Genomic DNA, 54,617 nt, shown 5'->3' on the forward strand with positions numbered 1-54,617 from the left:
TAGACTAGACGACTTCGACTTCCGTGGGCGACAGCGGTGCGAACATGCCGGCGAACTGTTTGCCGCGCGGCGCGGCATAGCCGCCGATCTTCGATGTCCTCAAGCCCACCTTGCACAGGCTCTCGGCCAGCGTGACGGCACAGACGACGCCATCGAGCACCGGGACCCCATGTTCTTCCGAAAGGCTTTTGGCAAGGTCGGCCATGCCGGCGCAGCCGAGCACGATGGCTTCGGCATGATCCTCGCTTATGGCGCGCGCGATCTCCTGCGATATCCTGTGCCTTGCATTCGAGCCCGGACGTTCGAGCTCGAGCACGGCGACCTCCGACGAGCGTACTTTGGCGCAGCGCGAGGCGAGACCGTATTTCGCCAGATTGTGCTCGATCGCGGGCACCGACCGGGCAAGCGTCGTGACGACGCTGAACTTGCCGGCGATCAGGCTCGCCATATGGAACGCGGCCTCGCCGATGCCGACGACGGGAGCTCCGCTGGCACAGCGCGCGGCGTCGAGCCCGGTGTCGTCGAAACAGGCAATCACATAGGCATCGGCCGCCGGCGCCTTGCTCATCTCGGCAATGATGCCCGGCACGGCGAAGACCTCGTCGAAGTAGCCCTCGATGCTTGGCGGACCGTCGGCCGGATTGACCGCCAGGATTTCGGTTCCCGCGGAGGCGACGCTTTGCGCCGCCTCGCCGATCTTGACGGTCATCGAGGCGGTCGTGTTGGGGTTGATGACGAGAATGCGCATTGAATCAGCCTCAGATCTCACCACCGAGATAAAGACGCTTGACCCGGTCGTCGGTCAGCAATTCGGTGGAGTTGCCGCTCAGCGCGACACTGCCGGTGGTCAGCGCATAAGCGCGTTGCGAGATACGCAGCGCCATGCGCGAATTCTGCTCGACCAGCAGAACGCTGACCTTCTCATCGTGGTTGATGGCGACGATCGAGCGGGCGATGTCCTGGACGAGTTTTGGCGCGACGCCGAGCGACGGCTCGTCAAGCAGGAGGAGCTTCGGCTTCGCCATCAGCGCACGACCGATGACCAGCATCTGCTGTTCGCCGCCGCTCATCGTGCCGGCGGCCTGCGAGAAGCGCTCCTTCAGCCGCGGAAAGCGCCCCAACACCATCTCCATCGACGCGGCGATCTCGGATTTGCTGGTGCGGGTGAAGGCGCCCATCAGGAGGTTGTCCCTGACCGACATGAAGGGGAAGACGCGGCGTCCTTCCGGCACCATGGCAATGCCCATCTTGACGATCTCGTCGGGGGCGGCGCCGTCGATGCGCTTGCCGCCGTAATGGATCTCGCCGGACCTGATCTTGCGCAAGCCGGTGATGGCGCGAAGGATCGACGACTTGCCAGCGCCGTTGGCGCCGATCAGCGCGACGGTCTCGCCCTCGTTGACCTCGAGCGAGACGCCTTTCAGCGCATACACGTGATCGTAATAAAGCTCGACATTGGCGAAGTTCAGGATCTGGTTCATAGGCCGATCGCCTCGTCTTCGCTGCCCAGATAGGCTTCGATCACCTTCTCGTTGGCCTGGATTTCCGACGGCGTTCCTTCGGCGATCTTCTGCCCGAAATTGAGGACCACGATGCGGTCCGAGATTTTCATCACGGCCGGCATATCGTGCTCGACGAGCAGGATGGTGAGGCCGAGATCGCGCAGGCGCCGCACCATCGCCACCATGCGCATCGTTTCGTCGTGGTTCATGCCGGCGAAGGGCTCGTCGAGCAGCAGGATCGAAGGATCGGTGGCAAGGCCGATGGCGATGCCCAGCGCCCGTAAATGGCCGTGCGGCAGGTTGCGGGCGGTCTCATTGGCAAGCGAGGAGAGGCCGAGCAGCGCCAGGATTTCGTCGGCGGAGGCGCCGAAGGCCACCTCGTCGGCCTTCGCCACGCCGGTGCCGAGGAAAAAGCCGAGAAGGCTTGCCTTCGAGCGCAGGTGATGCGCGATGACGACGTTGTCGCGCACGCTCATGTTCTTGAAGATGGTGGTCTCCTGAAAGGTGCGCACGACGCCCTTGCGGGCGGCGATATGCGGCGCCATGCCTGAGATGCGTTCGCCCTTCAGGCGCACCTCGCCCGTCGTGGGCTTGAGGAAGGACGAGATCAGCTTGAACAAAGTCGACTTGCCGGCGCCGTTCGGGCCGATCACCGACAGGATTTCCTTCTCGCGCACCGAGAAGGAAATGTTGTTGACAGCGACCAGACCGCCGAAGCGCTTGGTGATGCCAGAGACTTCGAGCATTTCGGCCATGGCTCAAGCCTTCTTCCGGATCGAAGCCGCGAGGCTGAGCAGGCCGTTGGGCAGCACCAGCATCAGGACGATCATCAGGCCGGAATAGATGAGCAGTTGGAATTGGCCCGTCTGGAACAAGAGGTCCCAGCCGAAATAGAGCACCAGCGTGCCAAGCATCGGCCCGAACACATAGCCGAGGCCGCCGAGGAAACAGTTCAGCATGAAGTTGACGGAATCGGTGACCGTGAAGCTCGACGGATAGATCGATTGCGAGATGGCGGCGAAGATGGCGCCGGCCACGCCGCCGAAGAAGGACGACACGGCGTAGGCGATGATGCGCAGATAAGCGATGTTGACGCCGATCGAGGAGGCCAGTTCCTCATTCTGCTGCAGCGACTGGCAAAGTTTGCCGATGCGCGAATTGACCAGCCGGTACATGACCCCGAAGCAGATCACCATCAGCGTGACCGCCAGAAGATAGAAGGCAAGCCGCGAATTCTGCAGCGTGGCGAAATCAGGGATCAGCGTGATGCCGAAGACCGACAGCGCGCCGGGCAGCGGGATGCTGACGATGCCCTTGGCGCCGTTGGTGATCGGCAGCGCCAGCGCGAGCAGCCGCGCCACCTCGGTCAGCACCAGCGTGACCATGGCGAAATAGACGCCACGCAGCCGCAGGATCGGCAGGCCGATCAGCACGCTCGCAGCGGCGCAAAAAAGTCCGGCCACCGGCAAGGTCAACCAGAACGACCAGCCATAGTTCATCACCAGTATGGCCGAGATATAGCCGCCCATCAGCGCGTAGGCGCCCTGGCCGATGTTGATGCGGCCGATGTAGAAGGTGAGCCAGACACCGGCGCTGGCGATGCTGAGCAACGCCACCGAGGTCAGCGTGTAATAGAGGTCGAAGCGGCCGCTTGCCGAGATCGCGGCCGGCACGGCGATGAAGACGATCGCCAGGAAGGCCGCGACCGATGCGATTTTGATATTGCGGTTGCGGGTCATGGCGCCATCAACCCCACGGCTTGCCCATCAGCCCGTTGGGACGGATCGACAGGAACACCATCAGGGCGGCGAAGATGACGAGATAGGTGATGTCGCCATATTCGCGCAGCACGGTGAGGCCGACCGACTCCATCATGCCGAGAATGAAGCCGCCAGCGATCGCGCCGCCGACGACGCCGGCGCCGCCGATCATCACCATCAGGAAGGCCTTGATCGAGATCGGCCCGCCAATGCCCGAATTGACGCCGGTTATGGTGACCAGCAGCCCGCCGACGACGCCCGCGAGCATTGCGCCCATGGCAAAGCCGATCATCGAATAGCGATCGACGCGGACGCCCATCAGCTGGGCCGCGACGCGATCCTGGGCAAGCGCGCGCATGGCCCGCCCAACCCGGCTGTACTGCATATAGAGCACGAAGGCGGCGATGAAGACGATCGCCAGCACGCCGACGACCATACGATCGTAAGGCATGATGATGCCGGCATCGTTGAAGACGCCCTTGACTATCTTGGGAACGCCGCGCTGCTTTTCGCCGAACAGAAGCAGGATGACGGCGTCGAAGAAAAAGGCCGTCGCGGCAGCGAGCAGCATGGTGCTCTCCTCGCGGTGACTTCGCCTGATGACGGTGCGGAAGAGGAATTTCTCCATCAGCGCGCCGATGATGGCGAGCGTGACGCCAGAGGCGAGCAGCGCGACCACAAATGGCAAGCCGAGCTGGCCGTAGACGGTGTAGGTGATGAAGCCGCCCAGCACATACATCTGGCCGTGGGCGAAATTGAGCACGTTCATCAGGGCGAAGATCAGGGTCAAGCCCAGCGCGATCAGCGCGTATTGGGCACCGAGATACAATCCGTTGGCGATGACCTGTTCCATGGATACCTTCGATCTTCCGCGGGGTCCGGCCTATCGGACCCCGCGGCAAGCTGGAGGAATGACGCTCGAAGGTGGCGCTAGTCGACGGAGCCGACGAACAATGTCTGGAAAGCGCCGTCCTTATATTCGTTGACCACCATCGGCACCGAAAGCTGGCGCTTCTGGCCGAAGGAGGTCATGCCGACATAGCTGAGTTTCGCGTCGCCCTTCAGGAAGGGATTGGGCGCCGAGAACGTGTCCATGGTCTTCTTGAATTCGGCGACGTCGTTGATGGCCGCCGGATTAGCCTTCAAGGTCTCGATGATGTATTCGAGCGCATAGACCTTGGTGTTGGACTCGTCGTTGTATTCGCCGAACATCTTGGTGTAGCGGGCGACGAATTCCTTCATCGCGTCCGAGGCGATCTCCGGCGTGGAGGCCCCGCCGACGGAGATGAAGCCGTTGGCGTATTCGCCGGCGCCCTCTTCCAGGACCTTGGCGTCCTGCGCGGTTTCCGTCGAGATCAGGCCTTCATAGCCGAGCTCGCGGGCGGCGCGGATGAGCAGCGGCGCGTTGGCCGGGGCCACGCCGGACAGGACGAGCAGGTCGGGCTTCAAGGCGACGATCGGCGTCAGCACTGGCGTGAAGTCGCGGGTGTCGTTCTGGTAGGTGTCGTTCTGGGCGACGACTTCCAGTCCAAGTGCCTTCGCCGCCTCGACGCCGCTGTCGCGCTGGCTGAGCGGGTCGGATTCATTGGCCGCGACAAAGGCGATCTTCTTCACGCCTTTGTTTTCCTTGAGATATTTGTAGATCGCAGGACCCGACTGGTAGTTGGCGATCATGCCGAGCACCGCATTGGATGCCGGCTTCTGGTAGAGCGCCTTGGGGAAGGCGTAAGGAAAATAAATGATGCCGTTGGCCTCGGCGACAGGGCGCACCGCGGCGGCGCCGTCATCGACATTCGGCCCGACGACATAGTGGATGCCTTCCTGCGCCATTTTCTCCATGCCGGCGATGGCGCGCTTGGGATCCTTCTGGTCGTCAAAGGTGACGATGTTGATCTTGTAGGTGTCGTTGCCGATCTTGACGCCACCGGTTTCGTTGATCCAGGCGGCGCGGGTCTGCATCGAGCGCACATTCGACGTGCCCCAGGCGGCAGCGGGGCCGCTGGTAACGCCGACGAAGCCGATCTTCAGTTCCTTGTTTTCAGCCCGCGCGGACGAAATGCCGAGAGCGGCAAGCGCCAGGGTCGAGACGGCGCCGAGCGCCATTGATTTCAGAGTCGAGCGACGGTTGATCATAGCTTCAGTTCCCCTTGGTTATCGCGCTTTGTGTTTTGCTCGTAGGCTGCGCGTATAGCGTAAGGGAAACCGGCCGAGGTCGATTGTCAACATCTTTCTTCATTATTGTATACAATGTCTGGGTCGACTGTGTGCGATGACCCGCAGACCCGCGAGAGGATCGGTATTCAAAAGAGGCCACGTCCGGCCAACCACAGCCACCCCGGCGAACTCCGATAAGTTCGCAGAGACCATAACGCAAAGAGGGTCGAGGCTTGTCGAAAACGCTCCGAGGAACGCCGCCCCCAGGGAATCCTACTTCCCGCAATAGTTATCGTTGATGTAGTTCACCGCATTCGCGTCCGGTCCGACGCGGTGATACGCGCAGGCGCCCGCCGCCGTGGTGGTCATCTGCTGATCGTAATAGCGCGGACCGCCGAACAGCGTCTCGATGATGTCGTCGCTGGCTGGAACATAACGCTCCTGTTTGACGACGCGGTAGCGATGCTGTTCGCCAGCGGCGGCCGGGCCCGCCATCATGGCTGCTGCGGCAAGCACGAGCGCGGCGATTGCAAAATATTTCGTCATGGCAGCGACCTTCTGGCAATTCGGATCTGCAGCATAGCCAAAATCGCCAGTGGAACAAAAGTTCCCGTTTCGCACTCGCGGCCGGTGAGTTCCTCGACACAGAAATTTGTGCGATGCGCATCATGGAGAGGGGAGCAGTTCGCGCTCGAGGTGTCGATCGATCGCCGCCACGTTCAGCAGCAGCATTTGAGCGACCAGCAAGGATGGGGTGCGACAAAAACCGCAGCCGAGACCAAGACTCCTGTATGTTCGCCCGATTGCGATCAAGGAATTAGGAAGGAACTACCCCAATGGACTTGTTCAAACTGGATGGCGACGTCGCGCTGGTCACCGGCGCCGGCAGCGGCATCGGTCAGGCGATAGCGGTCGGCCTTGCGGAGGCCGGTGCCGACGTCGCGTGCTTCGGTCACGCCTCGAAGGGAGGGCTCGAGGCGACGGCGCAGAGGATCACCGCGCTCGGCCGCAAGGCGCTTGCGATAACCGGCTCGGTGACGTCGGAAACCGATCTTGCCGCCGCCGTCGAGCGTATCGAAAGGGAGCTCGGCGCGCTTACGGTTGCCGTCAACAATGCAGGTATAGGCGGCGCACACGCGGCCGAGACCTTGCCGCTGGCCACGTGGGAAGAACTTTACGGCATCAATGTCGGCGGTGTGTTCTTATCCTGCCAGGCCGAGGCTCGCGTGATGCTGCCGCGCCGCAAGGGATCGATCATCAACGTGGCCTCCATATCCGGCTCGATCGTCAACCGTGGTCTCCTCCAGACGCACTACAACTCGTCGAAGGCAGCGGTCATTCACATGACCAAGAGCCTGGCGATGGAATGGTCGGACCGCGGACTGCGGCTCAACGTGCTCAGCCCCGGATACACACTGACCCCGATGAACCGCAGGCCGGAAGTGGCCGAGCAAGTGAAGAACTTCGAGCGCGATACGCCCATGGGTCGCCTCGCGGCACCCGAGGAGATGATAGGCCCGGCGGTGTTTCTGGCCAGTCGAGCCGCGTCTTTCGTCACCGGCATCGATCTTATCGTGGATGGCGGCTTCGTGTGCTGGTAGCAGAAGCGAAGCGCGGCGCGCTTCGTACTTGAATCGAAGGACGTCGCGGCCCTTGCAAAGGGCCGCGGGAAACGCGTCGCGATCCGACCCGAAACCGGGATCCGCCGTTGCATTTGTGCCAGGTCGCCCGCCTTCTCAAGCGCAGCGGCCGGCAGTGGCTAGTTATGGTGGATTTCCGTGCCGAGCACCTTCAGACACTCACGAATGAAGGCAGCAAGTGCGGTCCACCCTTTGGCCGAAACCATCGTGCCGTCTACATAGGCGTCGGTGGGCGAGAGGTCGATATAGGTGCCGCCCGCAAGGGTGACCTCCGGCTCGCAGGCCGCCAGCGCACCGACCTTCTTGCCGCGCACGACACCATCCACCGCTATCAGAATCTGCACGCCGTGGCAGATCGTGAAGATCGGCTTCCCGGTCTCGTGGAAGTGGCGGACCATGGCCTGAACGCGCTTGTCGGTGCGGATGTATTCCGGTCCGCGGCCGCCGGCGCAGTAGACCGCATCATACTGGTCGATCTGCCTTTCCGCCTCCGAAAACGTCTTGTTGATCAGCGCGTAGTGTCCGGGCTTCTCGGTATAGGTCTGGTCGCCCTCAAAGTCGTGCAGCGAGGTCTTGATCCGGTCTCCGGCGTTCTTGTCGGGGCACACGACATGGATGGTGTGGCCTACGGCTTCCATGGCCTGCTGATAGACGAAGATTTCGTATTCCTCGGTGAACTCTCCGGTCAGCATCAGTATCTTTTTGGCTGGCATGGTCTTCCTCTCGGTTGCGTGGCAGTGCAAGGCGCGCCTTGGGTTTTGGGCATCGGATTGTGGATGTCAGCAAAGGGCATGTTTCACCCGCTTGGAACGTCCGGCCGCCTATTCGAACGCAGGCAGGAGCCTGTCGCGCGAGTTCTCGATGTGCACCCGCATCGCCGTTCGCGCCGCGTTCGCATCGCCGGCTGCGAAAGCCGAGAGAATGGCTTCGTGCTCGTCGAGAGCCTCCTCGGTTACGCGCGAGTGGTACATCAGCCGGAAAATGTGAAAATGCGTGTGCTGGTGGTTCAGCGTCTCGCGGATGATCTCGTTCTGCGCGAACTCCATGATCTTGTCATGGAAGATCGCATCCTGGCGGGCGAAGTTGGAATAGCGAAGGCGCTCGTCCCTGCCCTCGCCGCGGGTCATGATCCCCGCCGCCTCTTGCAGGGCCGCCAGCCGGGCAGCGTCCAGGCCGGCCGCTGCCTTGGCCGCGGCGGCAGGCTCAAGCAAAAGGCGCAACTCGTAAAGCTCGTCAAAACGCCGGCGTGTAATCTGCGGTGCGGCGCGATAGCCGATCAGATGGGTCTTGATCACCAGGCCTTCGCCTTCCAGGCGCCCGAGAGCCTCGCGGATCGGCGTATGCGAGACATCCAGTTCCCGGACGAGATTGTCCACGGTTATGCGCGACCCCGGCGCGATCTTGAGCGACATGAGTTGCTGGAAGATCGCCTCGTAGACGTCTCCCGCGAGGCTGTTTGCGCGCTGGATTCTGCCTGTCGGCCGCGCGTCGTCATCAAGCTTCACATCGGGGTTCTGCATCTTTTTGCCTCTTGACAGGAAGGACCACTAACACGATGCTCCGGCCTATTCAATCCTATATCCTATACGATTTTATAGCGGATACGCCTAAATGGAAGTGATGGATCGCCGATCCATACTGGAAGGGCTCACTCGATGACCTTGTTCGCCGCAGCGCGATTGCCGCGTGAGATCTTGTTCGGCAAAGGCCAGCGCCAGGTGCTGCCGCAGGTCGCATCCAGGCATGGCAAGCGCGCGCTCGTCTGCACGGACGAGCGCTTCGCGGCAACGGCCATATTCGGCGAGATGATGGCCGCGCTGAGCAATGCCTCTGTTGAAATCCTTGTCCATGACCGCACGCTGCCGGACGTGCCTCGGGACAGCGTCGCGGTCTGTGTTGCCGAGGCGAAGGATTTCAAACCCGACATGATCGTTGGGATCGGTGGCGGAAGCTGCCTCGACATGGCCAAATGCGCGGCGCTGCTGATCAGTCATGGCGGCAGGCTTCAGGACTACTATGGCGAGTTCAAGGTCCCGGGCCCAGCACTGCCGCTGATTGCCGTGCCGACCACCGCCGGCACCGGCTCGGAGGTGACTCCGGTAGCCGTCATTTCCGATCCGGAGCGCCTGCTGAAGGTCGGCATTTCAAGTCCCCACCTCATCGCCGCCGTCGCGCTGTGCGACCCGGAGCTGACCGCGACCTGCCCGCCCGCGCTCACGGCAATTGCCGGCGCCGATGCCCTGACGCACGCCATCGAAGCCTTTACGGCGGCGAGGCGCGGAACCGATCCGACACTGCCGCAGCAGCACGTCTTTGTGGGCAAGAGCGCTCTCACCGACCATTTCGCGCTATTGGCCGTCAAGCTTCTTGGCCGCAGCCTGGAAAGGGCCTACCGGGACGGTGCGGACGAGGATGCGCGCGCCGATGTGATGATGGGCGCCTTGGCGGCCGGCTGCGCCTTCGGCACGGCCGGGACGGCCGCCGCCCATGCCGTGCAGTATCCGGTTGGGGCGCTCACCCACACGCCGCATGGGTTGGGGGTGGCGACCATGCTTCCCTATGTGATGAACTACAACTTGCCCGCCGCCGCCGGCGAGCTTGCCGAGGTTGGTGCCGCGCTCGGTCTTCCCCATGCCGACATTGAACTCAAGGACAGGGCTTCCGCGGCGATTGCAGAGGTCTCACGGCTTTTCGGCGCGATCGGCATCACACGGACGCTGGCTGAGCTGGGCCTGCCTGCCGGCAAGATCGAGTGGACCGCCGAGCAGGCGCTCGGCATCGACCGCCTGATCAAGAACAACCCCCGCCCTTTCGACGCCGCCGCGATGCGACGGCTGGTGCAAGCGGCCTATGACGGCGACATGCCCGCCGTTCTGATGTGAAACAGGAGACACCTGATGAACGCTTCTCCAGGGCTTTTGGACGAGGACGAGGTCTCCGAATATGCCACGTTCTCACACGGGCTCTATATTGGCGGGCAATGGCGGCCCTCGTCGGACGGGCGCGTTATCGAGGTGGTCGATCCATCGACGGAATCCGTTATCGCAGCTGTTCCCGATGCTACGCTCGCTGACGCCGCGGCCGCCGTCGACGCCGCGGCCAAGGCGGCGGCTGCCTGGCGCGAAACTGCCCCACGCAAACGGTCGGAGATCCTGAGACGTTGCTTCGAACTGATGACCGAGCGGGCGGAAACGTTGGCCGTGCTGATTTCGTTGGAGAACGGCAAGGCGCTGCGCGATGCACGCGGCGAAGTCGCTTATGCGGCCGAGTTCTTTCGGTGGAACGCCGAGGAAGCGGTTCGCATCAGCGGCGAGTTCGGCCTTGCGCCTTCCGGCGCAAACCGTATCGTCATCGACTACCAGCCGATAGGCATATGTGTGCTGATCACGCCATGGAATTTTCCAGCTGCCATGGCCACACGCAAGATCGCGCCGGCGCTCGCAGCCGGCTGTACCGTGATCCTGAAGCCCGCCAGCGAAACGCCGCTGACTGCCTATGCGCTTGCCGCGCTGTATGAGGACGCCGGCGTCCCGCCCGGTGTCGTGAACGTTCTCACCACGTCCAATCCGGGACCACTGACCGCTGCCATGCTGGCCGACCCGCGAGTGCGCAAACTCTCGTTCACCGGCTCCACCGGCGTTGGGCGCGTTCTTCTGGCCGAAGCCGCCAGGCACGTCATCTCCTGTTCGATGGAGCTTGGCGGCAACGCTCCCTTTGTCGTGTTCGACGACGCCGACCTGGAGGTCGCGCTCGACGGAGCGATGATTGCCAAGATGCGCAACGCCGGCGAAGCATGCACTGCCGCCAACCGGCTTTATGTCCAGGCGGGTATACATGATGCGTTCGCGGAGGGACTGCGCAAGCGCATGGCCGCCCTCAAGGTAGGCCCCGGCACGGACGTCGAGACCGAATGCGGCCCGATGATCACTCGCAAAGCCATCGAGAAAATCGACCGGCTCGTCAAAGACGCGGTTCGTCGCGGTGCAAAGGTGCTGTGCGGAGGCGCAGCCTCGGATGACAAGGGCTATTTCTACCCGCCGACGGTTCTTTGCGACGTTGCCCCGGATGCGGAGATGGCGCACGAGGAAATATTCGGTCCCGTCGCTCCAATCATGCGCTTCGACGATGAGGCCGAAGTCATCGCACGCGCCAACGACACCGAATACGGGTTGGCGGCCTACATCTACACGCGCGATCTGGCCAAGGGCATGCGCGTGGCATCAAGGATCGAGTCGGGTATGATCGCGCTGAATCGGGGCCTGATGTCCGACCCTGCGGCTCCCTTCGGCGGCGTCAAGCAGAGCGGCCTGGGACGCGAGGGCGGGCAAAAGCACGGCATCAGCGAGTTCCTGGAAGCCAAGTATATCGCCGTGACGATGTGAGGGCGCAGGCGTGACCAGGGATCCCTTTCGCATCCGCGACCACGTTACGGAGTTCGACGATATCGTCGCCGAGATCGTTCGCCGCAGCGCGGAGACCCGGGCGAAAATCCCGATCGTCGCCGATGTCGCCTACGGACCGGACGCCGCCGAAACCGTCGATCTGTTCTTTCCCCTCGGAAAACGCGATCGCCTGCCGGTGCACATGTTCATCCACGGCGGCTACTGGCGCATGTTCTCCAAGCGCGATTATTCCTATGTCGCGGACACGGTGACGCGGGCGGGCGCGATCGCGATCATCGTCGACTATTCACTGATGCCCTCGGTGAGGATGGCCGCCATCGTCGAGCAGGTGCGCCGAGCCAAGCGTTGGGTGCTCGAGCACATCGCCGAGCATGGCGGCGATTGCGGCCGCCTGACGGTCAGCGGGCACTCCGCCGGCGCCCATCTGGCGACGATGCTGTTCAACGATGACGGCCGATCATCAAGCGTCAAAGGCGCGCTGCTGCTTGGCGGCTTGTACGAGCTGAAGCCTCTGCAGACTTCCTTCCTTGCCGCCGAGATCGCCATAACGGACGAGGAGGCCGCCAGCCTGTCGCCGCTGACACATCGCTTCGATCCCGCCGTAAAGGTCGAGATTGCGGTTGGAGCCGAGGAAACGCCGCCGTTCCACAGCCAGGCCGAGGCATTTGCGAAGCATCTGCGAAAACAAGGGCTGGCAGTTTCTCAAACCGCCCTCTCCGGTGCCAATCACATGAGCAGCGTTCGCGACCTTGGAGTGAGTGGAACCGAGGCATCGGATCGTCTGGCCAAGCTCATCGCCACATAGAGCCCTATCCAGATACCGGGCCGCTGGCCTGCGAAGTGGAATGCTGCGCTCAATCCCGCTCAAGCGGCGCAGGCCGCAAGCGCGCCGGCTCCATGGGGCGGCTATGGCGACAAAAGCGTCAAACCGTACGAGACCGTAGCCGCTCAAAAAGTTCCCCGCCTTGAAGGCTGCCGTCGCCCGAACCGTCAGATGCGCAAGCTGCCGCGCGTCAGTCGCGCGATATGGACAGCCCGGCGAGAAGCGGCGCGTGCGCGGCAAGCCTGCGGGATAAGACCTCGGTGAAGAGCCGCACGCGCTTCGTCTTGCGGGACTCCCCCTGCGTGAGAAGCCAGAGCGTTCCGTACATGTGTAGGTCGGTTCCCGGCACCCTCACCAGTAGAGGGTCGGCATCGCCCACGAAGCACGGCAGCGTGGTCATCCCGAGCCCTTGCCGGACGGCAACGATCTGCGCCTCGCCGTCCGTGGTTCTGAATGGAACCCCGGTGGTGCGAACCTCGCCGTCGCTCGCCCAATCCGGAATTCCATGAATGCTTATGACGATCCATCGGATCGGATCAGGCGCGCCCGCACGCCACGCGGCCAGCCGATCGCGAGACATATAGACGCCGCCGAACACCTCCGGCCCCTTCAGGCCGTGAAGATTGAGCGGCAGGGTTTTGCGGTCGTAGACAACGCGGATCGCGACGTCGGCCTCTCGGTTGGTCAGATTTGCCAGCTCGCCGGACGACAAGATGTCCATCTCGATGTCCGGATGCAGACGCGCGAACTCGGCGAAGTCCGGCATGAGCAGGTGTGTCGCGAGCGGCGGCGCCAGCGTCACCCGCAGAAGCCCGCGCACGCTCTGGTCTCGCCCAAAGATGCGCGTCTCCAGCAGGTGCGACGACGCTTCCATCTGATCCGCGAACTCAAGGACCTCCTCGCCCGCAGCCGTCAGGCGGTAGCCCGAAGGCAGCTTTTCAAACATGTGCACCCCGAGGCGTTCCTCGAGCTGGGCGATGCGTCGCAGCACGGTCGAGTGGTTCACACCGAGGCGCTCAGCGGCAGCCCGCACGGAGCCTCCGCGCGCGACGGCAAGAAAGTGGCGAACGTCATCCCAGTCGATCATGGTGCAATCCAGCACCGCCGAGGTGCGCCTTCCAAGCGTGTGTCCAATACATCGAACAGCATCTCGTATGTGAGTAGCACGGGCGATCGTCATAGCCCACGCTGACAATGCGACCCATTCCGAACAGCGGACACCGATCGTCGCGGCTGGCGTCAGTCGTCCAGCCGGATCGATTTCGCACCACCGATGTGCGCGCTTGTGCACTCAAAGCCCGATGCCGGCGGACCCATCTCGGAGTTCTCGGGGCCCTTCCCCGAACAACCAAAGATGGAGCCTGAAAGGACAAATCATGGGAAAGCTCGACGGTAAGGTTGCAGTCGTCACGGGTGGATCGAGCGGCATGGCGCTGGCGAGCGCCAAGCGGTTCGTTGAGGAAGGCGCCTATGTCTTCATCACGGGCCGGAAACAACAGGCGCTCGATGAGGCTGTCAAGGCGATTGGCCGGAACGTAACCGGCGTGCGCGGCGACGCGGCCAATCTCGACGATCTCGACCGCCTTTTCGACACGGTGAAACGGGAAAAGGGCAAGATCGACGTCCTGTATGCGAGCGCCGGCATGGGCGAGTCCGTCCCGCTGGGCGAGATTACCGAGCAGCATTTCGATGCGACCTTCGGCCTGAATACGCGCGGCACGCTGTTCACTGTGCAAAAGGCGTTGCCGCTGTTCAATGATGGCGGCTCGATCTTCATGACCGGATCAGTTGCTTCGCTGAAAGGTTTCCCCGGCTACAGCGTGTATGCGGCGAGCAAGGCTGCGTTGCACGCATTCGCCCGCGGGTGGCTCAACGAGCTGAAGGGCAGGAATATCCGGGTGAACGTGCTGCACCCGGGGCCGATCGCCACACCGATGCAGGACCAACTTCTCACCGAGGAGGCGAAGCGGATGTTCGAATCCCTGATACCGCGGGGAAAGATGGGGCGTCCTGAGGAAATTGCGGCGGCCGCGCTGTTTCTGGCGTCAGACGATTCGAGCTTCGTGAACGGGCTGGAGCTGTCTGTCGACGGCGGCTTCTCGGCCATCTGAAAGGGCCGGGAAATCAATATCAACACGGATCGGAGAAGCATTGTGAGCTATGCAATTGTAGGATTCGGCGCGGTAGGCCAGGCCCTCGCCCGCGCCTTCGCCCGCAAGAACATCGACGTGGCCGTCGCGAGCCGCCAGCCGCCCGAGGCATTGGCGCCGCAGGCTCGAGCGATTGGACCCACGGTAGTCGCCAAGTCGCTGCGGGAAGCACTCGAGGCCGACACAATCATCTTGGCGGTCCCTTTCGGGGAGCATCGCGAGGTTGCGAAGGGCCTGCCGAGCTGGAACGGCAAGACGGTCATCGACGCGATGAATGCGTTTCCTGTACCTGAAGAGCTGGACAGCCTCCCGTCCTCCGCCTTCGTGGCGAAGTCATTCACCGGCGCCAAGTTCGTGAAAGGCTTCAATCACCTCATTGCGGCCACCCTGGCTGCCGATCCGGTCGTCGAGGGCGGCCACCGGGTGGTCTTCCTGTCGAGCGACGACGAGGACGCGACCGCTCCCGTAGCGGCCTTGGCCAAACAACTCGGGTTCGCACCGGTCAAGCTGGGAAGGCTCAACGAGGGCGGCGCGCTGGTGCACGCACGCGGCCGCATCTGGGGCCGGCTCATCTTCCAGGATTTGTTCAAGAAGGAGCAGTAATCGGTGTACGACCGTGTGATTTGGCCCGAGAAGCACGACCCCAAACGTCGGCGATCTATGCTCTCAACGGCATAGACGTGAAAGCGCCCCCAGAAGTGGTATGGAAACTGCTGGTCGATGCTGAGAACTGGTCGAGCTACTTTCCTCCTGAAGACCAGGTCAAAATCCTGAGCGGCGAAAGGGAATTGGCGCGCGGGACCAAATACAGCCGAGTGACCGTCGGATTCCCGATGAGCCTGGTTGTTACGGAGTGCGAGCCCTTCCGCCGACTTGCGTGGGCAACGACTGTCGATGGTGATGACACCGGCTCGAGCGCGTATCATGGCTGGGTCATCACTCCCACGGATGATGGCTGCCACGTGCTGACCGAGGAAACGCAGCAGGGGCCTTGGTTCCTTGAAGAACTCGGGCGCAAGCATCCCGGCGGGCTCTATCGCTATCACCAGGAATGGGTCGAACGCCTCGCCGGCGCGGCGGAGGCGAAAGTAGAAGTCAAGGCAGGTTAACCTTGCGGGTCCTTAGGCTTGGGCTGCCCAGCGCCTCAGCACATTGAGCGGACAGAGAAACATTGTGCGCCCTCGAGCGCTTCATCCGCTCCTTGGGGCCTGTCCACACCGCGGGCCCTTCCAAGGAAGGCAGCCAGTTCGACGAGGTCCGGCCACCAAGTCGCTGGCCGGCTCAGATCTCGAGCAGCGCATAGGGCCGGCCCGTCGGCTTCGCGACGTGCATGGCGACATTGTAGACTTTCGCGCCGCCGGGAGTTTGACCTTCGAAGGTGCCTCGATGCGCGTGACCGTGCACGACGGCGCTCACCTTGAACCGGTCGATCGTTTCGGCCAGCCGGGAAGAGCCGAGGAACGGGAAGATTTCAGGCGGCTCGCCAGCGACCGTTTCCGCGATCGGGGCGTAGTGAAGCACAACAAGCGTCCGCTTGGCGCGGACTTGCCGCATGGCGTTTTCCAGCCGCATCGCCTCGCTGACGCTCTCGGCCACCATGGCCTTGATTGCCGGCTCACCGAAGGACCCGAGCATCCTCGAGCCGAACCCGCCAACAAAACCTTTGACGCCGACAAAGCCGACTTCCATCAGTTCCGTCGCCTGTCCGTCGAGGAGGTAAACGCCGGCCTGGCGAAGTGTCGCCGCTATCTGCTCGGCGCAACCGGATTCGTAGTCGTGGTTGCCGAGCACCGCGACCACGGGAATCGAGCAGGCCCGGAGATCCTCCGCCAAAAGCTCGGCCTCCTTCGGCTTGCCGAGATTGGTGAGGTCGCCGGTAAGCACCAGGACGTCGGCTTCGCGCGAAACCTCGCCGAACAGGTCGCGATGGGAGGTCTGGGCATCTTCCTGAACATGCAGATCGCCCACCGCGGCGACTTTGATTTTGCCGTTTCCGCTCGTTTTGTTTGCCCTGCTTTGTTCAGCCATCGTGAAATTCTCCAACGCCGCCGACACCGGCAAAGCCCCATTCCTTGACATCGATCTCGTAGTCGACCTGCGACAGCAGTCGACCGCGGCAGATCTTCATTCTCGGTGAAGGCAATTGCCGCTGCCTGGCGAGCCGGTCGAGCAGATCGTCAAGCAACCAATCGGGAATGCGGTCCCGTTCGCTGGGATAGATCCAGCGGAAATTCAGCAACTGCATCAGCAGCACCTCCCAGTGAATGTCGAGATAAGACAGCAGCCTTTGCCAGTCGATCTGCTCATGTGCCTTGAGGATGGTATGGGCGATATCGGCGCCGTCGTGCCGTCCCCTGTCCTGGATGAAGCATTTCGACCAGATAAGTTCCGTAGGTCCGATGATCCTGACCCGGCTGCCCAGTAGCTCGACCTGCCGGGCATGCTCCAGCCACTGGTCCTCGACCTGCATGGTGCCGTTGGCGGAAGCAAAGATCACGTCGAAGAAATGCGGACCTTCGAAGACCTTCCCCAGCCAGCGATCGTCCTCGATCACGACGGCGTAGCCGATATCCTTGAAATGGGCGAGGATGCGCGGACAATCGCCTGCCTTGCAGAAGATATCGAGGTCCTTGGTCTGGCGCACGACGCCGGTATAGGCGCTCACCGCATATGTCCCGGCAACCAGAAAAGGAATGTCGGTGGCGGCGAGCTCGCGGATCGCGTGCGTATAGAAAGCTTCCGCCTCTGCGCTCTTCAGCGTCGGCTCCGCCTTGGCGTCGATCACAGGCAGCGTCGCCAGCACGCCCGGCAACTCGTCATCGGCCATCGACCGTTGCTCCGAGCTCAAATCTTCATCCGGGATGTAAACAGCAACCTGACCGGCTGGTTCCGTCGCCGGCGACTGTGGGTGAGCCTCACCTCAGTCCCCTTGCTTGCGGTATAGGCGCTCGGTTGCACGATCGCTCTCGCGGCGTTCGGCCGGTCCTCGGTGCCGGCGAGTCAAAAGAGCATAAACGAGCACGAGCAGGAGAATAATCGGCCCGCCGATCACGACGAAGGCCCACAGATCGATGCCGAGCATGGCTTTTCCTTCCCGGTTGGAGGCGGTCGGTCGTCCGGCTAACCGAGTTGGCGGCCAAATGTTCCGCCCACCGTCCGTGCGAGGCGACAGTCAAGCCGATCTCGACTCACGGCCGTGCCCATGCTCGACGAGACGGAACGTAGCGGTCGCGTCCAGGTTTACTGAAGAAGCGCTCTCCATGGAGAATGGGATCGCTGAAGGCCTTCCGCAGGCATTGCGGAGCCAATTGAAAGCCCGGTCTGCTTACCCTCGTTGGTGACACAGGAGCGCAGACCGGGCCTGCCTCGGTGAGGGAACTAAGGCCGCCGCAGTCTGCGCCACGATCGGTCGCGCCGCCTTAACATAGGTTGTTGTCGCAAACGCCGATTGAAGGATGATGCCGTGTCCGATCACCGTTTCAGCGGCAAAGCGGCCATGCGCTATCGCAGCAAACGTTTTCGCAAACCGGTCGTGGTGCAGCCAGGTCGCATCGACCGTGACCGCGTCGTCGTGTCGGTGCTGGATGCGGCTGACGTGCTTTTGCACGATTGGCCCAAGCCTGATTTGAGGACACGGCACCGCGCGATCCAGGCCTGCCTTGCGGTGTTGCGCAATCAGGAGCCGCCAAGGGTCGCACGCCAGGCTTTCATCGCTGCTGCCGAGGACGCCAGAATATTGCTTGGCGACCAGAGCTGAGATCAGACGCATCCCGGCGGGTCCGCCATGGGCGAGCCGAGATTTTGCCCGCCCCGGCCTGAGCAGCAGCCCAGCGGGATCGTTCCAGCAAAAGGCGGCTCCCCACGATGGCCATGCCGTTTCTCCGATCAGGCGCTCGGTACGCCGGCGGGTGCGAGGGGGGACTCCCGAACCGCACCGAGCCGCATGTTCCGTGCAGCGGCCGACGGAACGTTTACCGGCGGACGTTGTTCTTCAACCAGGAGGAACGGTGATGGCCGACGACAAGAACAAGCGCGATTTCCGCGACCGCGACCGCGTATCGGGCGATGAGGAATATGAGGTCGCGTATTTTGCGCGGAAATTCCAGCTGACGATGCCCGAAGCCCGGGAGCTTATTCGCAAACACGGCAATGACCGCGCGACGCTGGAGCGCGAAGCCAAGGCGCTCGGTTCCCGTTAGCCCTGAATGACCTGGCGCGGATGCGTCTGGCTGAAGCCGCCGGCGAAGGGAATGCGCGCGCAAAGCCAGTGTGATTGACCGAAGCGCCAACGTCTCCAGACGTGTCGTTGCACCGCTGAAGCTTCAAAGAATTTCCACCTCCCTCTCATGGGTTAATGCGCGACCGTGAGACCGGGAGCATTCGTTGGCTGCAAGAGAAATAAAGCGCGGCTTAGGGAGGTGCGGCGTGATCAAATATCATCCTGTCCGTCTGAACGAACTCATCGAGCACTATATGGAAACGCGTTCCTCGCACCGCTCGCCGGTGTCGGTGGCCGCGGCCACGCGGGCCATCCTGACTGTCATGCCGGATTGCTCGATAGCGTCTCCTCAATTGAGCAACATGATCGCGCGGTCGGCCGTCAAGCACGGACACGCCGTCAGCTTCGACTTGATGTCGGTCTAATCCGGCGAGGATCTCTCAAGGGGCCGCAAGGCCGGCGCGCCATGTCCAGCGGGTGACGCGCCGGATTGGTCAGCAGTGGGCTTGTCCAGCTGCGATTGGCAACACGAGAGGGGCGCGGCTGCGTCGTAGCCGGTGGCGGACACGCGCGGCAGCCGCTTCTCAGCGCTTGGCTCACGACGCATGGTCAATCGGCGGCTCCGGCCGTCGAGATCGGTCATGTCCATTTCGACGCGATCTTGACCAGGCGCTTCCAAGGCCTCTTGGCTGGCCGCAACGGGATCAATAGCCGTGAAACCGAGCGCGAAAATCGCGGCTGTGATATCCTGCTCAGGAAAATACGCGTCTCCAGGACGGCGCGCGAGCATCGGCGACTTTCTCGTCCATATGCGCTTCCTGCGCGCAGTCGTCCGCGGCAAATGGACGTTAACATAGGTAAGGTCGTTGCCCGATCGTTCTGTGTATCACCGACAAGAAGGATAAGGATGAGGCGGCCTCTGATCCGGAAGCTCGAGAAGTTCACGCGGCTCTCGCAAGCCGACAAGGACATGCTGCTCAGAATAGCGGCGCAACGGGTTCGACGTTTCGCCGCGCGCGAGGATATCATCCACGAGGGCGAGAAGCCCGAATTCATCAATCTGATCAGCGAGGGCTGGGCCTGCCGCTACAAGACCCTCGAAGACGGCCGGAGGCAGATCATCGCATTTTTCCTGCCTGGGGACCTGTGCGATCTGAATGTCTTCGTCCTGAAGGAAATGGACCACTCTATCGGCGCCATCACGCCGGTCGTGGTGTCGGAAATCTCGCGCACGGCCTTCGACGAGATGATGATCGGGCATCCGCGCATCACGCAGGCACTGTGGTGGGAATCGCTCGTCGCAGCGGCGATACAGCGCGAGTGGACGGTCAATCTCGGGCAGCGCGATGCACTGGAGCGCATGGCGCATCTATTATGCGAGCTGTTCATCCGGCTGGAGGCCGCCGGCTGCACGAGCAACAGCAGTTGCGAGTTCCCGCTGACGCAGACGGAACTGGGCGAGACGCTGGGCATGTCGACGGTTCATGTGAATCGCACACTGCAGGAGCTGCGCGCCTCGAACCTCATCGTGCTGAAGGACAGGACGCTGACCATTCCCAACCTTCAAGCATTGCAGGACGTCGCCCTGTTCAATCCCAATTATCTGCATCTCGATCGCGAAGGCAGGCATCTCGATGCCAATGAAGAGTGATGTCAAAGGGTCCGCCCAAAGAGCCGCTTGAACGCAGCCTGGCCGAGGTCCAGGCGGCCCTGCACGAGCATGCGAGTGCCGAAGCGGGGCTGCGCGCAAGCGAGGAGAACCTGCAGGATTTCGGAGAGGCCGCCTCGGACGTGCTTTGGATTCGCAACGCCGAGACGCTGCAGTGGGAATATCTGAGCCCGGCTTTCGACGCCATTTACGGCATGAGCCGTGAAAAGGCCCTAGCCGGCGACAACTTCGCCAGCTGGATCGACCTTGTCCTGCCTGAAGACCGCGAGCATGTGCTGGCCCAGATCGAGCGCATTCGCGACGGCGAAAGCGTCACCTTCGAATACCGTATATGCCGGCCGGCCGACAATGAGACACGCTGGCTGCGCAACGCCGATTTTCCGATGCGCGATGAAGCGGGAAAGGTCGCCCAGATCGGAGGCATCGGTCACGACATCACGCATCAGAAGGAATGCGAGGAACAACACCAGGCCCGCTTCGCCGAATTGCAGCATCACGTGCGCAACACGCTGGCCATCATCCGCTCGATCGTGCGGCGCACGATGGAGAAGAGCGAATCCCTGGACGAAGCCGCGGCCCATCTGGAAGGCCGCATCAACGCCTTCGCCCGGGTCCAGGCGGCCATCACACGCCGCCCGTCGATCGGCATCAGTCTGGCATTGATCGTGGCGGAAGAATTGCGTGCTGCGGGCGGCCGGGAAGGCGAGAACCTGACGATCGAAGGTCCGGCCTTGACGCTTGCACCCAAGGCCGCCGAGACAATGGGGCTGGCCATTCACGAGTTAGCGACCAACGCCCTGAAATACGGAGCACTGTCTAGCCGCGCGGGCCGCATCGACATCCAATGGCAGCTGAAAGAGGACCTGCTCCATTTCAAATGGATGGAGAGCGGATCCCACGATTTCAAACCCGTCGAGCGGCGCGGCTTCGGCTTGGAGGTCCTGGAGCGCACCTTGCCGTACGAGCTCGGAGCGACGGTGGACTTGCGGCTCGCGCCGAGCGGGCTCAATTTCACGGCTGTCATTCCGCTCGAGGCCATCGGCGGCCAGTAGCACGACCACCGCTGTCGGCGACATGGTTGCCGCCCTCTTCCAGACTAGGCGCGATGACCGTCAGCTGCTTCTGGAAAAGCGAGCCTCGTCCTCGTCCCTTTGCCGGCCGCCAAGCACTCCCGCAACGGCCGCGATGAAGGCGCCGATCACCAGCGACAAAGCGCCAACCAGAGCAGTGGTGGCGCTTGCCTTGCGGGCCTTGTCGGCGGCCGCCTTGGCTTTGTTCTTGGCATCCTCGACGCTAGCGAGGACGTCGTCCACCCGCTTCTGCGCATCGGCTTGTGGCAGGCCCGTCCGCGATGCCACCAGGCGGGCAAGATATGCCTTGTCATTCGCGCTCATTTCGCCGTTCGCAGCGCTGATTGCCAGTATGCGTGTTGCCTGCCCAGCGGCATCGGCATTGTTCTGAGGCGTGCCGGCCGGTGGTGTTGCAGCGGCTGCGTTATCGGCCGGCCGGAACAACGCGTCGACGAAATATCCAGCCAAATCATTGGCGGATGGCGACTGCGCCGACGAGGCCTGCGAAGCTGCACCGGCTGCGGCGCCGCTCAACAAGCCGGTCGTCGCCTGGGCGCCAGTGCCGACAATTCCCGAGATCGCCGTACCAAGGACGGTGGCCACCAGCAAGGTGGCAAGCGCCCAGGCCAGGAACCCGTGAGCGGTATCGCGGAAATACACCTCATCGGTATGAACGTTGACCCACTTGGTGCGAAGCCGTCCGGCAACATAGCCGCCAAGCGCGGATGACAGCCATTGCACTATGACCAGCCAGACCGCGGTCGACACGGCGAAAGTCGTCAGCGAAGCGCCGCCCCAGGGCGACATCATCGTCAGACCAAGCCCGGAACCGACGAGCATGAGGACGAGCGTCAGAGTGGCCGCGGCGAAAGCGCCCGCCACGATGGGTCCCCAATTGACGGCAGACGAAGATGTTTCGACCGCGGCTTCGTCGACCGCGGAAAAGGCATTGGTCATTGTCCGCTCCTACCGCGCGAAAAGCATCAAAAGGATAATGATCGGAATCGGAACGCCGAGCAGCCAGAGTAGAATACCTCGTCCCATTTCTTCCTCCTGCAAGTAATCTTCAGTGCCTGTAGGTAATTCCCGGATTCGGCTTTCGTTCCACCCGCGAGCAGAGCTCTGAGACAAAGGCCGGTTTCGCCTCGACTCCGAGCGCTTGATTGAGGCAAAGGCCTGTCCCCGTTGTGTAAAAGGGGCCGATCCTCATCGACGAATTCACCGGCTCCTCTCTTGCCCGCTGACCGGGCTTCGCCATGGTCGACCGATCAGAAACCCGCCCGGCCAGAGCTGGCGGATTCCATTTTGGCCTTTTGAAACGCCACAAGTCTGTCGCGGAACAAAGGCCGGGAATAGCGGTTCGGGCCCGATCAAACAGCAAGGAGCCTTCAGCCATGAGCTTGCGTATGTTGCTCGTTCCATCGACGGCCGTCGCGTTGATGCTTGCCCTTCCGGCCTTCGCGGCCGACGACGCGCAGACCTTCGTCGACAAGGCTGCCATCGGCGGGATGTTCGAAGTGGATTCCAGCAAGATCGCGCAAGACAATGCGAAGGATCAGCAGATCAAGGATTTCGCCAAGCGGATGATCACCGACCACGGCGCGGCGAACGCCAAACTGCAGAAGATCGCCGCCGAGCAGAAATTGCAGGTACCGACGGGATCCGATGCGGAGCATAAGAGCGATCTGGAACGGTTGCAGAGCACGACGGCCTCGCTGGATCAGCCTTACGTGGAGATGCAGCGCAAGGCACATGCGGACGCGGTCGGCCTGTTCGAGGCCTATGCCAAGGACGGAGACAATCCCGCGCTCAAATCTTTCGCGGCGGAAACCCTGCCGACACTGAAAATGCATCAGGACATGATCGAGAAGATCGCCCGCGCCAGCGCGAGCATGCCGGCGGTCAAATCGGCATCGACACCCAAACCACCCGCTCCGGTTCCCGGCGCAAACAGCTTCACCGAAGCGCAGGCGAAGAAGCGCATCCAGGATGCCGGCTATGCGGACGTGTCAGCGCTCGCCAGGGACGAGCAGGGCATCTGGCGTGGCCAGGCGACGAAGGACGGCAAGGGCACCTCCGTTGCACTCGATTATCAGGGCAACGTCTTCGCCGGCCAACAATAGACAGGAGAACCGACATGCAAACGATGACCGCGCTGTTCGACGACTATGACGACGCCGCTGACGCGGTAGGCGAGCTGGAATCCATTGGCGTCCCGTCATCCGACATCAGCATCATGGCCAACAATGCCCGCGGCTGGTATCGAAACACGCAATCCCCGGCCGCCGAGGATGCCGCCAGCGGCGCCGGTATCGGCGCGGTCGTGGGCGGCGCCGGAGGCTTGGCAACAGGCCTGGGCGCCATGGCAATACCGGGCGTCGGGCCGGTCGTCGCGGCCGGCTGGCTGGCGTCGACAGCCGCGGGCGCCGTCGCCGGAGCGATTGTGGGCGGCGCGGCCGGCGGCATTATCGGCAGCCTGACCGATGCCGGCGTGCCGGAGGAAGACGCGCATGTCTATGCCGAAGGCGTCCGCCGCGGCGGCACGCTGGTGACGGCTCGCGTCGAGGACGACCTCGCTTCGGAAGCCCGGGAAGTCCTTCACAGCTCCGCGTCGGTCAACGTCGCCGACCGCCGCAGCGAATATGAAGCGGGCGGGTGGGCAGCCTTCGATCCGGCTGCCGGCAGTTATTCAGCTGAGGATGTCGAGCGGGAAGCGGCGCGCCGAAGGACGACCTAACCTCGCCGTCGGCGGCCACAACAGACGCAAAGCCAGCCAGGAGTTCGACATGAGACGGGTGCTTCTGCCACTGATATTGGCTGCGGTGGTCCTGGTGCTCTGTTATTGGGCCTTCGTCTATGTCGGCACAGGCTGGCAAACAGCGCCCGTCAAACGGACGCCCGAGCAAAACCAGGGCGGGAACGCGCCGCAGGATACCTCGCCGGCCGCCGGCGTCACGAAGAATCCGCAGGATGCCAGCAAGATGCCGGGGGTTCAGTGACAGTTCGAGCGCGATATCCGTTCTTTCCTGGAGGCCTACTCGCGCGCGATGAATTTGTTGAAGCGGCTGATGGCACCCTCCGCGGTCATGTCCTGGTGGACGAACGCCAAATTGTCGTCGTCCAGCACTTTGAAGAAGTCTTCCCATTCGATCGGCCTCAGATCTTCGTCGCCTGCGCCGAAATCGACCCGCAGGATCGCGCCCTTCCCCGGCCCGGCTACGACGGCAGGCCTGCCCTCGCGCGCCTCGATCCAAGCTCGGATCACTTCGTGATTTGAGGTCGTCATAGCCTCGCTCATTGCGGCCTCCTGGTTGACAGTTCCCGCTATCTCAGAGGAACCCGAAGATATCCCGCTTGTTCCCCTGCGCCCGGTTCGGGAGCCACGCGGCGATCCAGACGAAGAAGGCCCGCTGCCTGCATGCGGCAACGGGCCATGGGCCTGATGGGACCCTGGATCGCTAGAGGGAGGGCGATCGGCTTTCGAACCGGCAGGCGACAGAAATGTTCCGGAGAAAGTTTCACGTTTCCAGCGCGTCGGGTACTGGGAAAATTTTCTTCGGCATTTTCGGTGTCGCCTCGCGCCCGCTGAAATGATGTTGCCGAACGAGCAATCGGACGAATGTTTCAGCCGGCGGAGCGGGCTTGCCCTAGCTTGCGCTATCTTGGACCTTCATCCGATCCTTCCCCTGCCCCGGTCGCTTGGGCACTGTCCGATTTTGCCCGCGAGAACACACGAACCGGCGCTTGCCTCGGTGCTGGGGCGCGAGATTTTCGGCGCCACCATCGCGGCAGAAACTCGGCAATCAGGCTTTGAATTATGCCCTTCATCCGATCGCCCATGGAAGGTTTGGAGACGAACAACTGCCGGCCATGATTGTTCCGCATCGTCGCTATCGGAACGTCCCAGTCGGCAATCAATGCGGGCGGGCTTTGCGCGTCCGCAACGCTATCGCGGCATCGAGCTTACGCGCCAGTGCCAACATTCGAGACGGTGCATTCTCGCATCTCAGCGCCTCCAACGCGACGCTCGTCTCGCGCTCCGGCGTCGTGATCTTGGAGGGCTCCTCCTCCGATCCGAGCACTTGACGAATCTTGCGTGTCACGGCCGCTCCCCTAACATGGGTTAATGCCTGCCCCACTAACCCACTGACAGGAAAAAGGTTCCTGTCTCGCCAGTCTGCTGGACCGACGAACTTCCTCTCGGGGCAGCTGTCCCGAATATCGTCGGCGCAGCCTATTGCCTGCCGAAGCTTATCAGGAACTCTCCAGCGCCTCTCGGGTCTGCTCAGGCGCCTCGCGGGTCGGAAAGTGGCCGACGCCCGGCAGAAGCTCACGTTCGTAGCTTGCCGAGAAATATTCCTCCTTGCCTTCGGACGAACCCGGCAGAACGACGCGGTCGTCATCGCCATGAAGGACCAGTGTCGGCACCGAGATGACCTCCGCCTCAACCTGCTTGCGCGCGAGTTCAGCGTAGCGCGGATCGGGATCCGCCTCCCCCCAGCGCACGCGGTAAGAATGCAGCGTCACGTCCGGCCAGTCCGGATTTTTGAAAGACCTCGCCACACGTTCAAACAGCGCGTGGTCAAACCAGCCTGGCGGGCTCCAACTGCCCCACTGGAATCGCGCGAAGGAGTGGCCGTGCTGTCGCACGAACTCCTCGCCGCGCTCGGTCGCCATGAACCACTGGTACCAGAAGGCCCTCGCCTGCTCCAAAGGCGGCGTCGGAAGCGAGCCGGGCTGCCATCCCAGCGAAAGCGCCGCGCAGCATCTTATCCTCTGCGGAAAGACGGAGGCGAGCAGGTAGGCGATGCGCGCCCCCCAGTCGTGGCCGACAACCGCGAACCGTTCGAGGCCGATGGCATCGGCAAAGTCGAGCGCGTCCTGCGCCATGGCGGCGATCTCGCCTGAGCGCATCGTTTCGCCGGAATGGAACACAGTCCCTCCAAACCCGCGCAGCCATGGCGCGAAGGTGCGAAAGCCCGCGGCATGAAGAAATGGCGACACGTCCGCAAAAGTGGTCGCATCGTCCGGCCAGCCATGAAGGAGCAGCACAGGCGCTCCGTCCTCGGATCCGCCGCTCACATAGGCGACCCGCAGCAGCGGCGTGTCGCAGAAAACAGGCTCGTCCACAGATCCTCCTCAGAGCAGCACATGGCAATGGCCGCCACAACCCTTTGCAATCGGGTTTGTTCCTTGTGACCGCCGGCCCGGCCCGATCCGACGAGGGAACCAACCGTGGTCTTGCCGGTTCGGAAGCCAACAGCGGAGCCTCGCCATGCCCAACGCAGCCGAAATCCTCGTCGACACCCTGATTGCCTGGAACGTCGAAGTCGTGTTCGGCCTGCCCGGCGACGGCATCAATGGCGTCATGGAGGCGCTGCGCAAAAACCGGGACAGGATATCCTTCGTCCAGGTGCGGCATGAGGAATCGGCCGCTTTCATGGCTTGCGCCTACGCCAAATGGACAGGCAAGCTCGGCGTATGCCTCGCAACGTCGGGGCCCGGCGGTACTCACCTTCTCACCGGCCTCTACGACGCCAAGCTCGACCAGGCGCCGGTGCTGGCAATTACCGGCATGCAGTTCCATGACCTGATCGAGACATTCACCCAACAGGATGTCGATCTCACCCGCGTCTTCAACGACGTCAGCGTCTACAACGTCCAGGTCTCGGACGCGGCGCATATGGAGAACGTGGCCAGCCTCGCCTGCCGCACCGCGCTCGCCCGCAGGGGCGTCGCCCATCTTTCAATCGCCAGCGATATCCAGGAACAGCCCGCCGACGCGGCCAAGCGATCCAAGCGCAACCGGCCGGCGCACACGCCGCAGGGCATGTTCGCTCCTCATTGCGTCGCGCAAGACGCGGAGTTGGACAAGGCCGCGGCCATTCTCAACGACGCAGCGCGCGTGGCGATCCTTGCAGGGCGCGGAGCGATCGGCGCAGCAGCCGAGCTTGAAGAATCGGCGCGGCTGTTGCAGGCGCCGGTCGTCAAGGCGCTGCTGGGCAAGGCGGTGCTGCCGGACGACCATCCTTACACCACTGGCGGCATCGGCATTCTGGGCACCTTGCCATCGCAGGAGGCGATGGAAACATGCGACGCCGTCCTCATTGTCGGCTCGACCTTTCCCTACATCGAGTACTACCCCCGGCCGGGCAAGGCGCGTGGCGTCCAGATCGATTGCGATGCGCAGCGCATCGGCCTGCGCTTTCCGGTCGAAGCCGGTCTGGTCGGCGATGCGGCGGAGACCTTGCGCGCCCTCAACAAGCGGCTGAAGCAGAAAGCTGACGGCGAGTTCCTGGCGACGGCGCAAGGCTCGATGCGCAAATGGCGCGAGATGATGCGCCAGTCCGAAGACGACTTGGCTCATCCTCTCAAGCCGCAACGCGTCGCGCGCGCCTTCGGCGAACGTCTTGCGGAGACTGCGATTCTGGCCACCGATTCCGGCCAGAACACGGAGCTTGCCGCCCGTCATGTCGATCTCCGCGCGGGGCAAGCCTTTAGCGTTTCGGGCGCGCTTGCCTCCATGTCCTGCGGCCTCAGCTATGCGATCGCCGCCGGCATTGCCTTTCCCGGCCGCCCTATCGCGGCGATCGTCGGCGATGGCGGGCTCGCCATGCAACTGGGCGAGTTTTCGACGGCCGTGCGCTATGGCATTCCGCTGAAACTCCTGGTCATCAAGAACAACATGCTGAACCAGATCGCCTGGGAGCAGATGATGTTCCTCGGCAATCCCCAATTCGGCTGCGAGCTGCAGCCGATCGATTTTGCCAAGGCCGCCGAGGCGATGGGTGGAAAAGGTTTCAGCATCGAGCGGGCGGAGGAGGTCGAGCGCGTGCTCGACCAGGCTTTCGCCGCCAGCGGGCCGGTGATCATAGAAGCGCTCGTCGACGCCTATGAGCCGATGATGCCGCCGAAAATGCCGCCCGATTACGCCAAGAACTTCCGCAAGGCGCTGCCTCGGACTCCGGGCCGCGACCAGATCGAGGAAAACGTCGCACAGGAGCCAGCCAAGACGATGATGGAGGCCGGCGAATAGGCGGGAATTCTGACACTCGACCTTTCCCGCCAGCGCCGTCGAATGGTCGATGTTCATCTCGGCGGCGGCGGCACCCCGGATCGGGAAATCCTGGCGGCGATGCGGCAGGTTCCGCGTGAAGTCTTGATGGACCGGGCTACGAGGAATGGTCATCAGGGAAACCAGCGCCCGAAATCCAAAAAATCCGAGCGACGCTGATATGGGAGAACGATCCCGGCATCGGCACCCTCTAAGGGCACTTTCAAGGAGCCATGGCGGGACACGGTCGAAGGCGATGTGAAATGACTCCAACATCGCGGCCGGGATCGACCCGAGGCAGAAAGTCCGAACAACAAATAAGCCTGGTTGTTCTTATGGCGCGCATTCCACATGGCAGCATTGTTGGTTTCAGGTGTAATCGACAAGAAGTTATGGATAGCACCTGCCACTCTGGAACATCGACAGGGATTTCTTGTTTGAGACATATCGCAATCGGGCGATCAAACAGGAGACTTCCCCATGATTAGACTTCTCTCGGCTTCGGCTGTCGCAATTGTCCTGGCTACATCCGCAATGGCCCAATCCAGCGGCTCTGGAACCAGTGGCAACGGGTCTGGAACAGGCACCACGACCGGAACCAACGGCATGAACAACAACGGCAATGGCGGCACGGTCGATCCAAACGCCACAAACAGCACGACCACAGCACCGTCCGGCGGCATGGGCGACCGGTGCAAGGACGCGGCGGGCAACGATATCGACAACAATACCGCTAGCGGCAACACCACATCCAACATGCAGAATTGCAACAAGTAGGCGTTTCGCGCCTGTAGCTTTCGCACACCGAGAAGGTCCGCCTGTGTCGAGGACGGGCCTCCTTGGTCACGTTTTTGGATCTAACCGCTGCGCCTCACATCCCTCGGTCCGGAACATAAAGGCAGAAGGAGTGCTGGGAACTGGTGTCGCCTCCGGGCTTGCACTCGTGAAAATATTCGTCGCGTGATCGCTTGATGCGGTGGTCGCTGTAGGGGATCAGCTCGCCGGTCGAGAGTTGGTAGCCGTATTTCGTCTCTTTCACGTCCGAAGGTGGGGCCTGATAGCAATCCACTCCGGCGCAGCAGGAAGGATCGTACTGCCAGCCCGCCGGCGCCTGGTGCGCCGATGCCGGGGCACAAAGAGAACCTGCCAAGAGGCTTGCCGGCAAAACCAGCCAAGCCTTCGTTCGGCGCTGAACGGGCGGGCAACGCGTCATCGCGCCCGCTCGTTTCCGGAAATGTATGCTTGGGGCTTTTCTGTTCATCGTCGGTCCGCCGTTTTACAGCAACCGGATGGTCTCGGAGCCTGGCTACTCGCCGCCTCAATGCCGGAACCGGCGGAGACGATTGCTACCGAACTTAGAATTCAAAGCTATGTTCCAGGGGGCGCGGCCCGCGTTCATTCCTTTACATAGGCGCCGGGCTGACGGCCGCTCCTGGGCGCCTTGGCGTCCTTGGAATGCTCCGCAACAGCGGGACCGGCCCCTGAGCTCTTTTCCGTCGCCGTGCTTGGCGTCGGCTGTCGCGGTGGATTGCGGCCCTCAGATTGACGGGTCTTGTCCTCGACCTCGCCCTGCTTGCGGCTGAGGCCCGGATCGACATGGGGCCTTTCATTGCCGGCGGCGTCCTGGGAAAATTCGTCGCTCGGATCCGGATCGGTATTGGCGGGATATTTCGTGGCGCCGGTCTCGCGACGGTTCTGACGGTTCTTCATGACTCTATCTCCGGTTGGATGAAAGATAACACCGGCGCGAGAGCGGCGTTCCAACAGCTGGGCAGTCCGTTTCAAGTCCGGTGGAACAAACCTCCAGGCATCCGATTAGGCGCAGACAATGCAGTTCAGCCGTGCGAGAGGAGCCAGGCATGGACAGGGAAGAACGCATCAGGCAACGCGCCCATGAGATCTGGGAGCGTGAAGGCCGTCCGGAGGGCCGCCAGCAGGAACACTGGGATCAAGCCGTGCAGGAGATCGAGTCGGAAGGTTCGGAAGTCGAGCGCGGTCCGGTGGCACCCGATCCCGCGGTTGGCGCCGGCTCTGATCCGGCCGCCAACCGGCCAGGCGGCTGAAGCAGGTCGGCCCGGGGATGCGTCGTATCCTAATTGCGCTCGGCATTCTGGTGATCGTTCTGGTCGCCGTTTGGGTCTGGGCTGACCAAAACGGCGGGCGCCCGAGCGGTGGCGCCCAGCAGCCCTCGCCGCACGCTATCGACCAGAATGGCTGAGAGGATCAGCCAGCCTCAGCGCGTCGCCGTATCGCCGGGCTCATGCCGCCTCGCCTTGTCAGGCACCAACCGGCCTGAGTTGGCGCGCAGGCCTCTGAAGAACTCTTCCACATAGGGCAGCAGCTCGAACAGCACGATCACGATCATCACGACGGCAATGTATATCACCGGCAGTTGCTGTTCTTTCCAGGTCAAATCGAAGCGAGCCTTTTCCGTTCCGGCGCCGAACAGCGCCAGGAATTGGCCCCAATGCAGCGCCACCACTATGACCAGCCCCATCAGCGGAATCATTTCCAGAAAGCTGTGCACGTGCTGCTCGACGGGACTCACCGTGCGAGCCGTGATCGCATAGCGGACGTCCCATATCGCCGTCGCTTCGTGAATGAAGAAGGTGACGATCATCACGGCGATGACCAGGGCGTTTACCTCCAGGAACATTGCCGCAAGCAGCGGGATTCCAACCTCGGCGAACATCAGCAAGTGAATGAGCGATTCCTTCGCACCGGTCGTCGATTCGATATGGGTGGCGCGATGGCAGAGCCAGTCGGCAAAGCCCGCAACCAGCCAGACCGGCAGGATGAAGTACATCAGGATGAGGACCATGGGATCGGCCAACACGCCGCAGCTCCCTGTCTGCCGCCGTTCTTCGCGTCGCGCCTGAACTTTGCAGCCTCGCGATCGAGCACGTTCGGCTCGTTGCCGTATTTCAGGATCAGCGCCAGCGCCAACCCGCTTGGAATTCTCGTTCTTTCCGCAAGGTCGCGGATACGGTCGGTATCTTGGCGCTCGCTGTCTTCCCTGGAAGCTTCGCCCTGCGGCGTCATGGGTCCTCGTTCCCGGCCGACTCCCGCCTGGTGTCGAACCGCCGGCCGGCGGAATGGTTCCATAGCTGTCAGATCCGGCGCGGCGAACCGCCGGAACGGTTCACCCATCGCCGCGTTCTACCAGTTGGCTTTCCTGCGACCTCATGAATACACGCGTCGGTTGCGACGCGACCACTGAGATCTCACCAACGTCAAAACATGAATTTCAGAATATGAACTAAGGAGCTTCGTGTGCGAAACCTCAGGGGACTTCACCTCTTGATCGCGGAGGACGAGTGGCTGCTGGCCAGCGATCTGGCGACCTTCTTCGCTGGGATGGGCGCTATCATCCTCGGACCGGCAGCGACAGTGGAGCAGGCCGGGCGACATGCAAAAGCGGCGGACGCAGCGATTCTGGATGTCAACCTGCATGGTCGCCTCGTCTTCCCGGTCGCGGACGAATTGATGCGGCGCAACGTGCCCTTCGTCTTCTTCAGCGGTTACGACGAGATCGCCATCCCCGAGCGTTTGCGTTTCGCGAGCAGCCTGAGCAAGTCCTCGAACGGCGCCGCCGTGGTCGATGCGCTGTTCCCGCCGGAACCCTTTGCGGAGCCGGTGACCGTCGCGCAGCCGGCGCCCGCGGCGGAGGACGTCGTTGCGCTGCTCCCCAAGCTCCGGCTCACCGCGCGTCTGCTGCTGGACGATGCCGGCGCTTCCGACCGCCTTGTCGAGCACACTTTGGAGCAGGCGCTTGAAGACATCGACAAAAGGCCCGAGGGGTCATCGATCGCCGACTGGCTGAACACCATCATGCGCAAGATAGCGCGGCTGCGCGGAGCTTGTCTGCTGCACTAATCGCAGGCAGCCGGGCCGCCGGCGACCTGCGCTCGCCTGGCGACCAGCATTCTCAATGGGTCAGGCAGCTTCTGAGCCAGGCAATGATCCGGTTGCCTTTTATGATCCGACGGACCCGCGCGGCAGCCCAGCTGGCCTGCATCGTCGCGCCGGCATGACAGCTGCACACGACGTCATGCAATTGCCAATCGGACAATTCGAAAAAGCGCTTCGCCTCGCCGTAGGTGTCGGACTGCAAACCGGCCGCGCGCAGCAACGGATCATCGAAAGCAACCGCGAGCGGCGATCCGTCCGCCCGCACCTGTTCGCGAACCTCGGGATCGACATATTCGGTGCCCGTCAGCGCGGAGAGACACCGAAGCGGATTGCGGTCCAGCAGTTCCGCCCACCGCTCGATCCGCTGCGTTCTCGTGGCAAGGGGGATCAATCCAAGCCGGTCGACGACTGCCACCGATTGAAGTTCATATGAGGTCTGATGCTTCATTGCTGTCTCCTGTGGTTTTGGCGGCGACATCTGTAAAGCGGCGCGGCAGGCCTGCCGGGCCTGAAGCCCGCGCTTGCAAGGGACAGGCGCAGACCGATCAGGTGTTGCCCACCGATCTTCGACAAACGCCTGGCATGGCGTCTGAGGCGAACCCCAACTGCCAGTCATCCCCTATGTTCCCGCCATCCTTCGCGACGAGCCTGGCCGGCAGCGAACGGAACTTCGTGCAGGTTGCAGGGTTAAACATCTGACCTGTCGCTGAACCGCGATGATGCCGTCACCCCATCGGAACACTTCTTACAGCCCAGTTTGGAGGCTCGTAGCGGAATGGCCCGTTCCAAAGGTCTATCCAACCATAACATCATCGTCATCGGCGCGTCGGCCGGCGGAATCGAGCCGTTGAAGCAGATCGTCGCCAACCTTCCGGCCGATCTGCCGGCGGCCATCTTTGTCGTGTTGCATATCGGCCAGGTCAGCTGCCTGCCGGAGATCCTGGACCGCGCGGGCACGCTCAAAACGCAGCCGGCAACGAACGGCGAAGAGTTCAGGACCGGCTGCATCTATGTCGCGCCGCCCGGGTTCCATCTTCTCCTTCACGATGATCATATGATGCTGCGGCGCGGCCCGCGCGAGAATCTTGCCCGGCCGGCCATCGACCCCTTGTTCCGCTCGGCGGCGCTGAGCTACGGCGCGAGTGTCATCGGGGTTCTGCTGTCGGGTGCGCTTTCCGACGGCACCGCCGGGTTGAGGGCCGTCAAGTCCGTCGGCGGGCTGGCAGTCGTCCAGCACCCCAAGGACGCGCTGGTGCCCGGGATGATTGAAAGCGCACTGCGCTATGTCGAGGTCGACCACTGCCTGCCCGCCGCCGAGCTCGGCCCTTTGCTGGCAAAACTTGCGGTCGAGCCGGCCGGAGAATCCTTTCCTCCCCCGCCGGCGGTTAGATTGGAAGCGGCTATTGCCGCGCAGGAGCATTCGACGATGCAAGAAGCGGATCGACTTGGCGAATTGTCGGTGTTTACATGCCCGGAATGTCACGGGCCGTTGTGGGAGATCGAAGACGGTGACATGCTGCGCTATCGGTGCCATACCGGGCATGCCTTCACCACCGACGCGGTGATGGAGATGCAGGCGGTGGAGGCCGAAGAGATCCTGTGGAGCCTGCTCCGCTCGCATCAGCAGCGGGCGGCGTTTGCCAGGCGTATGGCAGAGCGGGAGCGGGCGAAGCGCCGCTCTGGACTCGCCGCCGAAATGGGCAGGCGGGCGAAGGAATATGAGGCGGATGCCGCTGTGATCGAACGCATCCTCGGAAGCAGGCGGGTTCAGGTAAGGGGCAATGGCGAAGTCAGCGCGGAAGGCAAGTACTCACAAGGCAAGGGTTAGTTCGCGCGACGACGAAAAGCAGCCGGCGTCCTTCCCCATTGTCGGCATCGGCGCATCGGCGGGTGGCATCGCGGCATTGCGGAGCTTTTTTCCCGAAGTGCCCGCCGACAGCGGCTTCGCCTATGTCGTCATCCAGCATCTCGACGCCGAGCATGAAAGTGCGCTTGCCAGCATCATCCAGCGCTCAACCGCGATCGCAACGCAAACAGTTGCCGAAAGCGTAGAGGTCAAACCCGACAACATCTATGTGATCCCGCCAGGTGTTTCGGTGAGGATTGAAGAGCGGCGCTTTCACTTGGTCAAGATCGCGGCCGCGCGCGACAGACGGGCGCCGATCGACGATTTCTTCATCTCGCTTGCGCAGGAGCAGGCCGAGAACGCCGCCGGGATCATTCTTTCCGGAACCGGCAGCGACGGCACCGTCGGCTTGAGGGCCATCAAGGAGCGCGGCGGACTGACGCTTGCGCAAGAGAGCGCCGAATATGACGGAATGATGCGCAGCGCCGTCCAGAGCGGCCTGGTCGACATGGTGCTTCCCGCGGAGGAGATGGCCGGCAAGCTGGTCAGCTATTTCACCCACGCGAGCCGCACAGAAACCGAGCGGGACCGGCGCAAGCGCGAAGTGACCGAACAGCTTTCGCGCATCGCCGCCCTGCTTCGCTCGCGCACAGGCCATGATTTCAGCGGCTATAAGGACAACACCATTTTGCGGCGCATCCAGCGCCGCATGCTGGTGCTGCAGATCGACGATCCCACCCTCTTCTACCAGCGGCTACGCGAGGACCCGCAGCAGGTCGATCTTTTGTTCCAGGACCTGCTGATCGGCGTCACCAGCTTCTTCCGCGACCCGCAGGCTTTCGAGGCTCTCGAGCGTGTGGTCATTCCCCGGCTGTTCGAGAACCGCAAACCCAGCGAAACGATCAGGGTATGGGTGCCGGGCTGCGCCACAGGCGAGGAAGCGTATTCGATCGCCATGCTCTTGAAGGAGAACGCGCCGCGCGGCGCCGCCTCGCCCAACTTGCAGATCTTTGCCACCGACATCGACGAGCGCGCGCTGGAAGTAGCGCGCGCCGGCCGCTACTCGGCGACGATCGCGCCGGACATAACGCCGAAGCGGCTGAAGGAGTTCTTCTCGCGCGAGGACGGTACGTACCGCATTTCCGCAGACTTGCGGGAGATCTGCCTGTTCTCAGTGCACAATCTCTTGCGCGATCCGCCCTTTTCGAAGCTCGACCTGATCGCGTGCCGCAACCTTTTGATCTATATGGGCCCGGAACTACAGGAAAAGATCGTCCCGATCTTTCACTACGCCTTGCGCAACAACGGCTATCTTCTTCTCGGTTCCTCGGAGAACGTCACGCGCCATCCACAGCTGTTCTCGACGGTGGATAAGACAAGCCGCATCTTCCAGAGGCGCAACGGGGCCACGGCACATCGGTTGCCGGAATTCCCGCTTGTTACAGCGGCGAGATCGACGGATCCAAGTGCGCGCCGGCGGGCAACGGCCGGAACCCTGCAGGAAATCGCGGAGCGTTTGCTCGTCGAGCGCTATTCGCCGGCCTACGTGATCGTCAATGCCGCCGGCGAGATGATGCACAGCTCAGGCGGCACGGGCAAATATCTGGAGCTCGCTGCCGGCGCCCCCAGCCACAACGTCTTCTCCATGGCGCGTCGCGGGTTGCGCATGGATCTGAGGGCCGCGCTCCACAAGGCCGTAAGCACCGGACAGGTGGCGGTCCAGAATAAGATCAGCATCGGCACCAATGGCGGGCGTCAGACGATCAGCCTGGCTGTGCAGCCGCTTCCGGGCGATGGTTCTTCCGACCCGCTCTTTATGCTGGTCTTCCGGGATGTCGGCGGGATCAAGCCGGAAGCCGAGGACGAGGCCGTCCACACAACCGACGATGTCGAAAGCGCCAATGTCAGTCAGCTCGAAAGGGAGCTGAGGGAAACCAAGGAGCGTCTGCAGATCACGACGGAGGAGCTCGAATCCTCCAATGAGGAGCTGAAATCCTCGAACGAGGAGCTTTCCTCGATCAACGAGGAGCTGCAGTCGTCCAACGAGGAATTGGAGACCTCGAAAGAGGAGCTCCAGTCGATCAACGAGGAGTTGCACACCGTCAATGCCGAGCTCAGTCTGCGCGTCGACGAGCTCACCCGCGCCAACAACGACATGGCGAACCTGCTCGAAAGCACGCAAATCGCCACCATCTTCCTCGACCGCGACCTCTGCATCAAGAACTTCACGCCGACCGCGCGCGACCTGTTCCGGCTGGTGGAAAGCGATGTCGGACGGCCGCTGGCGCATGTCCGTCCGCGCTTCACTGCCGACGGCTTGCAGGCCGACATGGAACAGGTGCTGCAAAGGCTTGGCACGATCGAGCGGCAGGTCGAGGGCATGGACAACGGCCAGAGCTATATCATGAGGGTGCTGCCCTACCGGACAGTCGACAATATCATAGCGGGCGTCGTCGTCACCTTCGTCGACATCACCCAGATCACGCAGGCCGAGAAAAGGATCGGCGCGCTCTCGCATGACCTGCGCAACCGCGGCGAAAGCCTGGGAGCCCTGCTCGATCTCGTGCCGATCGGCATCTTCATCGCCGAGGATGGCGCCGGCGTGGAGATCCGCGCCAACCGGCGCGCGGCGGAGCTGTTGGGTCGGCCCGCTACCGGCACCAAGCTGATATCCGTGCCCGCGATCCTGCCGCTGACTTTCAATGGAACCAAGGTCGGCACCGATGACCAGCCGCTGCTCAAGACAATGCGCACCGGCAGGGCAATTCCGGGCTATGAAGCGAGGATCCAGCATGAGGACGGTACCGCAATCGACGTTATGATGTCGGCCAACCCGCTGTTCGACGAAAAGGGCAAGGTCCGCGGCGCCATTGCGGCGCTGGTCGACATATCCAGTCACAAGGAGGCCGAGCGCAGCCAGGAAAGGCTGCTGCACGAATTGCAGCACCGCGTGAAGAATATCCTGGCCACGGTCACCGCGCTGACGTCCCGCATGGTTCGCACATCCAGTTCGATGGGCGATTTTTTCACGTCCTTCCAGCAGCGGCTGCAGGCAATGGGTCGAACGCACGACGTGCTGTCTTCCTACAACTGGACGGATGCCGATCTCGAGCAGTTGCTGCGGGCAGTCCTGTCGCCTTACAGCAGCAAGGAGCGCCAGAATATCATCATCCTCGGAAGCCCTTTGCAGCTGGGCGCGAGCGCGGCCGCGACACTCGGCATGGTATTCTTCGAGCTTGCCAGCAATGCCGCGAAATACGGAGCCCTATCGACAGAGGACGGTCGCGTCGAAGTAGCCTGGAACACCGACAAACCGGGCATTCTGTCAATCCGCTGGAGGGAAATCGACGGACCTGTCGTCGAAGAGCCGCTAAGGAGGAATTTCGGAACGACCTTCATCCAGCAAAGTTTGGAGTACGAGCTGGGAGGGAAGGTCGATCTGAGGTTCGAACGCTCCGGACTTGAATGCGACATAGAAATTCCGCTGGCGTCAGGCACGGGTCGCTGACATTTGCCGCTGAGCGATGAGGAGTGGACACAACATGCTCTTGTCCGGCCTGAATGTCCTTGTGGTCGAGGACGTGTTTATGCTTGCGGAGGACCTCACCGACCAGTTGACCCAAGCAGGATGCACAGTGATCGGCCCGGCACCTACGGTCAGACAGGCGCTTGCACAAATCGAGGGCGTTGCTCTGGACGGAGCCGTGCTGGATGTGAACCTTCGAGGCGAGCAAAGCTTTCCCCTGGCCGAGCATCTCACGCTCGGCGGTGTCCCTTTCATTTTCCTCACCGGCTACGACAGCATCACTGTCTTTCCCGACCAGTTTCGCGACAAGCCCAAGCTGTCGAAGCCGGTCGATTACAACCTGTTGATCGAAGCGGTGTCGCGGTTCCGCAAGAGCGATGCGCCGGACTGAGAAAGCCTGGCCTACGACATGGTGCGATCGCCTATCAACCGGCTCGCAAGCTCGACCAGATGCCGGATCGGCGCAGGCTTCGGCAGAAAAGGCACGCCATGGAAGACAGGCGACTGGAAGGCCGGATCGTAGCCCGAATGCACGACAAAGGGCACACCCGCCTCCTTGAGGCGAGCGGCGGCGGCCCCCCTTTGGCCGTCGAGCAATTGGATGTCGATGATGGCCAAATCCGGTTGGTTGTCGTCCAGCCAGGTCGCGGCTGCCCGTTCCGAGGCCACGCAAGCCACCTCGAAGCCGAGTGCCCTTAAGCCATCCGCCACGTCGCAAGCGATCAGATATTCATCTTCAATGATCAGTGCCAAGGGCGCTCCCATAACGACCTCCTCTGACACGCTTACCTCCTCCTGGCACACTTGTTGTACTCCGCCGGCGAGGGAAGCGCACGACGTTTTGCCCGCAAACGGCTGCGCGGCTGCCGATAGGATTCGGGCCGGCTTGGTCCAAGCCTGCGTCCTCGCCCCGGCTGAGCTGGATCACGTCGAGGTCTGACAAGGCCGCGCGGGCCTCGAACAGGCGAAGAAATTCCGGCCTCAGCCCATCTCCCCGTGCGGCGGCAATCGCGTGCAGGGGCATAAAGGTCTTTATCGTCCGATCCTTCACAGACTTGCCTCCATCACAATGCGGCGGCCTTTTCCCGCCTTGCCTCATCGAAATCGACCGACAAGATTACATCGCCGTCGCCGCCGCGAACCCGAACCGCCCAGCCCTCCCGCCGAGCTTCGGCAGCCGGATCGTCGAGAAGATCGATCGCGGAGCGCAACGCTTCATCATGAACAGCTTCGAGGTTGGGCAATTCCACCCCTTCTAGCCGCCTCAAACTGCCACCGTCACGATATTCGAATGTGTAGAGATCCTGGCCCACGTCGGTTGGCCTCTCGACGGCGGGTCGGACGGCATCCACGGACCCGTCCTGGCTGCCTTGCGCAGACCGGCCGCCGAATGCAGCACACTGAACCATCAGCTCTTTGGCGCGATCGACAAGCGCGGCATCGCCGGGCAACGGGTCGGACACAACCATGGTGACAGCGATCTTTTCCCCGCCCTCGCCGAGAAATTCGACCGTCACGTCTCCAGGACCGGCATGTATCGCTGTGTCGAGAACTTGCATTCCTGCCTCTTCGTCTCCGTGTCGAGGATACAAAGCTCGCCTGCTCCTGAAAGTTCCGCCCGAGTTCACGAATCGGCTTGGATAGCCGCGCCCGACATCCCGCAACGCTCGCGATGAACTCGAAGGCAGCGCCTGATCGATATCCGTCTTAATGGCGCGGTTGGAACAGCGGGGCCGGAAGCAGGTTTGGAAACAAAGGAGGCGCCGAATGTCACCCAACCAACGCACGCCCGCCGAAGCCCGCGGCGAAATCCAGGCCGGCAGGACGCAGGACAAGACCCCTGGGTTCGACCCTGCGGCGGCGCCGCAGGAGACGGATGCCGAGGCCGGCGATGTCCCGACTTCCGCCAAGCCGGCAGGGCCGCGCGAACCGAGCTTCACCAACCAGGCAAGCTTTGCCAACGCGATGCGGCCGCCAGAGAACGCGCCCGGCCTGCAGCCGCGAAGGAACGGCCCGGTGCTGGTGATCGTGGCGCTGGTCGTCCTGGCCGCGGTTGTGTTTCTGCTCGCCGCGATCTTCCGCCAGGTATGAAAGGAACATCGTTCCCCGTCCCAGGTTTGATAGCGCAAGGAGGTAATTGTGATGCCGCGCTTGAGAAGTTTGTTTCGTCATCTATGGCGCTGGAAAGCGCAGCCGACCACGAACCCGTCTCCGGTGGACGCCATCGTGCGGCTGCTCCGCGAAGCCGAAAAGCAAGGCAGATCCCGGCGTTCGGGATAATGGCTGAAAGCGTCTGTCGGCTAGCGTCTCCGGCGGATCGAGCAGTCGCCGCAGTCAGTCCTCGTCATAGATATGCTCGTGGATGATGCCGAGGATCTGCAGCTTCACCGTTTCGCGGGCCTCCGGCCGCACGAAAGGCATCAGAAGGTCGACCGTCTCCTCCACCCGCCGCGGCAGGTCGGCGCTCGGATCGCTCAGATAACTGCCATGGGCGTATAGGTTTTCGGTCAGCTTCTTGTTCAGGTCGGAAAAGAGTCCCATGGTCATTGCTCCTTGCCGATCCAACAGCCGGAGCGCCCACGCGGTTCCCACTGCCGACGCCATTCGGGAAACCCCGCGCCGGGGATGGCTACGATCTTGGAACGACGCCCGGGCCGACGGACAGCCGCTCGATTGAGCGCAACGGAATAGATGCGGCTGCCCGACCCCGCCTGCCGCGCGCCATTATAGGGCTCCTCCCCTCCAACGGCGCCAGGTTTTCGGCCTCTCAACCTTTCTGGCTGCGCTCGACGAACTTGTTGAAGCGGCTCGTTCCACCGCTGCCGGCTTTATCCTGATGCAGGAAGGCGAGATCGTTCTCGTCGAAGATGCGGAAGAATTCGTCCCATTCGATTGGCTCGAGCGTGTCTTCGGGCTCGCCGAAGTCAATGCGCAGAATGCCGCCCTTGCCTTTCGTGCGAACGACAGCCGGCTGGCCATTCCGTTCTTCTACCCACTTGCGGATTTCGTCGTGGTTGGTGGTCGTCTTGGCCTCGGACATGGACTTTCCTTTCTGCAGCGGGGACCGATGAACGGTCCTAACGGCAGCCAACAGGCAATGTTCCAGATGGTGGAACGGCTCCCTGTCGAAGCTGCGGCACCCCCCTGCGACGGGAACTTTGTTGAAGCAGGGAACAAACCTTTTGCCGCGCAGTTCGGGGCGCCGAAGCCAAGTCCACAAGGGAGTCATCGTGAAACGTGTATTGGTTACGGGAGGTTGCGGCTTCATCGGCCGCCACGTCGCCCAGGAACTCACCGACCATGGCTATCAGGTGCGCCTGCTCGATGCGCTTATCGATCAGGTGCACGGCGCCGAAGCCATCAACCTCCCTGCGGGGGCGGAACTGATCAAGGGCGACGTGCGCGACCGCGACACTGTCGCCGAAGCGGTTTCCGACGCCGATGCCGTGATCCATCTGGCGGCCGAGGTTGGCGTCGGCCAGTCCATGTACGAGATCGCCCGCTATGTCGGCGCGAACGATCTCGGCACCGCGGTGCTGCTGGAGACATTGATCAAGCATCCGGTCGAGCGGATCGTCGTGGCGTCTTCCATGAGCATCTATGGCGAAGGCCTCTATCAGACTCCGGACGGCGAGCGGATCGACAATGCGCGCCGAAAGCCTGCCGATATAAAGGAGGGCCGCTGGGATTTGGTATCGGCGACCGGCCAAGCACTGTCGCCTCTTCCGACGGACGAAGAGAAGCGGCCCGATCTCGCCTCGATCTACGCGCTGACCAAATATGCGCAGGAACGCGCGGTGCTGATCTTTGGCCAGGCCTACGGCGTCGATGCCGTCGCACTGCGCCTGTTCAACGTGTTCGGCGCCGGACAGGCGCTTTCCAATCCCTATACCGGGGTCCTCGCCAATTTCGCCTCGCGCCTCGCCAATGGCAAACAGCCGACGATCTTCGAGGACGGCGAGCAGAAGCGCGATTTCGTCCATGTGCGCGATGTCGCCACCGCGTTCCGCCTGGCGCTGGAGCAACGCCAGGCAGCCGGCCACGCCATCAACATCGGCAGCGGCCGAGCCTATTCGATCAGCGAGGTGGCCCGGCTGCTTGCCAAGGCCATGGGCGTTCCGAAGCGCCCCGCCGAAATTCTCGGCAAGGCGCGCTCCGGCGATATACGCAACTGCTTCGCCGACATTTCCAAGGCGCGCGAATTGCTCGGCTTTGAGCCGAAGCATCGACTGGAAGATTCGCTCGGCGAATTCGCGGCATGGGTTCGCAACAGCGTCGTTATCGACCGCGGCGCGGACATGCGGCGCGAGCTGGAAGAGCGGGGATTGGTCTCATGACCCAGGGCCACCGGCATCCGCGCAAGGCACCGATAGCCGTCATTGGCGGCAGCGGCTTCATCGGCTCCAACCTGGCCGACAGCCTGCTATCCGACGGCGAGGCCGTGCTGGTCGTCGACAATCTCAGCCGCCCCGGCGTCGAGCAGAATCTCGACTGGCTGGCGCAAAAGCACGGCGATCGGCTGAGCGCCAAAATCGTCGACATACGCGATGCCGGCGCACTGGCAGCGGCGCTGGCACCGGCAAAGGCGATCTTTCACCTCGCCGCCCAGACCGCCGTGACGACCAGCCTGACCGATCCCGCGCAGGATTTCGACATCAACCTCAAAGGCACGTTCAACGTGCTGGAGACCGCTCGCAGCACCGGCGCCCCCGTAGTCTTCGCCAGCACCAACAAGGTCTATGGCAGCCTGCCCCAGATCGCGGTGCGGCAAGCCGACGATCACTACGAGCCGCTCGACGAGAAGGTGCGCGCGGGCGGGGTCGATGAGAAGGTAGGCCTTGATTTCTGCACGCCCTATGGCTGCTCGAAGGGCGCGGCCGATCAGTATGTGCTCGACTATTCCAAATCCTACGGACTGCCGACAGCGGTGCTGCGCATGAGCTGCATCTACGGGCCGCGCCAGTTCGGCACCGAGGACCAGGGCTGGGTCGCGCATTTTCTTCTCAGCGTCTTGTCCGGCCGGCCGATTACCGTTTACGGCGACGGCAGGCAGGTGCGCGACATCCTGCATGTGTCCGATGCCGTAGCCGCCTATCGCGGCGTGTTGGCCAGGATTGAGGCCCTCAAGGGCCAGGCGTTCAACCTGGGCGGCGGCCCGGGCAATGCGGTCAGCCTGCGCGTGCTGCTGGCGGAGATCGCCGATATGACGGGCAGCGACGTCGCGCTTCGCCACGACCGCGAGCGCGTTGGCGACCAACCCTTCTTCGTCGCCGACACGCGCAAGCTGCAAGCAGCGATCGGCTGGCAGGCGCGAGTCCCATGGCGCGAAGGCGTCAGCGATCTCGCCAGCTGGCTGCTGCGGCATCGGCTCCAACCGCACCCCGAAGCCACGAGGTACGTCGCATGAAGGTAGCGCTGGTCAATCCTCATTGGACATACGAGCACAGCATCTATTTCGGCTGCCGCCAGCCGCATCTGCCGCTGGAGCTCGGCTACTCGAAGGCGATGCTGGAAGCCGAAGGGCACGACGTGCTGATGCTGGACGGCTTGCTGCAAGGGCTGGACAACGCCGCCCTTGCGGAAAGCGTTGCGGCTTTCGCACCGGATATGACCGTCGTGACAACCGCGCCGACCTATCTGTTCTGGCGCTGCGCGCCGCCCGAGCTGCGCGTGCCGGCGGAATTCCTCAATCATCTCGCCGGGCGCGGCGGACGCGCGGTGGCGGTCGGACCGCATGGCTCGGCAACTCCGGCGCCGACCCTGCGCAAGCTCGGCGTCGATGTCGTCGTGCGCGGTGAATGCGAAGAGGTCGTGACGGAGCTTGCACGGCAAAGCGACTGGAGCAAGGTTGCGCATACGGCCCGGCTCCAGGACGACTTTCCAGTGTGCAATGGCGGGGTGCATGCCAGCCCGTTCGTCGATCATCCTGCGCTCGCCTGGCCATCCGACTGGATCGCCGCGCATGGCCACCACCACCACAGGTTCGATGCCCACCAGAAGGGCGCCGGCGCCGAGGTGGAAGCGTCGCGCGGCTGCCCCTACAATTGCAGCTTCTGCGCCAAGATCGATTTCCGCGATGCGTATCGGCGCAGGAAGCACGATGCCGTCATAGCCGAGATCGACGGTTTGATCGCTCAAGGGGTCGGCTACATCTACTTCATCGATGAAATCTTCCTGCCGCAGAAGGCGTTGCTGGAAGCGCTGGTCGACCGCGATATCCAGTTCGGTGTCCAGACCCGCATCGACCTGTGGAAGCCGGACCTGCTCAAGCTGCTCGGCGAGGCCGGCTGCGTCTCGATCGAAGCCGGCCTTGAAAGCCTGACCGTCGAGGGCCGTGCGATGCTCGCCAAGCGATGCCGGCTCGACACGGAGGATCTGGCCGCGCTTTTGGTCGATGCCCGTCGCCATGTGCCTTTCGTTCAGGCCAATCTGATCGGCGTGGTCGAGGACGATCCGGCGCTGGTGGACCATTGGCGCAAGCACCTCATCGATCACGGCGTTTGGGCGAACGAGCCCGTGCCGCTCTATCCCTATCCGAGCTCGCCCAGCTACCGCGAACTCTGGGGCGAACCCGACGATATTGCCTGGGAGCGAGCGCATGAGCACTACCTCGCCTCCTTCCGATCCTTCAGCGACATCCAGGACCAGCGTCCGCACGCGCTGGCTGAGTTGGAGTCCTCATGCTGCAATCACTGACCCATCGTCCGCGGCGCATTCTGATGACGACCGACGCCGTCGGCGGAGTCTGGCGCTATTCGCTCGATCTGGCGCGAGAGCTGGCGGCCAGCGGCGACAGCATCGTGCTTGCCGGGCTGGGACCCGAACCTTCCTCCGAACAGGCCCGGGAGGCGCGGTCCTTCGCCACGCTGGTTTGGCTGAAATGCCCGCCGGACTGGATGACGCGCGACACGAAAGATCTCGACCGGTTGCCCAGCGAATTGCAGGAGCTTGCGTCGGAATATGCAATCAATCTCATACACCTCAATGCGCCGGCGCAGGCAGCCGGTCTTGAGCTGACTTGTCCAATCGTCGCGGTATCGCATTCCTGCGTGGTCACATGGCTGCATGCAGTGCGGGCGCAAATGCCCGAGGGCGATTGGGCTTGGCAACGAGAGCGCAACCGGGCGGGATTCGACCGCGCCGAAGCCATTGTCGCGCCGAGCCGAAGCCATGCCGCCATGCTCGGAGCCTGCTACGGCCCGATCGCCGGCTTGAGCGTCGTCCACAATGGCGCGCTCCCCGGTCCGGCAGGCGCGCATCGCGAGTCCTTCGTTCTCGCTGCCGCCCGCTGGTGGGATGAGGGTAAAAACGGGTTGGCGCTCGATGCCGCGGCTGCTTTGTGTGGCCCTCCCGTTTTCGCCGCAGGCGAAACGGAAGGCCCGGACGGACAGCGCCTGTTCTTCGACAATTGCATCTCGCTCGGCTCGATCAGCCATTCAGAGGTTCGGCAATTGATGGCGCGGGCCAGCATGTTTGTCTCGCCGTCCATCTACGAGCCTTTCGGGCTGGCCGCTCTGGAGGCAGCCTCTGCGGGCACCCCCCTGGTGCTGGCGGACATCGCGACCTACCGCGAGATCTGGGACGGAGCAGCGGCGTTCTTCGACGCACGCGATCCCCATGCGCTTGCCGGCTGCATCGCCAGGCTCTCGCATGACGAAAGCTTGCGGCGCCATTTCGGTCAGCGCGCCGCCCGAAGGGCGCGCAAATTCTCGCTCAGCGCCCAGACGGCGCGGATGCGAGAGGTCTACGATCGGGCGGCGACGGCCATGGCAGGGCTTTGACCATGCGCTTCCTGTTTTACACCCACTCCGCCGTTTCCGACTGGAATCACGGCAACGCGCATTTCCAGCGCGGCATCATGCGCGAGCTCGTCGCGCGCGGACATGAGGCGGTCGCGCTGGAACCTGCCGACGGCTGGAGCCGATCGAATCTGCTCGCCGAGCAAGGCCCTTTCGCTGTCGAGCGTTTCCGCAAGGATTTCCCGGAGCTGATGGCGCTGACCTATGGCCCCGGCTTCGCGCATGAAGCCTGGCTCGCCGGCGCGGATGTCGTGATCGTTCACGAATGGACGGACAAGGATCTTGTCGCGCGCATCGGACAGGCGCGAGCCTATGGCAATTTCACGCTCCTGTTCCACGACACTCATCACCGCGCCGTATCGGCGACGCAGGCGATAGCGGCACTTCAGCTCGAGCATTATGACGGAGTGCTGGTCTTCGGCGAGGTGCTGCGCGAGAGCTATCTTCGCGCCGGCTGGGGCAAACGGGTCTTCACCTGGCATGAGGCGGCGGACGACCGGCTGTTCAAGCCGTGCCCGGATGTCGAGCCCGTCTCCGACCTCGTCTGGATCGGCAATTGGGGCGACGACGAACGCAGCGCCGAGATCGCCGAGTTCCTGATCGAGCCGGCGAGCGCTCTCGCGCTGTCGGGAACCGTGCACGGCGTGCGCTATCCGACCGACGCCCGAGCCGCCCTTGCCGAGGCAGGGCTGCGCTATGATGGCTGGATTGCCAATGCCGACGTGCCGAAGAGCTTCGCCCGGCATCGCGTCACCATGCACATCCCCCGCCGGCCTTATCGGGAGAGCCTGCCCGGCATTCCGACCATACGCATGTTCGAGGCGATGGCCTGCGGCATTCCGCTGGTCTCGGCGCCATGGTCGGATGTCGAAGGACTGTTCCGTGCCGGCACGGATTTCCTGTTCGCCCGGAACGGCGCCGAGATGCGGGATCACCTTCGCGACGTGCTGAACGACAGCCAGCGTGCGGAGGCGCTGGCTGCGTCCGGTCGGGAAACCATCCTTGCGCGCCACACATGCCGACACCGCGTCGACGAGTTGTTCGACATCCTCGCCGCATGCGGCAATCGCGAGGTCGCTGAAATCAAACCTGCAAGGGAGGCCGTTGCATGAAGATCGCCTTTTACGGATCGAGCCTTCTGTCGTCCTACTGGAACGGCGCGGCCACCTATTATCGGGGCTTGCTCAAGGCGTTGTCGAAGCGCGGCTATGACATCGTCTTCTATGAGCCCGATGTCTACGATCGCCAGAAGCATCGCGATATCGAGGCGCCGGACTGGTGCAGCGTCGTCGTCTATGAGCCGACAGCGCATGCGCTGATGCAGGTCGCCTCGCGCGCCGCGCAGGCAGACGTCGTGGTCAAGGCAAGCGGCGTCGGCTTCGAGGACGAGGCGCTGCTGCATGCGGTTCTCGACAACGCTCGCCCGGATGCGCTGACCGTGTTCTGGGACGTCGATGCGCCGGCGACCCTAAGCGAGCTGCGCAATCATGCCGAACACCCGCTGCATGAGGCGTTGAAGAGGATCGGCCTTGTGCTGACCTATGGCGGCGGCGATCCCGTGGTTTGGGACTATCGGGCGCTCGGCGCCGCGGAATGCGTGCCGATCTACAACGCGCTCGATCCTGAGACACATCATCCGGTCGCCGCGAATCCGCGCTTTGCCTGCGACCTGGCTTTCCTCGGCAATCGGCTGCCCGACCGCGAGGCGCGCGTCGACGCCTTCTTCCTCGATCCGGCCCGTGTGCTTGGCAGCCAACGCTTCCTGCTCGGCGGATCCGGCTGGGGCGACAAGCCCTTGCCGGCGAACGTTTCGTGGCTCGGCCATGTCGGTACGCGCGATCACAACGCCTTCAACGTGACGCCGAAGGCGGTGCTCAACATCAGCCGCGACAGCATGGCGGCCAACGGGTTTTCGCCCGCGACACGTGTCTTCGAAGCGGCCGGCGCGGGCGCATGCCTAATCACCGATGCCTGGCTTGGCGTCGAGTTGTTCCTGACCCCAGGCGAAGAGATTCTGGTCGCGCGGGACGGTGCCGACGTCGCCGAGATCGTGCGCACGCTGACCCCGAAACGGGCGAAGGCGATCGGCGCCGCAGCGCTGCGGCGCGTTCTGGCCGAGCATACCTACACGCTGCGAGCCCGGCTGGTGGACGACATCTTCAAGGCGCATTTCGAGCGCCGGGCAATGGAGGCCGCGGAATGACGAAACCGCTCGACATCGTTTTCCTCGGACTTTCGTTATCCTCATCCTGGGGCAACGGCCACGCGACGACTTTCCGGGGACTGCTGCGCGCGCTCAACGAGCTCGGCCATCGCGTCACCTTCCTCGAACGCGACGTGCCCTGGTACGCGCATCACCGGGACCTGCGCGACCCCGATTTCTGCGACTTGCGCTACTACCAGACAGTCTCCGAGCTGCCCCGCAATCACCGGCAGGAGTTGCAGCGTGCCGACGCGGTGGTGATAGGCTCCTTCGTGCCGGAAGGCAGGGCCATCATCGACGACCTCGCTTCGCTGTGCACTGGACAGTTCTGCTTTTACGACATCGACACGCCGGTGACGCTGGCGCGGGTTGCCGAGGACGATTGCGACTACCTTGCCCGCAGGCAGATCCCCTATTTCGACGTCTACTTCTCCTTCACCGGCGGACCGACGTTGCAGCGCCTCAGATCGGAGTTCGGCGCCCGCCGAACAGAGCCGCTCTACTGCTCGGTTGATCCAAAGCGACACCATCGCACCAGAGACGCGATCGAATGGGATCTCGGCTATCTTGGAACATACAGCGCCGACCGGCAGCTCGCCCTCGAAGCGCTGCTGCTGGAGCCGGCGCGCCGCCTGCCGGAGCGCCGCTTCGTCGTCGCCGGCTCGCAATATCCGTCCGATATCGCCTGGCCGGACAATGTCGAGCGGATCGAGCACCTGCCGCCCGCCGAACATGCCGCCTTCTACAGCCGCCAGCGTTACACGCTGAACCTTACGCGCGCGTCGATGATCGCGGCAGGATGGTCGCCCAGCGTGCGGCTCTTCGAGGCCGCTGCCTGCGGCACACCGATCATCAGCGACCGCTGGCCCGGTCTCGATAGCTTCTTCCCAGAATCGACGATCGAGACCGCAGCCAGTGCCGGCGACGTGCAGGAAATCCTCACAGCCAAATCGGAGCGGGCCAGACTCGATATGGCCCGTTCGGCACGCGAGGCGGTGCTTGCAAGCCACACCGGCGGCGCTCGGGCGCGTGAATTCGTTCAGGCTTTGATCCAGTCTGTCCATGCGCGCGCGGCGATCGATCTGAACGTGGAAAGTGCAGCATGAATAGCAGACAGGAGACTTTGCAGATGCGGCGATCAAGAAGGGTTCAGCAGACACAGACGGCGCTTGTCGCCGGCGGTGCCGGTTTCCTCGGTTCGCATTTATGCGAGGCCTTGCTTCACGAAGGGTATCGCGTCATATGCGTCGACAACTTTCTTACCGGCCGAATGGAGAATGTCAGCTCGCTGATCGGCCAAGCCCGGTTCCGGCTGATCGAGCAGGACGTTTGCGTCCCGCTGGAACTCGGCGAGACTGTCGACCGCGTTTTCAACCTGGCCTGCGCGGCATCGCCGCCCCGCTACCAGGCCGATCCGGTCCACACCACGCGCACCTGTGTGATCGGAACGCTCAATCTGCTCGAGCTCGCCGCAAGCAACGGCGCCCGCTTCCTGCAGGCGTCGACCAGCGAAGTCTATGGCGATCCGGAACAGCACCCACAGCGCGAGGACTATGTCGGTCACGTCAACTGCACAGGACCGCGCGCCTGTTATGATGAAGGCAAGCGCACCGCGGAGACGCTCTGCTTCGATTATCTGCGGGCCGAGATGGCCGATATCCGCATCGCCCGCATCTTCAACACCTATGGTCCCAGAATGGACCCGGCCGACGGCCGCATCGTGTCCAACCTGGTCATGCAAGCGATCGAGAAACGGCCGCTGACGATATTCGGCGACGGCCGGCAAACCCGGTCATTCTGCTATGTCAGCGACATGATCGAAGGATTGCGGCGCCTTATGGATGTCGATCCCAATCCGCGACAGCCGGTCAATCTGGGCAATCCCGGCGAGTTTTCGATCCTCGAACTGGCAAGGCTGGTTCGGGAACTGACCGGCACCAAATCGCCCGTGAAATTCCTGCCCTTGCCGCAGGACGACCCGCGCCGCCGGCGGCCGGACATAGGCCGCGCAAGGGCGCTTCTCGGCTGGTCGCCCAAGGTGCCTCTCAGGCAAGGCCTGCTGCAAACCATCGCCTTTTTCTCGAGCCTCGACGACCTCGCGATGGAGCCCATCGCTCCGGTCAACAGGACTGAGGCCGGAAAAGTTCGGAACCTTCAGCTCTGACGCGGTGGCTTCTTTCGCCGTAGCGGAACAACCGACCGGGATTGCGGTTGGACATGACAACCGTCATGGAGAAGAACTGTGCAGCCGAAGCGACCAATCAAGGACATCGACCAGATGGCGGCCGCCGAAACCGCCGCGTTCCTGCGGCGAGCCTCCATCACCTATCTCGAATGTTGCGTCAGCCTCATGATGACACATCTGCAGCGCGAGGAAGTGGCCACAATTCTGGAGCAGGAAGCGGACATGCTGCGCAGGCTGGACTGATCAGGTCCTCGCGCGCTCGATAAAACGCGAAAGCCCGGTTTCGTAGCGGTCGGCGGCGCGCGTGGCCCTTACCCGCTCATCGCCGTGTGTCGACTGTCCGGCCATCGTCCATAGCCCAAGCTGGAAGGCGAGATAACAGGGCTCCATGTAGTCCACCAAAGAATGATCGACGGCACGCGACACTTGTGCCTCAATGCCTTGGACGAGCCTCGAACGCTCGGCGGCGGAAAGCTCATATTCCACCGTCGCGCCTGCAATGTCCCAGGCTATGTCCTGACAGCCGACAATGTCATGCGAGCGGCAATGGTCGACGGCGTCCGTCTTGAGCAGGGTTCCCTCCGGCCGAACCAGAAACTCCCACGGGTGCAGGCGTCCGTCGATCTCGATCCTCCGCAGGAAGGGATGTGAGGAGTGGCGTGCGAACCAACCCTTTAATGTTTCGGCCGGCCCTTCCCCCAAGGCTTCTCTGCAGTTTCGCACGGCCATGTCTGCAAGCCCATCCGGCGACGCGCCGGCCTCTTCGGTCTGCAACTCGGCAGCGCGCCAGCCGAGATAGCGTCCAAGCCATTCGACCAGCAGGTCTCTGTCCAGCTCTGTCCGATCCAGCCTGTCCGCCTCTGTCCAACGCTCGATCAGGAAGCCGTGGCAGAGTCCGGCAGGCTGCGTTCCAAAACCGGCCCTGTGCACCGACCTCGCCGTGTGCAGCTTGTGCTGCCCGGTCCCGCCGAGACCGGCGAACTTGACCAACCAACGCTCCGTGCCCGCCAGTGCCATGAATTTTCGCCGCTCAAAGCCGGCAAACACCGGAGGCCAATGCTCCGGTGGCGTGGAAATATGCTTGCGCCATTCGCCGCCGGAAATCTCGCAGAGTTCGACATCGGGCTTGCCGAGCAGGTTCGCCACCCAGTGGCGAAGGTTCGGCGCGACCCATCCATCGAAGGCCGCTTCGAAATCCGCGACATGGCGCGAGCAGTGGCTCCAAATAGCCTGCATGTCTGCGGAAGCTTGCACGCCCGGCCCGCCGCGGTGGCTCGGGAACAAATGAATACGCTCCTGGTCGATGCCCTGCCGGCGCAGCCAGGCAACGACAGCATGAAAGGAACTGCCGGAGAGGCCCGGACCTTCATCAACGATGGCAAATTTGGCATGAGGTCTGTCGCGCCAGCCGCCGAGGAGTTCGGGCGCGGCGCATATGTGGCGGCTAAACGGGTGCCCGATCGGCCGCACACTGACGGGCGGCGGCGCATGCAGCGCGGCGGCGACCATCGCCGCTAGGCCGAGACCGATGCCGCGGATCCCGATGACGCAGGTGTTTGCGTCGAGGCCCGACTGCAGCGCCGCAAGCAGATAGGTTTCCGGATATAGCGCATAAAGCGCGTAGCCTTCGGCTGGGCCGGTGATTATTTCGCTGCTACAATCGATGGTGGCAAGCTTCGCAAGCAGCAACGGGTCGAGCGCTCCGCTCCGGACAAATCCTTGTTGCCAGGATCGCAGCACTTCCTCCGACAACTCGACGAGAATTTCCGACCCCAGCTTCTGTGTCGACGAATTGCAATCGGCACCCCTGGTGCCGAATTCCGCATCGGCAAGGCCTTGCACAAGTTCGGAGGCGCTGACGAAAAGATCGACCACGGCGGCGTGACGTTCGATACCGGCGGGCAGACCGCCGATTGCTGCCGCTGCGGCCAAGGCAGCTTCCCTGAGCTGTTGTGCGCTGCGCGTTCGCTTGTGGTCGCCGAAGACGATCATGCGGCTCCTATCCCGCTGTCTGGCCGCCAACGCGAAGCGGCGCCTCTTTGATCCGAGATCCGGCTCAGCAATTTTTCGCGGCGCGAAGGAACATTCGAGGTCGCTCCCGGTTCGGCGCGAGGAACTTACCTTCAGCAAAGAGGCAGCGGTTTCGTGACATCGAAGAAAGTTCGCATCGGCATCGTTGGCGTGGGCAATTGCGCGTCATCTCTTGTGCAAGGTCTCTCCTACTATCGCCACGCCAACGGCAACGAGCCGATCCCCGGGCTGATGCATGCCGACCTCGGCGGCTATCATGTCGACGACATTGAGGTCGTCTGCGCCTTCGATGTCGCGAAAAACAAGGTTGGGCGCGATGTGGCGGAAGCAATCTACACCGCGCCCAACAACACCTTCCGTTTTGCTGATGTCGCGCCGACCGGCGTCCGTGTGGAGCGCGGCCCAACACTCGACGGCATCGGCAAATATCTCCGAGACGAGATCGAAGAGTCGGATGAACCGGTAGCAGACGTAACCGGCCGGCTGCGGGAGAGCGGGGTCGAGGTGCTGATATCCTATCTTCCGGTCGGCTCCGAACAGGCGACGCGCTTCTATGCGGAATGCGCGCTTGAGGCCGGCTGCGCCTTCGTCAATTGCATTCCTGTCTTCATCGCCTCGCGGCCGGAATGGCGCCAGCGCTTCGAGGAGCGCGGCCTTCCCCTCGTCGGCGACGACATCAAGAGCCAGGTCGGCGCAACAATCGTGCACCGGCTGCTCGCCAATCTCTTCCGGGAGCGCGGCGTGCGCATCGATCGCACCTATCAGCTCAACTTCGGCGGCAACACCGACTTCCTCAACATGCTTGAGCGCGAGCGGTTGGAATCGAAAAAGATTTCCAAGACGCAATCCGTCACCAGCCAGATCGACGTTCCGCTCGAGGCCGGCAACATCCATGTCGGTCCCAGTGACCATGTCCCGTGGCTGACTGACCGCAAATGGGCCTATATACGGGTCGAAGGCACCACCTTCGGCGGCGTGCCGCTCAATGCCGAGCTCAAGCTGGAGGTCTGGGATTCGCCCAATTCCGCGGGCGTGGTCATAGACGCCGTCCGCTGCGCAAAGCTGGCCCTCGACCGTGGCATTGCCGGCGCGCTCACAGGCCCCAGCAGCTACTTCATGAAGTCGCCGCCCCAGCAGTTCACCGACGCCGAGGCGCGGCTGCGCACATTGGCCTTCATCGCCGGCGGGGACGAGCCGTTGCTCGATGCCGCCGAATGACCACGACTTTCTTTCTCATCCGCCACGCGGCTCATGATCATGTCGGGTGCTACCTGGCCGGGCGGCTCGATGGCGTTCGCCTCGGCGAGGCCGGACAGGCGCAGGCGCTGCATCTCGCGCGCCGCATGGCGCGCGAGCCGCTCGCCGCCATCTTGAGCAGTCCGCGCGAACGCACGCTGGAGACCGCGAAGCCGATCGCGATCGCCTGCGAGGTCGAGAAGATCGCGATCTGCAAAGAACTCGATGAGATCGACTTCGGCGAGTGGTCCGGCAAGACCTTCGAAGAACTGAACGGCGACGCAAGCTGGCGGCTTTGGAACGACCAGCGCCAGAGCGCCCGCACGCCGAGCGGCGAGACGATGCTGGATGTCCAACACAGGATCGTCGGCCTGATGGACGCGTTGCGCGAGAATGGGCAGGGTCAGTGCATCGCTCTTATCAGCCACGCCGACGTCATCAAGGCGGCCGTCTGCGCGATTCTCGGCCTGCAGCTCGGCGACTGCTTCCGCTTCGATATCTCGCCGGCCTCGATCACCACAGTCGTTCATGGCGACTGGGGTTCCAAGCTCATCCGCCTCAACGAACTCCCCTGACGGAGCGGCTGGCGATGCGCATGGTCATATTCGGTCTCACCGTCACGTCCTCATGGGGCAACGGCCATGCCACGCTCTGGCGCGGGCTGATAGGCGCTCTGGCCCCATTTGGCTGGTCGATCAGCTTCTTCGAGCGCGACACGCCCTATTACGCCGGTGCCAGGGACCTCGACCGGCTCGATGCTTGCAACATCATTCTCTACCCGGACTGGGAGAGTATCCGCCATGAGGCTGAGGCTGCGATACGGCAGGCCGACGTGGTGATAGTCACCTCTTATTGTCCGGACGCCGTGAGGGCCTCGCGGCTCGCCAACGAGAGCTGCCGCGGGCTGAAGGTGTTCTACGATCTCGATACACCGGTAACGCTGGCGAGAATCGAGCAAGGTGACTATCCGGCCTATTTCGAGCCGGATGGCCTGCGCGATTTCGACCTGATCCTGAGCTATACCGGAGGACCGGCGATCGATGCGCTGAAGCGTATTCTCGGCGTGCGCTATGTCCTGCCGCTCTACGGACATGTCGACCCCAACCGGCACCGGCCGGCCCCGCCACGGTCCGAGTTCGCCGGCGATCTCTCCTATCTCGGAACCTATGCCGAGGACCGGCAGGCGGCCGTGGAAAGACTGCTCGTAGCTCCAGCGGCCCAACTGCCGAACCGCCGCTTCATCATCGGCGGCGCACAATATCCAGCGGACTTTCCATGGAGCGGCAATATCTTCTTCGTCAGGCACCTGCCGCCGGCGGATCACCCCGCCTTCTTTTCCTCCTCGCGCCTGACGCTGAACGTCACCCGCGAGGCGATGGCGCGCAAGGGCTGGTGCCCGTCAGGCCGGCTGTTCGAGGCAGCTGCCTGCGGCGCC

General features: G+C 62.9%; 61 protein-coding genes (1 of these 61 cut by a window edge). 35 read left to right on the forward strand and 26 right to left on the reverse strand.

The features are described 5' to 3' along the window. Positions 1-4 precede the first annotated feature (4 nt). The 7 genes from LB552_RS11685 to LB552_RS11715 form a co-directional block, all read right to left on the reverse strand. Positions 5-748 carry an aspartate/glutamate racemase family protein gene (locus tag LB552_RS11685; RefSeq protein WP_224605536.1) on the reverse strand — a complete coding sequence of 248 codons (744 nt, stop codon included), beginning with the start codon at positions 746-748 and terminating at the stop codon, positions 5-7. 10 nt (positions 749-758) lie between these two features. Continuing rightward, positions 759-1,481 carry an ABC transporter ATP-binding protein gene (locus tag LB552_RS11690; RefSeq protein WP_224605539.1) on the reverse strand — a complete coding sequence of 241 codons (723 nt, stop codon included), beginning with the start codon at positions 1,479-1,481 and terminating at the stop codon, positions 759-761. Beyond that, entirely contained in the window at positions 1,478-2,257 is a 780-nt protein-coding gene (locus LB552_RS11695; RefSeq protein WP_095768824.1) for an ABC transporter ATP-binding protein, read from the reverse strand. Before LB552_RS11695 ends, LB552_RS11690 begins: the two co-directional genes overlap by 4 nt. A gap of 3 nt (positions 2,258-2,260) precedes the next feature. Then, complete coding sequence (locus tag LB552_RS11700) at positions 2,261-3,241, reverse strand: branched-chain amino acid ABC transporter permease (protein WP_224605542.1); 981 nt, start codon at positions 3,239-3,241, stop codon at positions 2,261-2,263. Positions 3,242-3,248: 7 nt separating this feature from the next. Continuing rightward, positions 3,249-4,115, reverse strand: a complete 867-nt coding sequence (locus tag LB552_RS11705; RefSeq protein ID WP_095768826.1) for a branched-chain amino acid ABC transporter permease — start codon at positions 4,113-4,115, stop codon at positions 3,249-3,251. Positions 4,116-4,192: 77 nt separating this feature from the next. Beyond that, positions 4,193-5,395: an ABC transporter substrate-binding protein gene (locus LB552_RS11710; protein WP_224605545.1), complete on the reverse strand. Its 1,203-nt coding sequence runs from the start codon at positions 5,393-5,395 to the stop codon at positions 4,193-4,195. A gap of 294 nt (positions 5,396-5,689) precedes the next feature. Further along, on the reverse strand, positions 5,690-5,962 hold the full coding sequence (locus LB552_RS11715; RefSeq protein ID WP_095768828.1) for a hypothetical protein: 273 nt from the start codon (positions 5,960-5,962) through the stop codon (positions 5,690-5,692). A gap of 290 nt (positions 5,963-6,252) precedes the next feature. Between LB552_RS11715 and LB552_RS11720 the strand changes: the two genes are divergently transcribed. Continuing rightward, entirely contained in the window at positions 6,253-7,017 is a 765-nt protein-coding gene (locus LB552_RS11720; protein ID WP_095768829.1) for an SDR family oxidoreductase, read from the forward strand. Between the two features lie 158 nt (positions 7,018-7,175). On the opposite strand, the gene LB552_RS11725 is transcribed toward LB552_RS11720, so the two are convergent. Both LB552_RS11725 and LB552_RS11730 read right to left on the reverse strand, forming a co-directional pair. Then, positions 7,176-7,769 (reverse strand): DJ-1/PfpI family protein, encoded by a 594-nt coding sequence (locus tag LB552_RS11725; RefSeq protein ID WP_095768830.1) that lies wholly within the window; start codon positions 7,767-7,769, stop codon positions 7,176-7,178. A gap of 108 nt (positions 7,770-7,877) precedes the next feature. Next, positions 7,878-8,576 carry a GntR family transcriptional regulator gene (locus tag LB552_RS11730; RefSeq protein ID WP_224605548.1) on the reverse strand — a complete coding sequence of 233 codons (699 nt, stop codon included), beginning with the start codon at positions 8,574-8,576 and terminating at the stop codon, positions 7,878-7,880. Positions 8,577-8,711: 135 nt separating this feature from the next. Here LB552_RS11730 and LB552_RS11735 point away from each other — a divergent pair, with 135 nt between their 5' ends. The 3 genes from LB552_RS11735 to LB552_RS11745 are packed head-to-tail and all read left to right on the forward strand — an operon-like array spanning position 8,712 to position 12,264. Continuing rightward, positions 8,712-9,938: an iron-containing alcohol dehydrogenase gene (locus tag LB552_RS11735; RefSeq protein WP_224605550.1), complete on the forward strand. Its 1,227-nt coding sequence runs from the start codon at positions 8,712-8,714 to the stop codon at positions 9,936-9,938. Between the two features lie 15 nt (positions 9,939-9,953). Next, positions 9,954-11,438 carry an NAD-dependent succinate-semialdehyde dehydrogenase gene (locus LB552_RS11740; RefSeq protein ID WP_224605551.1) on the forward strand — a complete coding sequence of 495 codons (1,485 nt, stop codon included), beginning with the start codon at positions 9,954-9,956 and terminating at the stop codon, positions 11,436-11,438. Between the two features lie 10 nt (positions 11,439-11,448). After that, positions 11,449-12,264, forward strand: a complete 816-nt coding sequence (locus tag LB552_RS11745) for an alpha/beta hydrolase (RefSeq protein ID WP_224605553.1) — start codon at positions 11,449-11,451, stop codon at positions 12,262-12,264. Between the two features lie 208 nt (positions 12,265-12,472). Here LB552_RS11745 and LB552_RS11750 read toward each other — a convergent pair whose 3' ends face one another. Beyond that, complete coding sequence (locus LB552_RS11750; protein WP_224605556.1) at positions 12,473-13,369, reverse strand: LysR family transcriptional regulator; 897 nt, start codon at positions 13,367-13,369, stop codon at positions 12,473-12,475. 289 nt (positions 13,370-13,658) lie between these two features. On the opposite strand from LB552_RS11750, the gene LB552_RS11755 reads away from it, so the two are divergent. The 3 genes from LB552_RS11755 (at position 13,659) to LB552_RS11765 (ending at position 15,541) form a co-directional block, all read left to right on the forward strand. Next, positions 13,659-14,393 (forward strand): SDR family NAD(P)-dependent oxidoreductase, encoded by a 735-nt coding sequence (locus LB552_RS11755; RefSeq protein WP_224605559.1) that lies wholly within the window; start codon positions 13,659-13,661, stop codon positions 14,391-14,393. Between the two features lie 42 nt (positions 14,394-14,435). After that, positions 14,436-15,035, forward strand: coding sequence for an NADPH-dependent F420 reductase (locus tag LB552_RS11760; RefSeq protein ID WP_224605562.1), 600 nt, complete (start codon positions 14,436-14,438; stop codon positions 15,033-15,035). A 77-nt stretch (positions 15,036-15,112) separates the two neighbouring features. Then, positions 15,113-15,541, forward strand: a complete 429-nt coding sequence (locus LB552_RS11765) for an SRPBCC domain-containing protein (RefSeq protein ID WP_224605573.1) — start codon at positions 15,113-15,115, stop codon at positions 15,539-15,541. Positions 15,542-15,713: 172 nt separating this feature from the next. Here LB552_RS11765 and LB552_RS11770 read toward each other — a convergent pair whose 3' ends face one another. The 3 genes from LB552_RS11770 to LB552_RS11780 all read right to left on the reverse strand — a co-directional run bounded on the left by LB552_RS11770 (position 15,714) and on the right by LB552_RS11780 (position 17,514). After that, positions 15,714-16,460: a metallophosphoesterase gene (locus LB552_RS11770; protein WP_224605575.1), complete on the reverse strand. Its 747-nt coding sequence runs from the start codon at positions 16,458-16,460 to the stop codon at positions 15,714-15,716. Next, positions 16,453-17,259: a hypothetical protein gene (locus LB552_RS11775; protein ID WP_095768838.1), complete on the reverse strand. Its 807-nt coding sequence runs from the start codon at positions 17,257-17,259 to the stop codon at positions 16,453-16,455. Before LB552_RS11775 ends, LB552_RS11770 begins: the two co-directional genes overlap by 8 nt. Positions 17,260-17,352: 93 nt before the next feature. Further along, positions 17,353-17,514: a hypothetical protein gene (locus LB552_RS11780; protein ID WP_181174855.1), complete on the reverse strand. Its 162-nt coding sequence runs from the start codon at positions 17,512-17,514 to the stop codon at positions 17,353-17,355. A gap of 366 nt (positions 17,515-17,880) precedes the next feature. Here LB552_RS11780 and LB552_RS11785 point away from each other — a divergent pair, with 366 nt between their 5' ends. From LB552_RS11785 to LB552_RS11795, 3 genes are all read left to right on the forward strand, one after another. After that, complete coding sequence (locus LB552_RS11785) at positions 17,881-18,189, forward strand: DUF982 domain-containing protein (protein WP_224605578.1); 309 nt, start codon at positions 17,881-17,883, stop codon at positions 18,187-18,189. A 253-nt stretch (positions 18,190-18,442) separates the two neighbouring features. After that, on the forward strand, positions 18,443-18,631 hold the full coding sequence (locus LB552_RS11790; protein WP_095768840.1) for a DUF3606 domain-containing protein: 189 nt from the start codon (positions 18,443-18,445) through the stop codon (positions 18,629-18,631). Between the two features lie 226 nt (positions 18,632-18,857). After that, on the forward strand, positions 18,858-19,076 hold the full coding sequence (locus LB552_RS11795; protein ID WP_224605581.1) for a hypothetical protein: 219 nt from the start codon (positions 18,858-18,860) through the stop codon (positions 19,074-19,076). Here LB552_RS11795 and LB552_RS11800 read toward each other — a convergent pair. Next, a complete protein-coding gene (locus tag LB552_RS11800; protein WP_224605584.1) occupies positions 19,073-19,441 on the reverse strand; it encodes a hypothetical protein in 369 nt (122 codons plus the stop codon). The genes LB552_RS11795 and LB552_RS11800 overlap by 4 nt on opposite strands. Positions 19,442-19,558: 117 nt before the next feature. Between LB552_RS11800 and LB552_RS11805 the strand changes: the two genes are divergently transcribed. Next, positions 19,559-20,302: a Crp/Fnr family transcriptional regulator gene (locus LB552_RS11805; protein ID WP_224527746.1), complete on the forward strand. Its 744-nt coding sequence runs from the start codon at positions 19,559-19,561 to the stop codon at positions 20,300-20,302. Continuing rightward, positions 20,302-21,372: a sensor histidine kinase gene (locus LB552_RS11810; RefSeq protein WP_224605600.1), complete on the forward strand. Its 1,071-nt coding sequence runs from the start codon at positions 20,302-20,304 to the stop codon at positions 21,370-21,372. Before LB552_RS11805 ends, LB552_RS11810 begins: the two co-directional genes overlap by 1 nt. A 60-nt stretch (positions 21,373-21,432) precedes the next feature. Here the strand turns inward: LB552_RS11810 and LB552_RS11815 are convergent, their stop codons facing one another. Further along, positions 21,433-22,347: a hypothetical protein gene (locus LB552_RS11815; protein WP_224605603.1), complete on the reverse strand. Its 915-nt coding sequence runs from the start codon at positions 22,345-22,347 to the stop codon at positions 21,433-21,435. A 437-nt stretch (positions 22,348-22,784) separates the two neighbouring features. Between LB552_RS11815 and LB552_RS11820 the strand changes: the two genes are divergently transcribed. Genes LB552_RS11820 through LB552_RS11830 form a run of 3 tightly spaced genes read left to right on the forward strand, consistent with a single transcriptional unit; the run spans position 22,785 to position 24,389 of the window. After that, entirely contained in the window at positions 22,785-23,513 is a 729-nt protein-coding gene (locus tag LB552_RS11820; RefSeq protein ID WP_224605964.1) for a DUF4142 domain-containing protein, read from the forward strand. A gap of 14 nt (positions 23,514-23,527) precedes the next feature. Further along, entirely contained in the window at positions 23,528-24,127 is a 600-nt protein-coding gene (locus LB552_RS11825) for a hypothetical protein (protein ID WP_224605605.1), read from the forward strand. 49 nt (positions 24,128-24,176) lie between these two features. Continuing rightward, on the forward strand, positions 24,177-24,389 hold the full coding sequence (locus tag LB552_RS11830) for a hypothetical protein (RefSeq protein WP_224605608.1): 213 nt from the start codon (positions 24,177-24,179) through the stop codon (positions 24,387-24,389). Positions 24,390-24,424: 35 nt separating this feature from the next. On the opposite strand, the gene LB552_RS11835 is transcribed toward LB552_RS11830, so the two are convergent. Next, entirely contained in the window at positions 24,425-24,688 is a 264-nt protein-coding gene (locus LB552_RS11835; RefSeq protein WP_224544272.1) for a hypothetical protein, read from the reverse strand. 956 nt (positions 24,689-25,644) lie between these two features. Continuing rightward, complete coding sequence (locus tag LB552_RS11840) at positions 25,645-26,520, reverse strand: alpha/beta fold hydrolase (protein WP_224605611.1); 876 nt, start codon at positions 26,518-26,520, stop codon at positions 25,645-25,647. Positions 26,521-26,665: 145 nt separating this feature from the next. On the opposite strand from LB552_RS11840, the gene LB552_RS11845 reads away from it, so the two are divergent. Together LB552_RS11845 and LB552_RS11850 are read left to right on the forward strand one after the other, a co-directional pair. After that, the gene (locus LB552_RS11845) at positions 26,666-28,426 is read left to right on the forward strand and encodes a thiamine pyrophosphate-dependent enzyme (protein ID WP_224605614.1); all 1,761 of its coding nucleotides are present in this window, start codon (positions 26,666-26,668) and stop codon (positions 28,424-28,426) included. Positions 28,427-29,050: 624 nt separating this feature from the next. Beyond that, positions 29,051-29,221, forward strand: coding sequence for a hypothetical protein (locus LB552_RS11850; protein ID WP_224605617.1), 171 nt, complete (start codon positions 29,051-29,053; stop codon positions 29,219-29,221). A 618-nt stretch (positions 29,222-29,839) separates the two neighbouring features. On the opposite strand, the gene LB552_RS11855 is transcribed toward LB552_RS11850, so the two are convergent. Then, a complete protein-coding gene (locus tag LB552_RS11855; RefSeq protein WP_224605620.1) occupies positions 29,840-30,154 on the reverse strand; it encodes a hypothetical protein in 315 nt (104 codons plus the stop codon). A gap of 149 nt (positions 30,155-30,303) precedes the next feature. On the opposite strand from LB552_RS11855, the gene LB552_RS11860 reads away from it, so the two are divergent. Continuing rightward, complete coding sequence (locus LB552_RS11860; RefSeq protein WP_095768854.1) at positions 30,304-30,507, forward strand: DUF2934 domain-containing protein; 204 nt, start codon at positions 30,304-30,306, stop codon at positions 30,505-30,507. Between the two features lie 170 nt (positions 30,508-30,677). Here LB552_RS11860 and LB552_RS11865 read toward each other — a convergent pair whose 3' ends face one another. Further along, positions 30,678-31,280: a diguanylate cyclase gene (locus LB552_RS11865; protein ID WP_224605623.1), complete on the reverse strand. Its 603-nt coding sequence runs from the start codon at positions 31,278-31,280 to the stop codon at positions 30,678-30,680. Further along, positions 31,250-31,486 (reverse strand): hypothetical protein, encoded by a 237-nt coding sequence (locus LB552_RS11870; protein ID WP_140844413.1) that lies wholly within the window; start codon positions 31,484-31,486, stop codon positions 31,250-31,252. The genes LB552_RS11865 and LB552_RS11870 overlap by 31 nt, the downstream gene beginning before the upstream one ends. 258 nt (positions 31,487-31,744) lie before the next feature. Between LB552_RS11870 and LB552_RS11875 the strand changes: the two genes are divergently transcribed. Next, positions 31,745-32,320 carry a response regulator gene (locus LB552_RS11875; RefSeq protein ID WP_224605625.1) on the forward strand — a complete coding sequence of 192 codons (576 nt, stop codon included), beginning with the start codon at positions 31,745-31,747 and terminating at the stop codon, positions 32,318-32,320. A gap of 52 nt (positions 32,321-32,372) precedes the next feature. Here LB552_RS11875 and LB552_RS11880 read toward each other — a convergent pair whose 3' ends face one another. After that, complete coding sequence (locus LB552_RS11880) at positions 32,373-32,804, reverse strand: hypothetical protein (protein WP_224605628.1); 432 nt, start codon at positions 32,802-32,804, stop codon at positions 32,373-32,375. A 327-nt stretch (positions 32,805-33,131) separates the two neighbouring features. Between LB552_RS11880 and LB552_RS11885 the strand changes: the two genes are divergently transcribed. From LB552_RS11885 to LB552_RS11895, 3 genes are read left to right on the forward strand one after another with little or no spacing between them, the layout of a single operon-like run. After that, a complete protein-coding gene (locus LB552_RS11885; protein ID WP_224605631.1) occupies positions 33,132-34,184 on the forward strand; it encodes a chemotaxis protein CheB in 1,053 nt (350 codons plus the stop codon). Next, the gene (locus LB552_RS11890) at positions 34,138-37,710 is read left to right on the forward strand and encodes a CheR family methyltransferase (protein WP_224605634.1); all 3,573 of its coding nucleotides are present in this window, start codon (positions 34,138-34,140) and stop codon (positions 37,708-37,710) included. The genes LB552_RS11885 and LB552_RS11890 overlap by 47 nt, the downstream gene beginning before the upstream one ends. A 34-nt stretch (positions 37,711-37,744) precedes the next feature. Further along, a complete protein-coding gene (locus tag LB552_RS11895; protein ID WP_224527708.1) occupies positions 37,745-38,119 on the forward strand; it encodes a response regulator in 375 nt (124 codons plus the stop codon). A gap of 11 nt (positions 38,120-38,130) precedes the next feature. Here LB552_RS11895 and LB552_RS11900 read toward each other — a convergent pair whose 3' ends face one another. Beyond that, positions 38,131-38,481, reverse strand: coding sequence for a response regulator (locus LB552_RS11900; RefSeq protein ID WP_224605637.1), 351 nt, complete (start codon positions 38,479-38,481; stop codon positions 38,131-38,133). A 311-nt stretch (positions 38,482-38,792) separates the two neighbouring features. After that, positions 38,793-39,287: a DUF6894 family protein gene (locus LB552_RS11905; protein ID WP_224527702.1), complete on the reverse strand. Its 495-nt coding sequence runs from the start codon at positions 39,285-39,287 to the stop codon at positions 38,793-38,795. A 208-nt stretch (positions 39,288-39,495) separates the two neighbouring features. Here LB552_RS11905 and LB552_RS11910 point away from each other — a divergent pair, with 208 nt between their 5' ends. After that, positions 39,496-39,819: a hypothetical protein gene (locus LB552_RS11910; protein WP_140542275.1), complete on the forward strand. Its 324-nt coding sequence runs from the start codon at positions 39,496-39,498 to the stop codon at positions 39,817-39,819. A 243-nt stretch (positions 39,820-40,062) separates the two neighbouring features. On the opposite strand, the gene LB552_RS11915 is transcribed toward LB552_RS11910, so the two are convergent. Together LB552_RS11915 and LB552_RS11920 are read right to left on the reverse strand one after the other, a co-directional pair. Beyond that, entirely contained in the window at positions 40,063-40,269 is a 207-nt protein-coding gene (locus LB552_RS11915; protein WP_140542319.1) for a hypothetical protein, read from the reverse strand. A gap of 226 nt (positions 40,270-40,495) precedes the next feature. Continuing rightward, a complete protein-coding gene (locus LB552_RS11920) occupies positions 40,496-40,768 on the reverse strand; it encodes a hypothetical protein (RefSeq protein WP_140833344.1) in 273 nt (90 codons plus the stop codon). Positions 40,769-40,958: 190 nt separating this feature from the next. Between LB552_RS11920 and LB552_RS11925 the strand changes: the two genes are divergently transcribed. The 9 genes from LB552_RS11925 (at position 40,959) to LB552_RS11965 (ending at position 50,158) form a co-directional block, all read left to right on the forward strand. After that, on the forward strand, positions 40,959-42,065 hold the full coding sequence (locus tag LB552_RS11925; RefSeq protein ID WP_224605639.1) for an NAD-dependent epimerase/dehydratase family protein: 1,107 nt from the start codon (positions 40,959-40,961) through the stop codon (positions 42,063-42,065). After that, a complete protein-coding gene (locus LB552_RS11930; RefSeq protein WP_224605641.1) occupies positions 42,062-43,135 on the forward strand; it encodes an NAD-dependent epimerase/dehydratase family protein in 1,074 nt (357 codons plus the stop codon). Before LB552_RS11925 ends, LB552_RS11930 begins: the two co-directional genes overlap by 4 nt. Beyond that, positions 43,132-44,424: a TIGR04295 family B12-binding domain-containing radical SAM protein gene (locus tag LB552_RS11935; RefSeq protein ID WP_224605643.1), complete on the forward strand. Its 1,293-nt coding sequence runs from the start codon at positions 43,132-43,134 to the stop codon at positions 44,422-44,424. The genes LB552_RS11930 and LB552_RS11935 overlap by 4 nt, the downstream gene beginning before the upstream one ends. After that, positions 44,409-45,509: a glycosyltransferase family 4 protein gene (locus LB552_RS11940; protein ID WP_224605645.1), complete on the forward strand. Its 1,101-nt coding sequence runs from the start codon at positions 44,409-44,411 to the stop codon at positions 45,507-45,509. The genes LB552_RS11935 and LB552_RS11940 overlap by 16 nt, the downstream gene beginning before the upstream one ends. Positions 45,510-45,511: 2 nt before the next feature. After that, positions 45,512-46,639 (forward strand): glycosyltransferase, encoded by a 1,128-nt coding sequence (locus LB552_RS11945; RefSeq protein WP_095768867.1) that lies wholly within the window; start codon positions 45,512-45,514, stop codon positions 46,637-46,639. Further along, the gene (locus LB552_RS11950) at positions 46,636-47,730 is read left to right on the forward strand and encodes a glycosyltransferase (RefSeq protein WP_224551593.1); all 1,095 of its coding nucleotides are present in this window, start codon (positions 46,636-46,638) and stop codon (positions 47,728-47,730) included. Before LB552_RS11945 ends, LB552_RS11950 begins: the two co-directional genes overlap by 4 nt. After that, a complete protein-coding gene (locus tag LB552_RS11955) occupies positions 47,727-48,836 on the forward strand; it encodes a glycosyltransferase (RefSeq protein WP_224605646.1) in 1,110 nt (369 codons plus the stop codon). Before LB552_RS11950 ends, LB552_RS11955 begins: the two co-directional genes overlap by 4 nt. Beyond that, positions 48,833-49,894 carry a UDP-glucuronic acid decarboxylase family protein gene (locus tag LB552_RS11960; protein ID WP_411965891.1) on the forward strand — a complete coding sequence of 354 codons (1,062 nt, stop codon included), beginning with the start codon at positions 48,833-48,835 and terminating at the stop codon, positions 49,892-49,894. The genes LB552_RS11955 and LB552_RS11960 overlap by 4 nt, the downstream gene beginning before the upstream one ends. 78 nt (positions 49,895-49,972) lie before the next feature. Continuing rightward, on the forward strand, positions 49,973-50,158 hold the full coding sequence (locus LB552_RS11965) for a hypothetical protein (protein ID WP_095768871.1): 186 nt from the start codon (positions 49,973-49,975) through the stop codon (positions 50,156-50,158). Here LB552_RS11965 and LB552_RS11970 read toward each other — a convergent pair whose 3' ends face one another. Then, positions 50,159-51,907 (reverse strand): hypothetical protein, encoded by a 1,749-nt coding sequence (locus LB552_RS11970; protein ID WP_224605649.1) that lies wholly within the window; start codon positions 51,905-51,907, stop codon positions 50,159-50,161. 153 nt (positions 51,908-52,060) lie between these two features. Here LB552_RS11970 and LB552_RS11975 point away from each other — a divergent pair, with 153 nt between their 5' ends. The 3 genes in view from LB552_RS11975 to LB552_RS11985 are tightly spaced (at most 14 nt apart) and all read left to right on the forward strand, a layout consistent with a single transcriptional unit that may run on beyond the window. Continuing rightward, on the forward strand, positions 52,061-53,164 hold the full coding sequence (locus LB552_RS11975) for an inositol-3-phosphate synthase (protein WP_224605651.1): 1,104 nt from the start codon (positions 52,061-52,063) through the stop codon (positions 53,162-53,164). Continuing rightward, positions 53,161-53,757 carry a histidine phosphatase family protein gene (locus tag LB552_RS11980; RefSeq protein WP_224605652.1) on the forward strand — a complete coding sequence of 199 codons (597 nt, stop codon included), beginning with the start codon at positions 53,161-53,163 and terminating at the stop codon, positions 53,755-53,757. The genes LB552_RS11975 and LB552_RS11980 overlap by 4 nt, the downstream gene beginning before the upstream one ends. A gap of 14 nt (positions 53,758-53,771) precedes the next feature. Beyond that, a protein-coding gene (locus tag LB552_RS11985; RefSeq protein WP_224605653.1) for a glycosyltransferase crosses the window boundary here: on the forward strand, positions 53,772-54,617 show its 5' portion. 252 nt of this gene lie beyond the right edge of the window; 846 of the gene's 1,098 nt are visible here — the first part of the coding sequence; the start codon lies at positions 53,772-53,774; the stop codon falls past the right edge of the window.

Origin of the sequence: Mesorhizobium sp. CA7 (assembly GCF_020165015.1) — a bacterium.
Classification (GTDB): domain Bacteria; phylum Pseudomonadota; class Alphaproteobacteria; order Rhizobiales; family Rhizobiaceae; genus Mesorhizobium.

Excerpts from the sequence above, each read along its gene's own strand:
- LB552_RS11685 (WP_224605536.1), bottom strand. The coding sequence starts at position 748 with ATGCGCATTCTCGTCATCAACCCCAACACGACCGCCTCGATGACCGTC.
- LB552_RS11690 (WP_224605539.1), bottom strand. The coding sequence starts at position 1,481 with ATGAACCAGATCCTGAACTTCGCCAATGTCGAGCTTTATTACGATCAC.
- LB552_RS11695 (WP_095768824.1), bottom strand. The coding sequence starts at position 2,257 with ATGGCCGAAATGCTCGAAGTCTCTGGCATCACCAAGCGCTTCGGCGGT.
- LB552_RS11700 (WP_224605542.1), bottom strand. The coding sequence starts at position 3,241 with ATGACCCGCAACCGCAATATCAAAATCGCATCGGTCGCGGCCTTCCTG.
- LB552_RS11705 (WP_095768826.1), bottom strand. The coding sequence starts at position 4,115 with ATGGAACAGGTCATCGCCAACGGATTGTATCTCGGTGCCCAATACGCG.
- LB552_RS11710 (WP_224605545.1), bottom strand. The coding sequence starts at position 5,395 with ATGATCAACCGTCGCTCGACTCTGAAATCAATGGCGCTCGGCGCCGTC.
- LB552_RS11715 (WP_095768828.1), bottom strand. The coding sequence starts at position 5,962 with ATGACGAAATATTTTGCAATCGCCGCGCTCGTGCTTGCCGCAGCAGCC.
- LB552_RS11720 (WP_095768829.1), top strand. The coding sequence starts at position 6,253 with ATGGACTTGTTCAAACTGGATGGCGACGTCGCGCTGGTCACCGGCGCC.
- LB552_RS11725 (WP_095768830.1), bottom strand. The coding sequence starts at position 7,769 with ATGCCAGCCAAAAAGATACTGATGCTGACCGGAGAGTTCACCGAGGAA.
- LB552_RS11730 (WP_224605548.1), bottom strand. The coding sequence starts at position 8,576 with ATGCAGAACCCCGATGTGAAGCTTGATGACGACGCGCGGCCGACAGGC.
- LB552_RS11735 (WP_224605550.1), top strand. The coding sequence starts at position 8,712 with ATGACCTTGTTCGCCGCAGCGCGATTGCCGCGTGAGATCTTGTTCGGC.
- LB552_RS11740 (WP_224605551.1), top strand. The coding sequence starts at position 9,954 with ATGAACGCTTCTCCAGGGCTTTTGGACGAGGACGAGGTCTCCGAATAT.
- LB552_RS11750 (WP_224605556.1), bottom strand. The coding sequence starts at position 13,369 with ATGATCGACTGGGATGACGTTCGCCACTTTCTTGCCGTCGCGCGCGGA.
- LB552_RS11755 (WP_224605559.1), top strand. The coding sequence starts at position 13,659 with ATGGGAAAGCTCGACGGTAAGGTTGCAGTCGTCACGGGTGGATCGAGC.
- LB552_RS11770 (WP_224605575.1), bottom strand. The coding sequence starts at position 16,460 with ATGGCTGAACAAAGCAGGGCAAACAAAACGAGCGGAAACGGCAAAATC.
- LB552_RS11775 (WP_095768838.1), bottom strand. The coding sequence starts at position 17,259 with ATGGCCGATGACGAGTTGCCGGGCGTGCTGGCGACGCTGCCTGTGATC.
- LB552_RS11780 (WP_181174855.1), bottom strand. The coding sequence starts at position 17,514 with ATGCTCGGCATCGATCTGTGGGCCTTCGTCGTGATCGGCGGGCCGATT.
- LB552_RS11790 (WP_095768840.1), top strand. The coding sequence starts at position 18,443 with ATGGCCGACGACAAGAACAAGCGCGATTTCCGCGACCGCGACCGCGTA.
- LB552_RS11800 (WP_224605584.1), bottom strand. The coding sequence starts at position 19,441 with ATGCTCGCGCGCCGTCCTGGAGACGCGTATTTTCCTGAGCAGGATATC.
- LB552_RS11805 (WP_224527746.1), top strand. The coding sequence starts at position 19,559 with ATGAGGCGGCCTCTGATCCGGAAGCTCGAGAAGTTCACGCGGCTCTCG.
- LB552_RS11810 (WP_224605600.1), top strand. The coding sequence starts at position 20,302 with ATGTCAAAGGGTCCGCCCAAAGAGCCGCTTGAACGCAGCCTGGCCGAG.
- LB552_RS11815 (WP_224605603.1), bottom strand. The coding sequence starts at position 22,347 with ATGACCAATGCCTTTTCCGCGGTCGACGAAGCCGCGGTCGAAACATCT.
- LB552_RS11820 (WP_224605964.1), top strand. The coding sequence starts at position 22,785 with ATGAGCTTGCGTATGTTGCTCGTTCCATCGACGGCCGTCGCGTTGATG.
- LB552_RS11825 (WP_224605605.1), top strand. The coding sequence starts at position 23,528 with ATGCAAACGATGACCGCGCTGTTCGACGACTATGACGACGCCGCTGAC.
- LB552_RS11830 (WP_224605608.1), top strand. The coding sequence starts at position 24,177 with ATGAGACGGGTGCTTCTGCCACTGATATTGGCTGCGGTGGTCCTGGTG.
- LB552_RS11835 (WP_224544272.1), bottom strand. The coding sequence starts at position 24,688 with ATGAGCGAGGCTATGACGACCTCAAATCACGAAGTGATCCGAGCTTGG.
- LB552_RS11845 (WP_224605614.1), top strand. The coding sequence starts at position 26,666 with ATGCCCAACGCAGCCGAAATCCTCGTCGACACCCTGATTGCCTGGAAC.
- LB552_RS11850 (WP_224605617.1), top strand. The coding sequence starts at position 29,051 with ATGAACAACAACGGCAATGGCGGCACGGTCGATCCAAACGCCACAAAC.
- LB552_RS11855 (WP_224605620.1), bottom strand. The coding sequence starts at position 30,154 with ATGAAGAACCGTCAGAACCGTCGCGAGACCGGCGCCACGAAATATCCC.
- LB552_RS11860 (WP_095768854.1), top strand. The coding sequence starts at position 30,304 with ATGGACAGGGAAGAACGCATCAGGCAACGCGCCCATGAGATCTGGGAG.
- LB552_RS11870 (WP_140844413.1), bottom strand. The coding sequence starts at position 31,486 with ATGACGCCGCAGGGCGAAGCTTCCAGGGAAGACAGCGAGCGCCAAGAT.
- LB552_RS11880 (WP_224605628.1), bottom strand. The coding sequence starts at position 32,804 with ATGAAGCATCAGACCTCATATGAACTTCAATCGGTGGCAGTCGTCGAC.
- LB552_RS11885 (WP_224605631.1), top strand. The coding sequence starts at position 33,132 with ATGGCCCGTTCCAAAGGTCTATCCAACCATAACATCATCGTCATCGGC.
- LB552_RS11890 (WP_224605634.1), top strand. The coding sequence starts at position 34,138 with ATGGCGAAGTCAGCGCGGAAGGCAAGTACTCACAAGGCAAGGGTTAGT.
- LB552_RS11895 (WP_224527708.1), top strand. The coding sequence starts at position 37,745 with ATGCTCTTGTCCGGCCTGAATGTCCTTGTGGTCGAGGACGTGTTTATG.
- LB552_RS11905 (WP_224527702.1), bottom strand. The coding sequence starts at position 39,287 with ATGCAAGTTCTCGACACAGCGATACATGCCGGTCCTGGAGACGTGACG.
- LB552_RS11910 (WP_140542275.1), top strand. The coding sequence starts at position 39,496 with ATGTCACCCAACCAACGCACGCCCGCCGAAGCCCGCGGCGAAATCCAG.
- LB552_RS11915 (WP_140542319.1), bottom strand. The coding sequence starts at position 40,269 with ATGGGACTCTTTTCCGACCTGAACAAGAAGCTGACCGAAAACCTATAC.
- LB552_RS11920 (WP_140833344.1), bottom strand. The coding sequence starts at position 40,768 with ATGTCCGAGGCCAAGACGACCACCAACCACGACGAAATCCGCAAGTGG.
- LB552_RS11930 (WP_224605641.1), top strand. The coding sequence starts at position 42,062 with ATGACCCAGGGCCACCGGCATCCGCGCAAGGCACCGATAGCCGTCATT.
- LB552_RS11935 (WP_224605643.1), top strand. The coding sequence starts at position 43,132 with ATGAAGGTAGCGCTGGTCAATCCTCATTGGACATACGAGCACAGCATC.
- LB552_RS11940 (WP_224605645.1), top strand. The coding sequence starts at position 44,409 with ATGCTGCAATCACTGACCCATCGTCCGCGGCGCATTCTGATGACGACC.
- LB552_RS11945 (WP_095768867.1), top strand. The coding sequence starts at position 45,512 with ATGCGCTTCCTGTTTTACACCCACTCCGCCGTTTCCGACTGGAATCAC.
- LB552_RS11950 (WP_224551593.1), top strand. The coding sequence starts at position 46,636 with ATGAAGATCGCCTTTTACGGATCGAGCCTTCTGTCGTCCTACTGGAAC.
- LB552_RS11955 (WP_224605646.1), top strand. The coding sequence starts at position 47,727 with ATGACGAAACCGCTCGACATCGTTTTCCTCGGACTTTCGTTATCCTCA.
- LB552_RS11960 (WP_411965891.1), top strand. The coding sequence starts at position 48,833 with ATGAATAGCAGACAGGAGACTTTGCAGATGCGGCGATCAAGAAGGGTT.
- LB552_RS11970 (WP_224605649.1), bottom strand. The coding sequence starts at position 51,907 with ATGATCGTCTTCGGCGACCACAAGCGAACGCGCAGCGCACAACAGCTC.
- LB552_RS11980 (WP_224605652.1), top strand. The coding sequence starts at position 53,161 with ATGACCACGACTTTCTTTCTCATCCGCCACGCGGCTCATGATCATGTC.